Here is a 57443-nt window from a genome sequence, read left to right on the forward strand (position 1 = left end):
AACCCACCAGCCCGGAGCCGTACACGCCAGCGAAGTAAGAAACGATGAAGTAGGCCGAACGGCGTAGAATCGTCAGATCGGCAGCGGTGGCGACATAGAACACGGCGCCAGCGAACGCACCGAACACGACGCCGTAATCAGTGCCGGTTAACAAGCCATACAAACTGGCACCAGTTAAAGCGCTTGCCGCAGCAGCGGAGCCGGAAACAGGTTCGGACATTTAGCCCCCTCGTATTTGCTGTGAGTCCTCTCAGGATGAGGGGAATAAAAAAGGCTGCTTTTTAGGGCAGCCTTGATAGATATACAGATGGGATATTATCTTGGAAGATGCTGAGGAGAACCTTTCCATATGAAAGAGTTGAAAACATCTTGGATTATTTTTGTAACTTTCAACATTGATTCCGCTGAAATATCTACTTCACCATAATTACCATCGGCCATCGTGTAGCCTAATTTGGTACCGAGTATGTTACTCAGCATCAAAACCCCCTGCGGGGCAACGACATGATTATTGTTAATTGGTTGGAGATTTATTGGTTTTGGCACTTTCCCTGCACCGAGCCCGCGGGCCCTATCTTCTAAATGTTGAGCCGAATTCCTCACACCTCTGAGATGTGGAAATTCATTTGATATTTGAATATGCAGCCTCTTAATATTTTGAGGAGCTCCATTCTCTTCTGATATCACTTTTAAAAATTTATCAATGGTATCTAGCGCGCCAAGAAATGATTTTGCATGCAAGAATATTAATCTTTGTTGATGGCTTAATGGAATTTCTCCTTGACTCCATTTATCCCTTTTTAAGCGAGCGTCAACTTCAACCCTTACTTTATCGAAGCCTTCTAAAGGGTGCAATCCAAATTCCATGCGGACTTCCGCTTCTAAAATTTGACGTTTTTGGAAGTCAGTGTCCCATTGAATGCGGTCGCTGTAACCGGAATCTTTCTCCCTTTCGCTAATAAATAAATTCAAAGCGACGTTAGCGTCATAAAAAGCGGTTTCAAGGTGGTTAAGTAACCTTTCGAACTTCCAGCTGATATTTTCATCTTCATGATGAAGACGACTACCCGGCTTATTTAATTCAAATATGAACATTTGCTTGATCCATAAGATAAGGGTCAAACAATAATATTACCGTTATGATTAATTATTCCATATTTGAGTAAACATAAACCCGCTCACTAGCGGGTTTTAACTCTGAACATACAACGCCCATCGTTAGGAAAATCCTAACCAGTTTTTTTGAATATTGCAAGCATCGTGACGGTATATGTCGCGAAAATGTGGCTAACGTGTCACTTTTCTCAGATGCATCTCTGCGTTTGCTTCTTCAAGCCAGCACTTCGTAACAAGCGCGGTAATCACATCAGCATAACCGCTATACCATTCGTAATTGGTCAGGTCTGGCACAACCTTTTTGATCAGTGCGCGGGCAAGCGTTGTCGGAACGCGGCTGTAGCGATTGCCATTACAGCGACCGCATACCTTATTAACCGGCACACCGTGCAGTTTGGTGCGTTTTTCATCGAGCACTTCACCCTTGCCTTTGCAACCACGGCACGCTGTTCTCACCTCTCCTTTACCGCTGCAGCGATGGCAGATCTCTTGCACCTCTTCATACCTGACCTTTGCCTCCACGCCTTTAACGCCGGGGTGCTTGACCACATCGCGCATAACATGCAATACACCAAGGCCATTACAATGCGGGCACCGCGCCTTACTTGCCGCCGATCGGGAATAATCGGCATAGGCGAATTGCACCAGCACCGGCAGAATTTCGAGGCGGGCTTTCTCGCTGAGTTTCATCAGCACCGGATTTTTGAGCGCCAGCGCATAGTTCATCAGTCCATCTAAAGCCGGTGCTGGATCCTGAATACCCATCTTTGCCAGAAACAGGTCAAAGCCGAGCGATGCTTTTGACTGCACCATGCCTTGTGCCGCCATTACATCGGTAATGGTTAACGCGATGCCAGCCGTCGCTGGTGTCTCGTCGTTATACTTCTGGGACTTTGGCGAATAAAATTTTGGTAATGATTCGAGGTTCATAGCGTCTCCACTTTACGCAAGCACCAGCACGCCTATGGCTGCCGCTTTTTGTTGAATTCGTATAACCAGTTCAAGCTGGCTACCGTGTTTTTCTTCCCATGCTTTTGGATCTGCATGAAGCTCACGGTGATCCGCCCTGCAAAGCGGAATAACGTGAAAATCATGAGCTTTTGTTCCCATTCCTCCTTGTCCATGTCCAATCAGGTGGTGAGCATCATCGGCAGGCATGCCGCAGGCAACGCAGGGCTGCGTCTTAACCCAACTGATATATTTGGGTATTACCAGTCGTGTGCTTTTTGGACGCTTCATTTGTGCGTTCGGCGTATCGGGGTCTGCTGCAATTTTCACAACCTGCTTTGCGACCTCCTGAACGATTTCCCGCGCCTGCGGCAGTCCGGGCACCAGGTCAAGCTCACGCGTTACCGACTTAATGACCGGCTTAGGCATAAGCAGAACCTGCCGGGCGGCTTCCTCCGGCAGCACGTCGGCGAGGCCGTAACGCGCCAGCCACCAGCAGAATTCCGGCAGCGTCAGTGAGTGGGAGTCGTCGAAGCCAAGCTCGCGGCGTGCGGTCGTGAGAATGTATGCGGCGCAATTTGCATGGGCAATACCCGCCAGTTGCTCGGTGCTGTGCTCGCGAAGGATGTTGTCGCAGTGCCAGCACAAACGGATCGCGCCCGGCGCGTGACGCATGGTTGTCATGTTCTCATCGTGCCAGCTTTCGTGTGGCCACTGGCACCCGGTACCGGATTCAAGCCAGCTTTCCAGACCGTTGATGGCGCCAGCGCGGCGTAATACCGATTCATTTTCGAATACGCCAGCCAGGGCAGGATCTTCCGCCAGCGGCTGCTCTGCTGGTGGCAGTTCACCGTTCGGCATACCTGACAGGCGCTCGGGTTCGTTCTCAAGCAACATGCGTCCACGGCGAAAATACGGCAGGAGGCTGACGCCGGGACGGAACATGACGAGGCCAAGCTCAGTTACGACGACAGGGTTTAACAGCGCCCTCACTCCGCGCCCTCCTTCGCGATATGTGCCGCCCACAGCCCGCCAATCCACTGCACACCTTTTGCCGTGAATCGTGCCTGGCTGAATGCATGATTGTTTTCGGTGCTGGTACCGGTTTTCACTTCGAACCGGCCAAGGGCGATATGACGGTGGCGCGGTGTCAGCGTGCCGCCCAGGCGGTAAAGAATGTCATTATCCAGCAGGAAACATCGAAAATCTGGCTCTTTGGCGTTAAGCAGCTTAGCCACCTGCCGGAAGGACATCGAGCCATTCGCGGTGCAGTAACGATCCACAAACTCAACCTTTGGGGCAGCGGCGGCCAGTTCATGTTTAAGCTGTTGCTGCTGCTCAGCCAGATCAGCGGCGAGGCGCAGCGCCTCAGGTAAAGACTTCGGTACCTGCATTGCCTGTTGGCTTTCCAGTTCCTGCCAACGATCCACCACTGCTGCAGTAAACTGCGGAGACAAACGGGCTACAAGGACCAGCGAATCGCGCTTATCGAACCAGTATTCCTCATACCACATCCCGTTTTGCTCATTCTGGTATGGGGTATGCGCCAGCGGCGCACTGAGGATATCCTCAGCCATTAGCCTGCCAGCAGACCGTTTAACATCGGCGTGACGGCTATTGACCAATCGCGCTATTTCACGGCTCGACATCATAGTGCCGGTGATCTGCGCATGTACTGCCGGACAAACATTCACTGTGTTTAACTGTTGCATGCGTATCTCCTTTAAGCGGCTGCAACCGCTGTTGGTACATATTTGGTGATCGAAATTTCCACCCTGCCGCCCTTCACTACTGGCCCCCATTCCACCAGCATGCGTTTTACCTGACTGTCGTCCTCCCACACTCCGGCATGCGTAAGAGAATCCAGCAGTGCCTTGTTGTAGTTGTCGATGTCCCGGTTTCTTGAGTCCGGCGGGTAAAGAAGAATTTCCACTGCAGCCAGTTCAGTGGAAGGTTTAGGCAGACGGCGTAACTGATCGATGATGGCCGCACAGGCTTCACTACGGAATTTTCGCCCGGCTTCACTGATAAGATGGCGGCCTTTCAGCGGCCCTTTATTCGGTGCGCGCCAGTAGGTATTCACGCTGGGTGGGAAAGGTAATTTCAGCTTCATGTCGCGGACCCTCTGCGTTTCAGCCATTCCTGAGCCAGATCAGCTGAACTATCCTCACCCGCCAAGAGCGCCCGGATCACTTCCTCGGCTTCATCGAGCGCCAGCGTGTCGTTTACGCCAAGCACTTTGATTCCGCGCGCGGTGCCGCTGGCGATCGTGATGTAGCCTTTTTTCACCAGGGCGCGAAGGTGTTCAAAAGCAGCATTTCCCGACGCGACGCCAATCAGCGCCGCAAGCTCGGTGTAGGTAGGCGGATAGCCGTGCATGTTGTGAAAATCCACCAGCGCATTTAGCACCTGCTGCTGCCGGTCAGTCAGTGGTTTACGTTCTTCCACGGTTCCCCCTCAGAGAATGGCCACGATGTCCGTGGCGGTTTCAATGCCCCTGCAAACGGATCCGTATCTCATGACCGGAACCCCGCGTTTTCCGGCAGCGTGTAGTCAACATTCTGGAAACTGGCGCCCGGCCCGGCACTGATGTTTACCCAGCGACCGTTAAGGCGTTCAGGGCGCCCAGCTTCAGCCCATTTCGTTGCACCCTGGAGGTAGCCCGGAAATTTCGTCGGAAGGAAAAGTGTTGTCGGGCGCAGATACTCGACCATTTGCAGATCCTGGCCCCATTTGGCCGTGGCGTAGTCGACAACCAGGGTCAGATCCTCAGGGCTGAAACCTTCGCCCAGGCGGGCACGGATGTGTTCCATCGAGGTTTTGCTGACCTGATACCGTGATCCGGTCTTCTGGTTCAGGTGGGTGAGAACCTGTTTAGCCTGATCGGTGATCATCACCGCAACGTCGGGTTGCGCAGCAACCGGACAAGAAGGTTTATTACCCTGTGTGCTCTCCTGAGTACTCTCTGTGTAATCTCCTGTAAGAAAGTCTGTGGCTTCCCCGCATGCTTGCTTGTTTGGTTGCCACATACTTGTTTGCGGGATTTCCGCATTCTTGTTTGTGGTAACTCCGCATTCTTGTTTGTGGGAATGCACCATTCCAGTTTGCGGGGTTTCCACATTCTGGTAATTCCCCATTCTGGTTTTTTGTTTCGTCTCTTTCTTGACCGGATTTTCAACGTATTCAAGGAGAAGAGCCTCAAGGCGTTCGCTGTTTACTCGATAATGCATTGTCGCAGGCACACCACGTAGTTGCTCTTCCAGAACGCCAATGGCGATCAGCCGCTTGCGTGCGGTTTCCTGCTCATCTCGGGTGAGACTTGTTTCGGTTGTAATGTCTGCCTGAGTTTTGTAAATCCAGGCGCCATCCATACGGTTATGCCAGTAAACCAGTTGCGAAAGGAAAACTGCTGCAACTGGTCCGGCTTTGACTTTCCCTGCCCGCAGCATGGCAAAAGCGGGCTGATAAGCTACTGGCCTGTCCAGTAACTTGATTAAATTACCCATCAATCGCCTCGCAAATGTTCTGGTACGGCTATGGTATAGCCGCTGGCTGGTTCCCCCATCTGCAAGCCAAGGTTGCGTTTACAGATGAATCCGTTTTCAGTCAGATAGTTCACCGCAGTGATCAACTCTGCAGATGAACAACAACAAAAATTCAACAGCTTTTTGTCAGTGATGACTTTCTCTTTGCCACCATCACCGCTTCCGGATACCTGAATGAAAAGCATGATCAGGCGATGCAGCGGTGAGTTGAATGTGTAATCGAATACGATGTCAGCTTCAGTCATGGTCTTGTCTCTCAGGTTGTTTGGTATGGGTTTGAACACCATCTACACTACCTGATATCCCTATTTCTCTGAATTTACGCTGGAACTGCTCAAGCGGGCTGAAGCACTCGTGCTCGTAACCTTGCCGTAGGTAGATAACGCGCTGCGTTTCTGGCTCCCATCGGATAACCCGCACAGGGATGCCGTACTGGTCTCTGAATCTGCGGTTAAGTTCGCGCATAGCTGCTTCGCCTTCCGGTAATACACCCCCACGATTGCCGCCGCCCGACTGTGGTTACATGACACCCAGCGGTTTGATAATCTGCGCTCATACCGAAACAGAGGAGCGCCCGGAACGGGGATCATCCTCAGTTGCGGTAAGCGGCTTTTAGCCGTTAAACTGTTCATGCGTTGGTATCTCCACTTTGATCGACACGCCGCGACGCCGGGAGCTGCAACTCGCCGGCGTCAACCTTTTCAGGCGCGCAGAAAACACGAAACAGCAGCGTTAAGTGCTCCTGCCATTTCGCCATTACCTGATAGCTGTTCTCTTCGATTTGTTCGCGTTCCGCCTGGTCAATAACCCCGTCAGCAGTTGCTTTTCTGAGATAGGTTGAGTGCTTGCCGATCCACTCGATTGATTCCATCAGGCGCTGGTTGATGTCGGCATTATCGATGTCATCAACTACCACCAGCGGCACGTTCACGCTGTTTGACTGGCGCGATACGGCATCAGCGATATGCTTCGTGTCGCTTGCCTGTTGAAGCACCATTGCCCAGCCCATCGGGAACACCTGATCGCCGCCGTCACGCAGGCGGTTAAACAGCGCGTCAGTTGTTACATCGAGTATTTCAGCCGCTTCCGCATAGCCGCCCGGCAACGCCGCGATAGTCTTGCGTATAGCTGCCACCAGCCACGCCGGTTGCTTTTCTACTTTCCAGTGTTCATTACCCACGGTTAACCCCTTGATTCTGTGGTTATGCTTAAGCAGCTGATGGCTTACCTTTAACCGGAGAGTCTTCAGAAACTTGAAAACGGTTCGGGTACAAGATGTGCAGCTCGCTGATTTCGCCTTTAAAAAAAAGCGCGAGGCGTTCAGCCAGCTCAACAGATGGGACCTGTTCACATCTTTCAATACGACTCAAAGTAGCGGGGTCGACTTGTACGCCAGTTGCAACATGCAAAAGAGTCATACCATGCGATTTGCGCAATTTTCTTAACGGTGATTGCATAACGCCTCCTTAATTTGCGTATTACGCATGTTATTGCATGAAAGCAAATTGCGCAAGTTGCTTTGCATGAGACGCAAAAACAACTTGTAATAAGCGCATGAATATAGGAACTCGCATACGACAACTTCGCCTAGCGAAGAATATGAAAATCGCAGAGCTTGCTGAGTCTGTTGGGGTTGATGCTGCCAACATTTCCCGGCTTGAAACGGGAAAACAAAAGCAGTTCTCAGAACAAGCACTTAATAAACTTGCTCAGGCTTTGAGCGTAAGTGTTTCAGACCTATTTACCTCCTCTGAAAATCAGTCTACTGTATGTATAAACAGTGGAGGAAACACATCGATTATCAAGGATATTGATGTGTTTAGAGTCGAGGTACTTGATGTGAGTGCAAGCGCCGGATCAGGACATATCCAAGGTAGTGATGTGATAGATGTCATTCATGCTATTGAGTACAGCAGCGATCAGGCTCTCTCTATGTTCGGCGGCAGGACATCTTCTGGAGTTAAAGTCATTAATGTTCGCGGGGACAGCATGGCTTCGACTATTGAACCTGGCGATCTCATTTTCGTGGATGTGAACATCAATGAATTTGATGGTGATGGGATATATGTGTTTGGATTTGATGGAAAAGTTTACGTAAAAAGACTGCAAATGATTCCAGACCAGCTTTTGGTTATTTCCGATAACCCTAAATACCGGGAGTGGAGCATCAATAAGGAAAATGAGCATCGCTTTTACGTTTACGGAAAAGTTTTAATCAGCCAGTCACAGTCCTTCAAGCGCCACGGTTAATCCCTTCACATTAAAAAGAGCCTCATTGAGAGGCTCTTTTTTTATCTTCATGTTTGCGAATTATGCATTTAATACTTGCGTTACACGCAATTAATGTTTATCTTCAGTTTGTCGGCGTATGGCACATGCGTCGTTAGCGGTCCGGGGATTCCTTTGACAGTATCCCGATCCAGCGGGTAGCCGGAATGTGCAAGCCAGCCCCGTACTTTGGCCTGAGCGATTCACCATCGTGGCGATTCGGTGTGACCACCGGGAAGAGTCCGGCAAAACGCAGCGGCTAAAAGTGTGCTCTCGGATAGCTAAGGATTTCGATAACGGTGTGCCGGGCCTGCTCGACGCTCTCAGTGTAACCGGGGATTTCGACGGGAGCCTCCTTGATGAAATCCACAGCTTCATCGGTGCTGATAGTGCCGTCAGTGATAAGAGCCGAGAGAAGCGCAATGGTGAATTCAGAACGTGCGACGAGGTTTACTACGTTTTTCTCGGCTACTGCCTGAGCCTCTTTCAGGCGGATAATTTCGAGAGTCAGTTGGTTAATTTGTTGCTGCAGCACCGTGTCCATATTCGAGTCCTTCTGATTGGGTGAGAACACAAGGAAACCACCGAACCTGATGTGGTTAAAAGCCAGGCACACAACATGAAAGCGCACTCCTTCTCTCATCAGTTATGGGTGGCAGGTGTGATTAAGCGGGAGTGCGCTTCCAGTTGTGGTGAATTGCAGCCGCTTTGACGGCAACCAGAAGATAAGTATCTGGCACCACACAACAGTATAAATGCCAACTGGTAGTTTTTGGCGGCGTCTGATCTTTCCCGTGAGGGCGCCGCAATTTTTTCACATAACTGTAAGCGCGTTCCGGCCTCTTCCCCTGAGTGTCTGGTCGTTAATGCAACCCCCTTCCGGAGCGCGCTTTCAATTATGTGGAGATGCCAGAGGCGGTTGCAGCCGCCCGCTTCATTAAGCGCCCTGCTCCGGGCGTTTATTAAAGCGAACAGTCATTAATTATCGCCATCCGGCGAGGGATTCGTGCATCCAAAAATCGCGCGTTGCAGCGCGCACAGGAGATACAACGCAATGAGACAAGAACTGGCATCAATGACCATTATCGAGCTGGTGAGGACCGCCAACAATTACGCCACCAGCATCAAGCAGACCGGTGTTTATTCGGATCTGATTAAAGAGCTGTCTTCTCGCCTTGAGGCGCTGAACCTCGCATACATCGCCCAGGTTCGTACTCAGTCAGCAACATCAGCCGAAGCTGGGCAGACACTAGCATCACCGGCAATCGCACCGCTGCCAGTAGAACGCGACCAGTATGGTTACTGGACACATCCGGTATACGAGGAATTTTGCGATGGTCGAGAGCATATTCCAACCGCTGAATTTAATGCATGGATGGACGCTAACGGGCTGGAGTGGACTGTCGTTTATCGCGATGAGGAAGAAAATGATCCGGATGTCGATGGTTACGACATTTCGAAGTGGCAGCCAGAAACGCCAGCTGGTGATGGCTGGTTTGTTGGTTCCATTCACGATACGGAAGATGGCGCTGTTTGCATCTGGCTTCGCAATAAACCCGCACCATCGCCTGAAGCTGCTGCTATCGCCCGTCAGTTTGAGCAGATGAAGGAGATGCATGATGGCGGCTGAAATCATCGATCAGGCCAACGAACTGGTAGAGCAGAACATCAGCCAGGCCATTCAGCGCATGCGTATCGACCGTAACGCTATATCAGCGGAGCAATGTAGCGAGTGCGGGGAAGATATCCCTGCACAACGCCGTGCTGCTGTTCCCGGCTGCCAGACGTGCGCAGAGTGTCAGGGAATTATCGAATTAAAGCGCAGGCAAAGGGGGATGTGATGCCCAGCAAACTAAAACTGCGGCGACAACGTAGGCTGCGTGAAGATGTCGCATGGTGGCGCGCTGAGGCAATGGACTGCAAAGCGCGGCTGCTGGAACTGGCAAAACTACTGGAAGAAGCCAAGCGCCAGCGAGTTCCGATGCCGGTGCTGGTTACCGCCAGGATTATTAAACAGATGGCTCCGGCCACCAGCGAACCTGAGATTTGTTTGAAATGTAACGACGGTGCCAGGCTTGGCTGCTCGTCATGTGCGTACAGATTGAAATAGCCGGTTGCAGCCGGTAGTGGAGAACCGACCATGATTCAGATGTTGACGCTTGAGGAATGGGCAGCAGATAAATATCGCAGCAATCCGCCGAGTGTTTCCACTCTTCGCCGTTATGCAAAACAAAACCTTTTTTCGCCACCAGCGATGAAGCAAGGGAGATTGTGGCGTGTACGTGAAGATGCGGAACTGGTTGGTGAATTAGCTTCGCCCATTATCAAGAATTCTGATTCACCAAAGTTATTAAGGATCCTTAACGATGGCTGCCAGACCCCGTAAAAATAATGTCAGCGTACCGAATCTATATCCACTATATAGCCGCAAGGTCAACAAGGTTTACTGGCGCTATAAACACCCTATCACGGGAAAATTTCATGCTCTCGGCACCGATGAAGCCGAGGCTATAGCAATTGCTACCGAGGCTAATACTCGCCTAGCTGAGCAGCGCTCTCGCCAGATCATGGCGATAAGCGACAAAATCGCTACCAGCAAAGGTAAGGCTATAACCGCAAACACCTGGCTCGACCGTTACTGGAAGATCCAGGGTGAAAGACTGGATAGTGGCGATATTAAGCTGAACACCTATAAGCAAAAGGCCAAGCCAGTAGCTTTGCTTCGTGAGCGGGTAGGTATGAAGCTGATTTCGTCGGTAGATGTGCGAGATATAGCTGAAATACTGGAAGCCTACATTTCAGATGGACAACCGAGAATGGCGCAGGTGATACGCTCAGTTTTAATCGATGTATTTAAAGAAGCTCAACATTATGGGGAGGTTCCCCCGGGGTACAACCCTGCCCTTGCAACAAAGCAGCCGCGCCGGCGCATAACACGGCAACGCCTTAATCTGGAAGAATGGCAGAAAATTTTCGATATTGCCGACGCAAACCACAAGTATATGGGTAACGCTATGTTGTTAGCCCTTGTGACCGGTCAACGTTTGGGCGATATCTCCAACATGAAATTCAGCGATATCTGGGATGACCATCTTCACATTGTTCAGGAGAAAACCGGGAGTAAGATCGCCATTCCCCTCGCGCTGAGGTTAAACGCAATCAACTGGAGTTTGCGTGAAGTGGTTGCGCGGTGCCGGGATTATGCAGTAAGCCCGTATCTGGTTCATTTTTTCCGCGCTACTTCTCAGGCTGAACGTGGGGCTCAAGTGAAATCAAACACCATTACAATGAATTTCAGCAAAGCACGGGATAAAGCTGAGATTGAATGGGGTGACGGTACACCTGCAACGTTTCACGAGCAACGGTCGCTGGCAGAACGTCTATATGAAGCTCAAGGGATCGATACGCAGAAACTGCTCGGTCATAAATCACCGAACCAGACAGCTCGATACCATGATGACAGAGGGAAAGATTGGACAACCATAGCTATATAGACCAAAAATATAATTCAGAAATGTTATAAAGGATGATAATGATTTGATAACAGGAAAGGTACATGAGAGTTATCATGTGCCTTTCCTGTCAGAGACCTTGGACATCTCACTTTGAGGGCTCAAATTTATTTCTTAACATTGATGAACTCCTTCATTATTTCCATGATGTTTTTTTCACTATCACTTTTAATTTTTTGCTGCTCAAGAGATACAGTAGACTGTCCCTTCTCCAAAACGAAATTTCTTTCAGTTGACATTAAGTTTTTAATAACCTCGCCCATCAACTCCTCATTGCGAACATCTTTTAAAAATTTTATACCTAACACTTTGGAGTCAATATTTGTCAACTCATTTTGAAAATACTTAACTTCTTCAAATCCATTTTTATACAGTTTAAGAAAGAAATAAGCGAATAACTCAATAACAATGACAAAAGATAATCTTGGCGCCATGTGCATAATATATTCAAGCTTATCTTTTATTACCACCTGGTCAGTTACAGTATAACCAAGGTATAATATACCGAATAATGCTATAAGCGCGCCGATACCAAGGTTTACCCCCCCTCGTCGGTTAAGCCTATCTATCTCGTTCTCGAGCCTATATACAATATCACTATAATGTTTATTTATTTCGATTTGATATTTAAATGAGCTAATATCATTTTTTAAACTTACGTCAGCTGCTAATAATGTATTTCCAACAATACGTTTCTTTGCCGACTCAATTAGTTCTGCTTTTTCATTTGGTGCAAAATCTATCCTATCAACATTACTTGCACCACTTGCAGATAGCTGATTGAATTCAGTCCTTAATGAGGCAAGTTCACTTTTCAATTTCTCGTAAGAATCATTTATCTGCGAATCTTTTCTTGAGCCCCCAATTCCTTTGTTTACATATGATATTAAAGATGAAGCAATAGCTGTAACAACTACAGCACTAAATATGCCTGTAATATTATCACTCAAAAATGAAAAAACATCTGAAACATGAATACTCAGCTTATTAGAAATAAGATTTACCACCAATACAACAACGATAAATAAATTAAGAGTCAGCCTAAAAATATAACCATATTTATTATAAAAATCCTTAATCATAAACACACCATTCCTTATTTATTTTTTATCACTGTGTAATCAATCGAGTATTTTTAGTTAGATTTTGAACTAAGCATGAATATAAAACGGATGAATGTACAAAACAATACTTCATCAGATTTTGATAAATTATTTTGATAAAATTTTGATAACCACTCAAACCTTTTTCAAAAAAACGGGAACCATCCGGCTCCCGTTCTTGTTTAACCCGCCCAGCGGATTACATGTTCGCGATAATCGCGTCGCCAAACTCTGAACATTTCAGCAGTTTAGCGCCTTCCATCAGACGTTCGAAATCATAGGTCACGGTTTTGGCGTTAATCGCGCCGCTCATGCCTTTCACGATCAGGTCAGCCGCTTCAACCCAGCCCATGTGACGCAACATCATCTCTGCGGAAAGGATCACAGAACCCGGGTTCACTTTGTCCTGACCTGCGTACTTAGGCGCAGTGCCGTGAGTCGCTTCGAACAGCGCACACTCGTCGCCAATGTTCGCACCAGGAGCGATACCGATACCACCAACCTGCGCCGCCAGGGCATCGGAGATGTAGTCACCGTTCAGGTTCATACAAGCGATAACGTCGTATTCTGCCGGGCGCAGCAGGATCTGTTGCAGGAACGCATCGGCAATCACATCTTTAATGATGATCTCTTTGCCGGTTTTCGGGTTCTTGATTTTCTGCCACGGACCGCCATCGATCAGCTCGCCGCCGAACTCTTCGCGTGCCAACTGGTAACCCCAGTCTTTGAACGCGCCTTCGGTGAACTTCATGATGTTGCCTTTGTGCACCAGCGTTACAGAATCACGGTCGTTAGTGATTGCGTATTCAATCGCGGCGCGCACCAGGCGCTTGGTGCCTTCTTCGGAGCACGGTTTGATACCGATACCGCAATGTTCCGGGAAGCGAATTTTCTTCACGCCCATCTCTTCACGCAGGAATTTGATCACTTTCTCTGCCTCGGCAGAGTCGGCTTTCCACTCGATACCCGCGTAAATATCTTCTGAGTTTTCACGGAAGATGACCATGTCGGTCAGTTCCGGATGTTTTACCGGGCTCGGCGTGCCATCGTAGTAACGTACCGGGCGCAGGCAGATGTACAGATCCAGTTCCTGGCGCAGCGCAACGTTCAGGGAACGGATGCCGCCGCCAACTGGCGTAGTCAGGGGGCCTTTAATCGCAACGCGATACTCACGAATCAGATCAAGTGTTTCAGGCGGCAGCCAGACGTCCTGGCCGTAAACATGGGTAGATTTCTCACCGGTATAAATTTCCATCCAGGAAATTTTACGCTCGCCCTGATAGGCTTTCTCCACAGCGGCATCCACCACTTTCAGCATCGCCGGGGTCACGTCCACGCCGATACCGTCACCTTCAATGAACGGGATAATCGGGTTATTCGGAACGTTGAGCTTGCCATTTTGCAGGGTGATCTTTTTACCTTCCGCCGGAACAACTACTTTGCTTTCCATTCACCTCTCCTTCGAGCGCTTCTGGTTGTTTGCTCGCTGACTTCATGCCGGGGCGCTCAGACTGCGTCCGCTCACCTGTTACGTGATTCACACAGAGCAAACCGTTTTTGTTAATGAATTGTAATGAGCCCGAACATACTAACCGATACTCAGGCTCCATGAAAGGCAATCGTGATTCAGCTATAATGCGGCAATTGATAACTACTGAAAATACCATGAACAAAACTTCTTTTAGAAATCACCGCCTTAAGCGATTCAGCTCACGACAAGCCACCAGGTCTGAACCACAAAACCAACCAAAACGCGTGATTCTGTTCAATAAACCCTACGATGTTTTGCCGCAATTCACCGATGAAGCCGGACGCAGCACGCTGAAAGATTTTATTCCGGTACAGGGCGTTTACGCCGCAGGCCGCCTGGATCGCGACAGTGAAGGGCTGCTGGTGTTGACAAATGATGGCGCGCTACAGGCAAGCCTGACGCAACCGGGCAAACGTACCGGCAAAATCTATTACGTGCAGGTGGAAGGCGAACCGACACCGGCTGCAATTGAAGCGCTGCGCACCGGGGTAACGCTGAACGACGGCCCGACACTGCCTGCTGGCGTTGAGCGCGTAGAGGAGCCGGGCTGGCTGTGGCCGCGTAATCCCCCCATTCGCGAGCGCAAATCGATTCCTACCGCCTGGCTGAAAATCACCCTGTATGAGGGTCGTAACCGCCAGGTGCGGCGCATGACGGCGCATGTTGGCTTCCCTACCCTGCGCCTCATCCGCTACGCTATGGGAAACTACACGCTGGATAACCTCGCCACTGGCGAATGGCGTGACGCTTAATCAGGGAGGCTATGATGTTTAAACCCCATGTAACTGTCGCTTGCGTGGTACACGCGCAGGGTAAATTTCTGGTCGTCGAAGAAACCATTCGCGGCAAGGCGCTGTGGAATCAGCCCGCAGGCCACCTCGAAGCCGATGAAACCCTGCTGCAAGCGGCAAAGCGTGAGCTGTGGGAAGAGACGGGTATTCACGCCGAACCGCAACACTTTATCCGGATGCACCAGTGGCTGGCGCCGGATCACACGCCGTTCCTGCGTTTTTTATTTGCCGTCGAGCTTAACGAAATGTGCGCCACTGAACCCCATGACAGCGATATCGATTGCTGCCACTGGGTCACCGCAGACGAGATCCTGAACGCGCGAAACCTGCGTTCGCCGCTTGTTGCGGAGAGCATTCGCTGCTACCAGACCGGCCAGCGTCTGCCGCTGGAAACCATCGCAGAATTTAACTGGCCGTTTACAGGGGATGCCTGAGCCGCCAGCCCGTGCTAGAATACGCCGCCCTGAAGTTCTTAGTCGCGAGTATTCTATGTCTGATAGCCCAAAAAAAGTGATCGTCGGCATGTCCGGCGGTGTCGACTCTTCCGTTTCCGCTTACCTGTTGCAACAACAAGGTTACAAGGTGGAAGGCCTGTTCATGAAGAACTGGGAAGAGGATGACGGCGAGGAATACTGCACTGCAGCGGCGGATCTTGCCGACGCGCAGGCCGTTTGCGACAAGCTCGGCATTGAGCTTCATACCGTCAATTTCGCCGCAGAATACTGGGACAACGTGTTCGAGCATTTCCTGGCTGAATATAAAGCTGGACGTACGCCGAACCCGGATATTCTGTGCAACAAAGAGATTAAATTTAAAGCCTTCCTTGAGTTCGCCGCCGAAGATTTGGGTGCCGACTATATTGCCACCGGCCACTACGTGCGCCGCGCCGACGTTGACGGCAAAAGCCGCCTGCTGCGCGGTCTTGATGGCAATAAGGATCAGAGCTACTTCCTGTATACGCTCGGTCACGAGCAAATCGCGCAGAGCCTGTTCCCGGTCGGCGAGCTGGAAAAACCCCAGGTGCGTAAAATCGCCGAAGAGCTGGGGTTGATTACAGCGAAGAAAAAAGACTCGACCGGTATCTGCTTTATTGGCGAGCGTAAATTCCGCGAATTCCTTGGCCGCTATCTGCCCGCCCAGCCGGGTAAAATCCTTACCGTCGACGGGGAAGAGATCGGCGAGCACCAGGGTTTGATGTATCACACGCTCGGCCAGCGTAAAGGGCTGGGCATCGGCGGCACTAAAGAAGGCAGCGAAGAGCCGTGGTACGTGGTCGATAAAGATGTTGAAAACAACATTCTGATTGTCGCCCAGGGTCATGAACACCCGCGTCTGATGTCTGTCGGGCTGATCGCTCAACAACTGCACTGGGTCGATCGCGAGCCGCTGAAAGGTACGCTGCGCTGCACGGTAAAAACGCGTTATCGCCAGGAAGATATTCCCTGCACGGTTACCGCGCTGGATGATGATCGCATTGATGTCCGCTTCGATGCACCGGTTGCCGCCGTTACACCGGGGCAATCTGCGGTGTTCTACCTGGGCGAAGTGTGCCTCGGCGGCGGTATTATTGAGCAGCGCCTGCCGCTGCCCCTTTAAAAGACCTTTTGCACAACCGGACTGGCCAACGCCCGCAGCAGTGATGTCTGGCGGGCAGATAAAGGAGTGAGTGTGGCGAAGAACTATTACGATATTACCCTGGCGCTGGCGGGAATTTGCCAGTCGGCTCGTCTGGTGCAGCAACTGGCGCACCAGGGACATTGCGACGCAGATGCGCTGCATGTCTCGTTAAATAGCGTAATCGACCTGAACCCGGACTCCACCTTAGGCGTCTTTGGCGGCAGCGAAACCAACCTGCGTACCGGGCTGGAAACGCTGCTCGGCGTGCTGAACGCCAGCAACCGCCAGGGGCTGAACGGTGAGCTGACCCGTTACACGCTCAGTATGATGGTGCTGGAGCGCAAGCTCTCCGCCAGCAAAGGCGCGATGGAGACGCTCGGTAACCGCATCGCCGGTTTGCAGCGCCAGTTAGAGCATTTTGACCTGCAGTCAGAAACGCTGCTGAGCGCAATGGCCGCCATCTATGTAGACGTTATCAGCCCGCTGGGACCGCGTATTCAGGTCACCGGCTCGCCTGCCGTGCTGCAAAGCCCGCAGGTGCAGGCGAAAGTCCGCGCCACCTTGCTGGCCGGTATCCGCGCTGCGGTGCTGTGGCACCAGGTTGGCGGCGGTCGTCTACAGTTAATGTTTTCCCGAAATCGCCTGTCGACGCAGGCCAAACAAATTCTCGCTCATTGTTAACCTCCCGGAGTTGTGACTTATGGAATTATCCTCCCTGACCGCCGTTTCCCCTGTCGATGGACGTTACGGCGATAAAGTCAGCGCACTGCGTGGCATCTTCAGCGAATTCGGTTTGCTGAAATTTCGCGTTCAGGTTGAAGTACGCTGGCTGCAAAAACTGGCGACCCACGCGGCGATCAAGGAAGTTCCTGCTTTTGCTGCCGACGCAAACGGTTACCTCGATAAAATCGTTGAAGACTTCAACGAAGAAGACGCCGCGCGCATCAAAACCATCGAACGCACCACCAACCATGACGTGAAAGCGGTGGAGTATTTCCTGAAAGAAAAAGTGGCAGGGATCCCGGCGCTGCACGCCGTTTCTGAATTTATCCACTTCGCTTGTACCTCGGAAGACATCAACAACCTGTCTCACGCGCTGATGCTGAAAACCGCGCGCGACGAAGTGATCCTGCCGTACTGGCGCAAGATCATCGAGGCGGTAAAAGATCTGGCCGTTCAGTACCGCGATATCCCTCTGCTTTCCCGTACTCACGGCCAGCCGGCAACGCCGTCGACGCTGGGTAAAGAGATGGCGAACGTGGCTTACCGCATGGAGCGCCAGTTCCGCCAGCTTAACCAGGTGGAAATTCTGGGCAAAATCAACGGTGCGGTCGGCAACTATAACGCCCATATCGCCGCTTACCCGGAAGTGGACTGGCATCAGTTCAGCGAAGAGTTTGTCACCTCGCTGGGTATTCAGTGGAACCCGTACACCACGCAGATTGAGCCGCATGACTATATTGCCGAGCTGTTTGACTGCATGGCGCGTTTCAACACGATCCTCATCGATTTCGACCGTGATATCTGGGGTTACATTGCGCTGAACCACTTCAAGCAGAAAACCATCGCCGGTGAAATTGGCTCTTCAACCATGCCGCACAAAGTTAACCCGATTGACTTTGAAAATTCAGAAGGCAACCTTGGGCTGTCCAACGCCGTGTTGCAGCATCTGGCCAGCAAATTGCCGGTTTCCCGCTGGCAGCGCGATCTGACCGACTCCACGGTGCTGCGTAACCTGGGCGTTGGTGTGGGTTATGCATTGATTGCCTACCAGTCAACGCTGAAAGGCGTGAGCAAACTGGAAGTGAACCGCGACCGCCTGCTTGATGAGCTGGATCATAACTGGGAAGTGCTGGCCGAGCCGATCCAGACCGTCATGCGCCGCTACGGGATCGAAAAACCGTACGAAAAACTGAAAGAGCTGACCCGCGGTAAACGCGTTGATGCCGAAGGCATGAAGCAGTTTATCGATAGCCTGGCGCTGCCGGAAAACGAAAAAGAGCGCCTGAAAGCGATGACCCCGGCCAATTATATTGGTCGTGCCATCACTATGGTTGATGAATTGAAATAATCCCCCGCCGTTGCTGTTAGCCCTCTTTCCGCCGCGAAAGAGGGTTTCTTTCTCCCCCGGTTTAAGAAATGTTTATCCCCTGCGCACCACAATCAGCGTTAAACTATTTATATCAAAAATATATGGAGAGTTCTGACGATGCGCGTACTCGTTGTGGAAGATAATGCTCTGTTGCGTCACCATTTAAAGGTTCAGTTGCAGGAGTTAGGACATCAGGTCGACGCCGCAGAAGATGCAAAGGAAGCGGATTACTTTCTTAACGAACATCTGCCGGACATCGCCATTGTCGATCTCGGTCTGCCGGATGAAGATGGTCTGTCGCTGATCCGCCGCTGGCGCAGCCATGACGTCACGCTGCCGGTGCTGGTGCTTACCGCACGCGAAGGCTGGCAGGACAAAGTGGAAGTGCTGAGCGCCGGTGCAGATGACTATGTCACCAAACCGTTCCACATCGAAGAAGTGGTGGCGCGTATCCAGGCGCTGATGCGCCGCAACAGCGGCCTCGCGTCTCAGTTGATCTCCATGCCGCCGTTCCAGGTCGATCTCTCCCGCCGCGAACTCTCTATTAATGACGACGTGGTAAAACTCACCGCTTTTGAATACACCATTATGGAAACGCTTATCCGCAACAGCGGCAAAGTGGTCAGCAAAGATTCGCTGATGCTGCAGCTTTACCCCGACGCTGAACTGCGCGAAAGCCACACTATCGACGTTTTGATGGGGCGGTTACGTAAGAAAATCCAGACGCTCTATCCTGACGACGTTATCACTACCGTGCGCGGCCAGGGCTACCTGTTCGAACTGCCGAAATGAGACGCCTGCTGCGGCATTTTCTGCCGCTCTCTCTGCGGGTTCGTTTTTTACTCGCCACAGCCGCCGTTGTGATGGTGCTTTCTCTGGCCTACGGTATGGTGGCGCTGGTGGGTTATAGCGTCAGCTTTGACAAAACGACCTTCCGCCTGCTGCGTGGCGAGAGCAACCTGTTTTATACCCTGGCGCACTGGGATAACAATAAACTCAGTGTGGATCTGCCTGACACCCTCAATTTGCAAAGCCCGACCGTGGCGCTGATTTACGATCAGCAAGGGAATCTTATCTGGTCGCAGAAAGACGTACCGTGGCTGCAAAATCTGATCGAGCCGGACTGGCTTACCGCTAACGGCTTTCATGAGATAGAAGCCGATGTCGATAACAGTAGTACGCTGGTTGATGACGATCACTCGATTGCCCAGAAGCTGAAAGAGATCCGCGAAGATGACAGCAGCTCAGAGATGACGCACTCGGTGGCGGTGAATATCTACCCGGCAACGGCACACATGCCGCAGTTAACCATTGTGGTGGTCGATACCATCCCCATTGAGCTTAAACGCTCTTATATGGTGTGGAGCTGGTTCGTTTACGTGCTCGCCGCCAACCTGCTGTTAGTGGTGCCGCTGTTGTGGCTGGCGGCGTGGTGGAGCTTGCGGCCGATTGAAGATCTGGCGCGCGAAGTGCGCGAGCTGGAAGAGCACCATCGCGAACAGCTCAACCCGGAAACCACCCGCGAGCTCACCAGTCTGGTGAGCAACCTCAATCGGTTGTTAAAAAGTGAACGCGAGCGGTACGACAAATACCGCACCACCCTCACCGATCTGACGCACAGCCTGAAAACGCCGTTAGCGGTGCTGCAAAGTACCCTGCGATCGCTGCGCGGCGAGAAAATGACCGTCAGCGATGCTGAGCCAGTGATGCTGGAGCAAATCAGCCGGATATCCCAGCAAATTGGCTACTACCTGCACCGGGCAACCATGCGCGGTTCCAGCGGTTTGCTCAGCCGTGAACTGCACCCGGTCGCGCCCCTGCTCGACAGCCTGACCTCGGCGCTGAATAAAGTGTATCAGCGCAAAGGCGTCAATATTACGCTCGATATTTCACCGGAAATCAGTTTTGTCGGCGAGAAAAACGATTTTATGGAAGTAATGGGCAACGTGCTGGATAACGCCTGCAAATACTGTCTGGAGTTTGTCGAAGTTTCTGCCCGGCAGACCGACGATACGCTGCAAATTCTGGTGGAAGATGACGGGCCGGGAATTCCTGCGGCGAAACGCGAGATGGTGTTTGATCGCGGGCAGCGCGCCGACACGTTACGCCCCGGCCAAGGCGTCGGGCTTGCGGTGGCGCGAGAAATTGTTGATCAGTACGAAGGGCAGATCCTGACCGGTGAAAGCCTGCTCGGTGGCGCAAAAATGGAGGTGATTTTTGGCCGTCAGCAGACGATAACAGCCAACGATTAATCTTCCACCGTAACAACGCGGGCAAAAAGAACAAAAAGGAGCCATTACGGCTCCTTTTTACTTTTATGTCACATTGTTACGCAGACAAAATGACATATCAGCATTACTATGATCCTTTATTCAGCCACTGATTATTTGCCGGAAACGCATATGGAATATCACGTAGAGATAAACTGGCCAGACTTTATTCAACGCTACTGGCAAAAACGCCCGGTGGTGCTGAAGCGTGGCATTAAGAATTTCGTCGACCCGATAAGCCCCGATGAGCTGGCAGGGCTGGCAATGGAAAATGAAGTGGACAGCCGGCTGGTTAGCCACCTTGATGGCAAATGGCAGGTCGGGCACGGCCCTTTTGAAAGTTACGATCACCTGGGTGAGAGCAACTGGTCGCTGCTGGTACAAGCGGTGAATCACTGGCATCAACCGGCCGCCGCGTTGATGCGCCCGTTCCGGGTTCTGCCCGACTGGCGCACAGACGATCTGATGATCTCATTCTCCGTGCCCGGCGGCGGTGTTGGCCCGCATCTCGATCAGTATGATGTGTTTATCATTCAGGGAACCGGCCGTCGTCGCTGGCGTGTCGGCGAGAAAACGCCGCTCAAGCAGCACTGCCCGCATCCGGATCTGCTTCAGGTCGATCCGTTCGAGGCGATTATTGATGAAGAGATGGAGCCGGGCGATATTCTCTATATTCCGCCAGGATTTCCGCACGAAGGCTATTCGCTGGAAAACTCACTGAACTACTCGGTAGGTTTCCGTGCACCAAGCGGTCGCGAGCTGATTAGCGGCTTCGCCGATTATGTTCTGCAACGCGAGCTGGGCAGCCAGCGTTACAGCGATCCCGACGTGCAGCTGCGCGACCATCCGGCAGATATTTTGCCGCACGAACTGGATAAACTGCGCGAAATGATGCTTGAGCTGATTAATCAACCGGAGCAGTTCAGGGAGTGGATGGGCGAATTTATCTCCCAGTCACGCCACGAACTGGATGTTGCGCCGCCAGAGCCGCCTTATCAACCGGATGAGATCTATGATGCGCTGCAACAAGGCGACAAACTGGTGCGCCTTGGCGGCCTGCGCGTGTTGCGAATCGGGGAAGATGTGTTCGCCAACGGCGAGCGGATCAACTCTCCACATCGCCCGGCGCTGGAGGCACTCGCCAGCCATATCGTGCTGACGGGAGATCTGCTCGGCGATGCGCTGGAAGATCCCTCGTTCCTCGCCATGCTTGCGGCGCTGGTTAACAGCGGTTACTGGTTCTTTGAAGATTAATGCCTGAGGTTGCCCGGCGGTGCTTGCCACCGGGCAATAGAAGAAGGTTTACTCAGCTTTGGCGGTCAGTTCGGCGATGCGTACAATCACCTGCACCGCTTTCTCCATCCCTTCCAGCGTCACAAACTCATGTTTACCGTGGTAGTTATAACCGCCGGTAAACAGGTTCGGACACGGTAATCCCATAAACGAGAGCTGCGCCCCGTCAGTGCCGCCGCGGATCGGTTTCAGATCCGGTTCAATATCGCAGTCGCGCATGGCCTGTTGCGCCACGTCCAGAATGTGCGGAAACTCGACCACTTTCTCGTGCATATTGTAGTAGCTGTCTTCAATCACCAGTTCGATATAGCAGTCCGGGTGCAGACCCTTACCGACTTTTTTGGCGATCTCCATCATCTTACGTTTACGCGCTTCGAAGTTTTTGCGGTCAAAATCGCGGATGATGTAGTGCATGTCGGCGCGATCGACCGAGCCTTTAATGCTGGTGAGATGATAAAACCCTTCGTAGCCCTCGGTCTGTTCCGGACTCTCCTCTTCCGGCACCAGCGCGTGAATTTTGCTGGCGAGCGTCAAGGCGTTAACCATCACCCCTTTCGCCGTGCCGGGATGCACGTTGTTGCCAACAATTTTTATGTTCACCGACGCCGCGTTGAAGTTCTCAAACTCCAGCTCGCCCACGCCGCCGCCATCAACGGTATAGGCCCATTTCGCGCCGAATTTCTCCACGTCGAAATGCTTCGCCCCTTTGCCCACTTCTTCATCCGGCGTGAACGCGACGCAAATATCACCATGCGGAATATTTTTCTTTTTCAGTACCGCCAGCGCGGTCATGATTTCGGCGACGCCGGCTTTATCATCCGCGCCAAGCAACGTTTTGCCGTCGGTGGTGATCAGCGTCTGGCCCAACATCTGGTGCAACACCGGGAACATCACCGGCGAGAGGATCTCATCGCCAATGCCCAGCGCAATATCGCCGCCGCGATAGTTTTCAACAATTTGCGGGTTAACATTTTTGCCGCTGTAATCCGGCGAGGTGTCGACATGAGAAATAAAACCAATGGCCGGAACCGGCGTTTGCACATTCGACGGCAGTTTCGCCATCACCGTGCCTTTGTCGCTTAATGTCACATTTTCCAGCCCCATCTCTTCCAGCTGGTTCTGAAGTAAACGCAGGAGCTTCCATTGGCCGTCTGTGCTTGGCACCTGGCGGACGCCGGGCTTAGATTGAGTATCCAGAGAAACGTACTGCAAAAAACGCTCTAATAATTTGTCCATGAAGCCCCCCTACAAAATGTCACAACATTATCAGTAAGCGCGAAAAGACAAATATTGCGTCAGGTCACTTTTACCCCGTAAACGGCAATATTTTCAAAATTGCGCGCGGCGTAGTCAGTATTGTTGAGAACATACGGTGTTGCGCGGTCAAAGGAGAACAACAATTGGCGATTTCATGGGTTTGCCGTAGAATGCCAGCCCTAAAATCGTGCACAACCCTGAAGGTGGTTCATCACAAACCCCGCATCGGATATCACTTTTGATGCGCAAACACGGGACAGAGTAAATAATTGAACACACAATCGCGTTCGCGTTCACCGCTGGTGCAACTGGCTGGTATTCGCAAAAGCTTTGATGGCAAAAATGTCATTTCTGATTTTAATCTCACCATCAATAACGGCGAATTTCTGACGCTGCTTGGCCCTTCGGGCTGCGGTAAAACGACGGTTCTTCGCCTGATCGCCGGGCTCGAAAGCGTTGATGTCGGCCATATCCATCTTGATGCTCAGGATATCACCCACGTTCCGGCAGAACACCGCCATGTGAATACCGTCTTTCAAAGTTACGCCCTCTTCCCGCATATGACCGTGTTCGAAAACGTGGCATTTGGCCTGCGGATGCAAAAAACTCCGGCGCAAGAAATTCCCCCGCGCGTCACCGAAGCGCTGCGTATGGTGCAGCTTGACGAGTTCGCCCAGCGTAAACCGCACCAGCTCTCCGGCGGCCAGCAACAGCGTGTCGCCATTGCCCGCGCGGTAGTGAATAAGCCGCGTTTACTGCTGCTGGATGAGTCCCTCTCCGCGCTTGACTATAAGCTGCGCAAGCAGATGCAGAACGAACTGAAAGCGTTGCAGCGCAAGCTTGGTATCACGTTTGTCTTTGTGACCCACGATCAGGAAGAAGCGCTGACCATGTCAGATCGCATCGTGGTGATGCGCGACGGGCGCATCGAGCAGGACGGCACGCCGCGCGAAATTTATGAAGAGCCGAAAAACCTGTTCGTCGCCAGCTTTATTGGTGAAATCAATATTTTCAGCGCCACGGTGATTGAGCGTCTGGACGACAGCCGCGTGCGGGCAAACGTCGAAGGTCGCGAGTGCAATATCCATGTCAACTTCGCGGTGGAAAAAGGCCAGCAGCTGAACGTGCTGCTTCGCCCGGAAGATCTGCGCGTCGAAGAGATCCATGATATTGCCGAAACCGAAGGGCTGATTGGCTACGTGCGCGAACGTAACTATAAAGGGATGACGCTGGAATCGATGGTCGAGCTGGAAAACGGCAAAATGGTGATGGTCAGCGAGTTCTTTAATGAAGACGACCCGGATTTTGACCATTCGCTGGACCAGAAAATGGCCATCAACTGGGTAGAGAGCTGGGAGGTCGTGCTGGCTGATGAAGAGTACAAGTAAATTCCAGAAGGGCGTGATCGCGACCATCGTCGGTTGGCTTGTACTGTTTGTTTTTCTGCCCAACCTGATGATCATCGCCACCAGCTTTTTGACCCGCGACGACGCTAACTTCGTCAAACTGGTCTTTACGCTGGATAACTACACCAGGCTGCTGGATCCGCTCTATTTCGACGTGCTGCTGCATTCGCTCAACATGGCGTTTATCGCCACGCTGATGTGTCTGGCGCTGGGTTATCCGTTTGCCTGGTTTCTGGCGAAACTGCCCGCCAAGGTGCGTCCGTTACTGCTGTTCTTGCTGATTGTCCCCTTCTGGACCAACTCACTGATCCGCATCTACGGGCTGAAAATTTTCCTCAGCACGAAAGGGTATCTCAACGAGTTCCTGCTATGGCTGGGCGTTATCGATACGCCGCTGCGCATTATGTTTACCCCCGGCGCGGTGATTATCGGGCTGGTCTACATTCTGCTGCCGTTTATGGTCATGCCGCTCTACTCCAGTATCGAAAAGCTCGATAAACCGCTGCTGGAAGCGGCAAAAGATCTCGGTGCCAGCAAGTTGCAAACCTTTATCCGCATCATTATTCCGCTGACGATGCCGGGGATTGTCGCCGGCTGTTTGCTGGTGATGCTACCGGCCATGGGGCTGTTCTACGTCTCGGATTTGATGGGTGGCGCAAAAAACCTGCTGGTCGGCAACGTGATTAAGAGCCAGTTTCTGAACATCCGCGACTGGCCGTTTGGGTCGGCAACCAGCATTACACTGACCATCGTGATGGGGCTGATGTTGCTGGTTTACTGGCGCGCCGCGCGATTGCTGAATAAAAAAGTGGAGCTCGAATGATCGGTCGACTGCTGCGAGGCGGTTTTATGACCGCGATTTACGCTTACCTTTATATCCCGATCATTATTTTGATCGTCAACTCCTTTAACAGCTCGCGCTTTGGCATCAACTGGCAGGGCTTTTCCACCCAGTGGTACAGCCTGTTGATGAATAACGACAGCCTGCTGCAGGCGGCGCAGCACTCTCTGACGATGGCGGTGCTGTCGGCAACGTTCGCGACGTTAATTGGCTCGCTGACTGCCGTGGCGCTTTACCGCTACCGTTTTCGCGGCAAACCGTTTGTCAGCGGCATGCTGTTTGTGGTGATGATGTCGCCGGATATCGTAATGGCAATTTCCCTGCTGGTGCTGTTTATGCTGCTCGGCGTGCACCTGGGTTTCTGGTCGCTGCTGTTTTCGCATATCACCTTCTGCCTGCCGTTTGTGGTGGTCACGGTGTTCTCGCGGCTGAAAGGGTTTGATGTGCGGATGCTGGAAGCGGCCAAAGATCTGGGTGCCAGCGAGATGACCATCCTGCGCAAAATCATCCTGCCGCTGGCGATGCCTGCTGTCGCCGCAGGCTGGCTGCTGAGCTTTACCCTGTCGATGGATGACGTTGTGGTTTCCTCTTTCGTTACCGGGCCAGGATATGAAATTCTGCCGTTGAAGATCTACTCAATGGTCAAAGTCGGCGTATCGCCGGAAGTGAACGCGCTGGCGACGATCCTGCTGGTGCTGTCGCTGGTACTGGTGATTGCCAGCCAGTTGATTGCGCGTGATACGACGAAAACAAAAAGCCTGCCTCGCCAGGCGTAATGGACGCAGCCAGTTCGGGCGGACAGCACACAGAAGCCGCAGAACGTTAGGCGTTCGGGCACTGTCCGGACCCGAAATGGCAAATAAAATAGCCTGCAAGGCAGGCTCTAACTCAGGGGACGTTTGAATGAAAAAATGGTCACGCCACCTGCTCGCGGCGGGCGCACTTGCCCTCGGCATGAGCGCCGCACACGCTGACGACAACAAAACACTCTACTTCTATAACTGGACCGAGTATGTGCCGCCGGGCCTGCTGGAGCAGTTCACCAAAGAGACCGGCATCAAGGTTATCTATTCGACGTATGAATCGAATGAAACAATGTACGCCAAGCTCAAAACCTATAAAGAAGGCGCGTACGACCTGGTGGTGCCGTCGACCTACTTCGTGGACAAAATGCGCAAAGAGGGCATGATCCAGAAGATCGACAAAACGAAGCTGACGAACTTCCACAATCTCGATCCCGAGATGCTTAACAAGCCGTTCGACCCGAATAACGATTACTCCATTCCGTACATTTGGGGCGCGACGGCGATCGGCGTCAATACTGACGCCATCGATGCGAAAACCATTACCAGTTGGGCAGATCTGTGGAAACCGGAATACAAAAGCAGCCTGCTGTTAACTGATGACGCGCGCGAAGTGTTCCAGATGGCGCTGCGCAAACTCGGTTATTCCGGGAATACCACCGATGTGAAAGAGATTGAAGCGGCTTATAAAGAGCTGCAAAAACTGATGCCAAACGTGGCGGCGTTCAACTCCGATAACCCGGCGAACCCGTATATGGAAGGCGAAGTGAATCTCGGGATGGTGTGGAATGGCTCCGCCTGGGTTGCGCGCCAGGCGGGAACGCCGCTGGAGGTCGTGTGGCCGAAAGAAGGCGGTATTTTCTGGATGGACAGCTTATCGATTCCCGCAAACGCGAAAAACGTCGACGGTGCGCTGAAGTTGATTAACTTCCTGCTGCGCCCGGAAATCGCCAAACAGGTCGCGGAAACCATCGGCTATCCGACGCCAAACCTGGCGGCGCGTAAGCTGCTCAAACCTGAAGTGGCAAACGATAAATCCCTCTATCCGGATGCCGAAACCATCCAGAAAGGTGAATGGCAAAACGATGTCGGCAGTACCAGCGCCATTTATGAAGAGTACTACCAGAAGTTAAAAGCGGGCCGTTAACCGCTTTCGTCGACCGGGTCGCTCACCCGGTCGACACCGCCAGAAGCAACCCCGGTCTGGCATTTTCCGCCTGCAGCGTCCAGCCGTGCGCCAGCACAATTTCATGGCAAATCGCCAGCCCCAGCCCCGCCCCGCTATCGCGTCGATGCGCGCCGCGCCAGAAACGCGAAAACAGCAACGGCAATTCGTCTTCCGCCACGCCCGGCCCGACATCGCGCACCGTAAACCCATTTTCACTGACGGCAATATGCACGGGCGTACCGGGCGGCGCGTGCTGGATAGCGTTCTCGATCAGGTTCTTAAGCAGGGTGAATAACGCCCCGCGATCGGCGCGCCAGCGCAGCGGATCGTCTGCCGTTGATAAGGTCAACGAAACCTGCGCATCTGAAGCGATACGCTGAAGAAACTGCACGCAATCGCGGGCGATCGCATGGACATCAACCTGAGCAAATTGGTAGCTCAGTGGTTCGCTGGCCTCAGCCAGCAGTAATAACTGCTGAACCTGACGCGCCAGATGTTCGACCTGCAACAACAGCGGCCCGCGCGCGTCCTCTGTGGCCTCCATCATTTCTACTTCTGCACGAATCAGCGTCAGCGGTGTTTTTAACTCATGCGCCGCTTTCGCCAGAAAATCCTGCTGATTACGATACCCCTTCTCCAGTCGCGCCAGCGCCTGGTTGAAGCTGTCAATCAGCGGGGAGATCTCTGTCGGTACACCGCGTGTTTGCAGACGCGCATCCAGCGAGCGCGGCGAGATTAGCGCCGCCTCCGTCGACACATTGCGCAGCGGCTTGAGGGAATATTTCAGCGTCACCCACGCACAAAGCCCGAAGACCACCAGCAGCACCAGGCTGAACAACTCGATACCAAAGCGGATAAACGGTAAGGCAAAACCGCGATGCAGAAAATCGATAATCCGCGAGCTGGCGGCCATCTGGATCCACCAGGTTTTGCCTGCAAGAACATACGGTTCGGTCGCACCATCGTAAATCATGCCGTTAAGCGTGAATTTAAACTCTCGTGATACTTGCGGTGCAAGCGTCGGCCAGTGTTGCGCACCGGGCGACATCAGCACGACTCGCCCTTCGCCATCCAGCACGCGATAAGCCACATCATCGGTGATGCTTTGGTAGATCCACAGTGGAAATTGGTCGCCGTTATTGAACCCGGTCGGCTGCCCGCGCGCGTCAAACTGCAAGTCCTGAGCCAGCCGGTGGGTGTAGTCAGAAAGATCCATCCCCGGTAAGCGCTCTTTCACCACCCGGCCAGACAGCACCAGCAACGCAATACTCAGCAGCGCCCCGGCGACAAACGCCAGCAGGATCTTCAGCGCAAGGATATTCAGCCAACGTTTTTTCCCGGATGGCATAGCCTAATCCCCTGAGGTTAACAATCTGCAGGCGCGAACCAATCGCCGTTAACTTACGCCTTAACCGGTGCAGCGCGACGTCGAGCGCGTTCGGCGTCACCGCATCGCTTAACCCCCATCCGGCGGCTTCCATCCGGCTACGGCGTACTACGCCGCCCTGCTTTCCCACCAGCGCTAACATGATTTGCAGCTCAGCAGGTGCCAGCGCAATGTGCTGTTCGCCACACTGCATAATGCTGGCTTCCGGCGAAAGGATTAAATCGCCCCACGCCGGTTGCAGCGGCTGGCTTTGCACCGGACGGCGCAACAGGGCACGCACACGCGCCACCAGCTCCTCCATGGCAAACGGCTTGGCGAGATAGTCATCCGCGCCCGCCTCCAGCCCTTCGACGCGATCGTGCAGCGCATCGCGGGCGGTGAGGATCAAACACGGGATCGCGACCTGCGCCTGGCGCAGGCGATGCAATAGCTGGATACCGTCGCCATCGGGCAAACCGCGATCGAGCACCAGCCCCTGATAAGAGACCTGTGCTATCGCCGCCCAGGCCGCATCGCCGCGCCCGACAATATCCACAGCGATGCCCGCCGCTGCCAGCCCTTTGGCAATCAGGCGCGCCAGATGGTCGTGATCTTCAATCAGTAATATTCGGCTCATCAGAAATAGTACAGATAACTTATTAAAATGCGGTTTTCGTTAGTCCTGTTCACCAGCGGGCTGTCCTTAATTTCCGACGCCAGCAGCGTCATTTCTACGTCAACCATCAGCGTGTGATGTTCATTGAATGTGTACAGGCTGCGTACGCCCATTTCGGTGTTAATCGAGGCATCTGCACGGTATGCAGGCCGCCACGGACGTGCTTCGCTGCGGCGCACGCCGTAGTAGTAATCGACATAGCTGCTGTTATAACGGCTGACGACCAGCCGAGGCGTCAACGTAAATTGCTCACTCAGATACCAGCGCTTTTCTGCGCCCAGGCGTAAACGCTGCCCGCGACTGTTACCGGAAAGATCGTGAGTCCAGTCTGTAAACAGATCCACTACCGGGTTTTGCCACCCGATGCCCGCTCCGCCCCAGAATCCCCCTTTGCGCTTGTCCATCCCTTTCAGGATATCGGCATCATCGGACGAATAGCCTGCGCCGTCATAACGGGCTATTAGACCGATATTGAGCTGTTGGGTTTCACTCAGATGTAGCGCGGGCAATTTGACTTCAGCCGCCGTGCCTGAAAAGCGGAAATAACGGTTTTCATAATGCAGAATCGGGATCGGGGTGTACTGACGGTCACTATCCTGGTAAGGCTTTTGCGTGCTAATGACGCCGACGCCAACTCCCCAAACCGGCAGTTCATCGGCCCGGGCGGCAAAAACAACAGACATTAGACTGGCTGCGACAACACAACGTGGCACAACACCCATGATGATGCTCCTGTTAGCGGTGGAAACGCTATCATCAGGGGGGTTGTCTTACGGGGAACTTACCAGGGATTTTCACGATAGTCACACGCTGGCGCGTGAACAGGTCAGTAAAAAGCGCTAAACCGCCATCCCCTTAGCTAAAAAGGATGGCGGTGATGGTTAAAGCTTTTTCAGCAGCTTTTCAACGTATTCCGGTACGACCTGGCTTGCCAGCCCATAGTGTTTCTCTTCAAACTCGCTGCCAACCTGGCTCGGTTCGAGATTCAGCTCTACGGTGTGCGCGCCCTGCAGTTTCGCTTCATGCACAAACCCGGCAGCCGGATAAACATGCCCGGAGGTGCCAATCGCGATAAACACATCCGCCATTGCCAGCGCGCTGTAAATCTCGTCCATCCCCAGCGGCATTTCGCCAAACCACACCACATGCGGGCGCAGCGGTGCCGGAAACTGGCAGCAGTGGCATTTGTCATCGTGCGTGACATCCCCCGTCCACGTCAGCACCTGCCCGCTTTGCGAACAGCGCACTTTCAGCAGCTCGCCGTGCATATGGATAATGTTTTTATTGCCCGCGCGTTCGTGCAGGTTGTCGATGTTTTGCGTGATCAGCAAAAAGCGATCGCCCAGCGCCTGCTCGAGCTTCGCCAGCGCCAGATGCGCGGCATTCGGCACAATCTCCGGCAGTTGCAGCTGCCTGCGCCGATCGTTATAGAAGGTTTGCACCAGTTGCGGGTTGCGGGCAAAACCTTCCGGCGTCGCCACGTCTTCAACATGATGCTCTTCCCACAGCCCGTCTGCCGCGCGGAAGGTACGAATACCGGATTCAGCGGAAATGCCCGCTCCCGTCAGAACGACGACTCTTGGTTTTTCCATTACGCCTGGCACCATTGTGTCTCTGAAAAAAATTCGCTGACGCAAGCGCTCGCGCAAACGGCGCTTGTTACGGCGAAAACGGCTGAGACGATGTGAACGTCGCGATTGCATAGCATCCTCTCAGATTAGTCAGTGAGGTGAAGAAAGGCCGCGCCGCGCATCCCGCCCGCATCGCCATGGCGCGCGCGTTCGATACGTGGTACATCGCCTGCCGGTAACAGATGCGGCGCAATACGCGCTGGCAACAGCCGGGTCAGCGCGCTGAAATTGGATAAACCGCCGCCAATCACCAGCAGATCCGGGTCGACAATGGTCAGAATATTACCCAGACACACCGCCAGCAAATCCACATAACGTTCCACATGCGCCAGCGCCTTCGCCTCGCCCTGTTCCCAGCGCGTAATGATTTCCGGCGCTGACAAGGATTGATGATAGAAGTGTCGGTACAGCCAGGCAAAACCGCGCCCGGAGAGATAGTTTTCAATACAACCGATCTTTCCGCAGCCGCAGCGGGTAAGCGGGAAATCAAAACCCATCAGCCCCAGCGCATCCACCGGCAGGCGGATATGACCGAACTCACCGGTGATAAAGCGACGGCCAGAGATGGATTTGCCATTCACCACCAGCCCACCGCCAACGCCGGTGCCGAGGATTAACCCCATCACCAGCGGATACTGGCGGAATTCGTCATCCCAGGCTTCGGAGAGCGTAAAGCAGTTGGCGTCGTTGTCGATACGCACATTGCGCTCAAGCAACGCAGTAAGGTCGGCGCGCAGCGGTTGACCGCTGGCAGCGGGGAGATTAGCGGCATACAGCGTGCCGTCGGCGGTTTCCGGCATGCCGGGAATACCGACGCCGACGCTGCCTTTGACACCGAAATGCGCATCCGCTTCGGCAACCAGATCGGCAATGGCGCGCAGAAACGCCTGATAGCTGTCGTGCGGGGTGGCGACGCGCTTTTCCCACTGTAAGCGCCGGTTGGCGTCAAAGACGCCCAACGCGATTTTACTGCCGCCGATATCAAATCCGTAATTCATTGCCACTCCTTCGTTGTGGCCCGTTCCACGCGGAATTACTGCCCGCTCAGCACTCGTGCAGGATCAATATTGCTCGCCCGGCGCGCCGGATACCAGCTTGCCAGCAGGCTTAGCGCCAGCGCCGTCACCAGCACATAGACGACATCCAGCGGGTGCAGCTCCGATGGCAGGAAATCGATAAAGTAGATATCTCCCGACAGGAACTGATGGCCGATCAACTTTTCAATCACGTTAATGATTGGCGTTAATTGCAATGATACGACAACGCCGATCACCACACCGCTGATGCTGCCAAGCAGGCCTGCCAGCAGACCGTACCAGACGAAAATGGCGCGGATAAGCCCATCTTTCGCCCCGAGCGTACGCAACACAGCAATATCACCACTCTTGTCTTTTACCGCCATGACCAGCGTCGAGACAATGTTAAAACAGGCCACGCCAATCACTAAGACCATCGCCAGATACATTATGGCGCGGATCATCTGAATGTCGCGATACATGTAGCCGTACTTACCAATCCAGCTTTTGATATAGACGTAGCTGTTGGTCACTTCACCCGCGTCGCGCACCAGTTTATTGGCGTTAAACACATCATTTACCTTGATGTCGATGCCGGTGACGCTGCCGCCCATATCCAGATATTGCTGCGCGTCCTGCATCGGGATCATCGCATAGCTGTGATCAAGCTGGCCGCTCAGTTGCAGAATGCCCGTGACATGCAAACGCACGCGTTTGGGTTGTAGCAGTTTATGCGCGTCATCGGAGTTGGGGATCATGATGGAAACCCAGTCGCCCTGCTTCACTTTTAGCGCATCGGCCACGCCTTTACCCAGAATGATCTGCTGCTCACCGGCGCGGAAATTTTGCCAGCCGTCGCCCTGCACAAATTTCGGCAAGGCGCTAAGCTGCGTTTCCTGCGCCGGGTCAACGCCTTTCACCTGAATCGCGCGCAGGTTGGCACCGCTTTCCACCAGCCCGGTAAAATTAATATAGGGCGCAGCGGCGGCAATGCCCGGCACTTTTTTCACTTTTTCCAGCGCTGTGTCCCAGTTCGTCCACGGCTGATTCACCGGCTCGATTTCACCGTGCGGCACCACCGCCAGTATGCGGTTGTTCAGTTCACGTTCGAAACCGTTCATCGCGCTTAAACCGACAATCAGCACCGCCACGCCCAGCGCGATGCCAACGGTGGAGATCACCGAAATCAGCGACACCATACCGCCACGACGGCGACCACGGCTAAAACGCAGCGCAATCAGTAAAGAGAGGGGTGAGGCCATTACTCGGCCCCCATCAGGGTGACTTCAGTATTCAGGCGACCATCGCGCATTTCTAACTGGCGATTCATACGCTTCGCCAGGTGTAAATCATGTGTCACCACGAGGAAAGCCGTGCCCTGCATTTTGTTCAGTTCGCCCAGCAGTTCGAAAATGCTGTCCGCGTTACGCGCATCGAGGTTCCCTGTCGGTTCATCTGCCAGCACCAGGCGCGGATTGTTGACCAGCGCGCGGGCAATCGCCACACGCTGGCGTTCGCCGCCAGAAAGCTCGGAAGGACGGTGGCTGGCGCGATGTTCAAGCCCAACCGCGCGCAGCATTTCCCGGGCACGCTCATTAATTTCCGCTGGTTTCTTTTTGCCAATCAACAGCGGCATTGCCACGTTTTCCAGCGCGGTGAAGTCCGGCAACAAATGATGGAACTGGTAGATAAAGCCTAATTCCCGGTTACGCAGCTCCGCTTTGGCGGTCGAGGTGAGTTTGCTCATTGGCTGGTCACGGAAAATTACATCGCCAGAGGTTGGCGTATCCAGCCCGCCTAACAGGTGCAACAGCGTACTTTTACCGGAGCCGGAGCTGCCGACAATCGCCATTAACTCCCCTTCCGCCATGCTAAAGCTGACATCATGCAGTACGTCGGTTTGCACACTGCCTTCCTGATAGCGTTTGCACAGGTTGTCGCATTGCAACAGGATCTTATTCATAACGTAAAGCCTCAGCGGGTTGAGTGGCGGCGGCGCGCCAGGAAGGATAAAGCGTAGAGAGCAGCGCGATGGCCATCGCCACCAGCGCAATACCAATCACCTGCAGCGGTTCAATCGCCACCGGCAGGGCTGCGCCATCAAGGAAGGCACCAATAATCGGCATCAGGTTATTTAACTGGCTGGCGAGCAGTGCGCCCAGCCCGGCACCCAGCAACGCGCCAATAATCCCGGCGCTGGCCCCCTGCACCATAAACACGGCCATGATTTGACGTGGGGTTAAGCCCTGGGTTTGTAAAATCGCTACCTCGCCCTGCTTTTCCATCACCATCAGACCCAGCGAGGTAATAATGTTGAATGCCGCAACGGCGATGATCAGGCTCAGCAGCAGCCCCATCATGTTTTTTTCCATCCGCACGGCCTGGAACAGCTCGCCTTTACGATCGCGCCAGTCCTGCCATTTGGTGCCTTCCGGCAATGTTTGCTGGCTGAGCACGTCGACTTTCAGCGGCTCATTCAACCATAAACGCCAGCCGGTGATATTCCCCGCCGGGTAGCGCATCAGGCGTGAAGCGTCATCAATATTGACCAGCATCTGGTATTCGTCGACTTCACTGTTCGCCGCAAATGTACCCACCACGGTGAACAGACGCTGGCTCGGCAAACGGCCCATCGGCGTAAACTGGCTGGCAGAGGGCACCATCACGCGGATTTGATCGCCACGGTTCACGCCTAACTGACCGGCCAGTTGCTCACCGAGGATAATGTTGTATTTGCCCGCTTGCAGATCGCTTTGTTTGACATTCACCAGATATGGCGTCAGCGGATCGTTTTGCGCCGGATCGATGCCCATCATCACCCCCACCGCCACGCTGCGCGCGCTCTGGAGCACTACATCGCCAGTGGTGAGCGGCGCAATTCGCGTCACGCCCTGTAATTTGATCTGGCTTGCCGGCAGCTGCGCTGGATTCAGTGAGCCGTTTTGCGTGGTAAGAGTAGCCTGTGGCATCAGCCCCAGAATGTTGTTTTGCAGCTCGCGCTCAAAGCCATTCATCACCGATAACACCGTTACCAGCGCCATAACACCGAGGGTGATGCCAATGGTTGACAGCCAGGAGACAAAGCGGCCGAAGCGGTCCGCTGCGCGCCCGCGCATATAGCGCAGGCCTATGAAAAGAGTGACAGGCTGGTACATGAAATCCGTCTGGTTGCTGATAGCAGAGTGAGGAGTATATAAGCGAAAGCACAGAGCGTAAATGAGTGAAACGGTAAGTATTCGTCAGACAGATAAGGAAAAATTCCGTGAAATCAAACCAATAAACAACCGCCAGCCAGTTTGCATTTCCGTTTGTTTGTACGGCTGTTGACCGTTAATGCCCTCTCGCCTTAATCCGAAAATGAACAAATACAGACACTTCCCCAATACATCCCTCTCCCGTCTGCCCAGGATCAACGACCAGGATTTTGGCAAAACAGGCAACAGTGTTAATGAAACAGAAAACATTATGGATTAATCAAATCAAGGGGTTATGTATTTGTCTGGTTGTGGTTTATCACTCCGTCATCACGTTTTACCCGCACCTGTCCACTTTCCAGCATCCGTGGTCGCAAACGCTCACTAAATGCTGGATTTATTTCAACCTTTACCTCGCACCGTTTCGTATGCCGGTGTTCTTTTTTATCTCCGGCTACCTCATTCGCCGATATATAGACGATGTGCCGTGGAAAGAAACGCTCGATAAGCGTATCTGGAGCATCGTCTATGTGCTGGCGCTGTGGGGCCTCCTGCAATGGGCTGGGTTACGCCAGATAAATGACTGGCTCGCGCCGCAGCGCGATCTGAGTAATGCCGCCAACGCGGCTTACGCGGAGAACTGGCGCGAGTTCGCGCAGGGCATGCTCACCGCCAGTACCAGCTTGTGGTATCTCTATGCGCTGGTGGTCTATTTCACGCTTTGTAAGCTGCTCAGTAACTGGAAAGTGCCACTATTAGCGCTAATGATCCTGGCAAGCCTGGCGATTAATTACCTGCCACTGCCGTGGTGGGGGATGAACAGCGTGGTGCGTAATATGATTTTCTATTCGCTCGGCGCCTGGTATGGGGCAAGCGTAATGGAGTGGGTCAAAACCGTGTCGCTCCGCCGCTACGGATTACTGTTTGCGCTGGCGGCCGTGGTGGCTTTCGGGCTGTGGATGTTGAATATGCCACTGCCGCTGTGCCTGCTTTCTATTGTGGGCATTATGCGTTTGTTCCAGATGCTGGAGCAGCGTTTTCCCCCCAACGAAAAGAGCCTGCTGAACGTGGTCGGCTCCAATACGCTGGCAATTTATACCACTCACCGCATTCTGATTGAGGCCATCAGCCTTGCGCTGCTCAAACCGATGAACGCGGGCGCATGGCCGCAAACGGTCGAACTGGCGCTGCTGTTAGTCTATCCGTTCGCCACGTTGCTGATTTGTACGCTGGCTGGGCTGATGGTGCGAAAATTGTCGTCGGCACTGTTCGCCGATCTCTTTTTCACGCCACCGACGAAACATCTCACGGCGGTGCAAGCGCGTTAATCCTGCGCGTCGTATTGGCTAAACCCGCTTAATCACAGATAATAATGGTATTGCGTATCAGGGATATGCCCCCATAACGGGGGGTATATCCATAACGAGATCTTGATATCCCCATGCCTGAACAATACCGTTATTCCCTGCCTGTCAAAGCAGGCGACCAGCGCCAGTTTGGCGAACTGACAGGTGCTGCCTGCGCCACCGAAGTTGCGGAAATCATTGAGCGCCATCCGGGCCCGGTTGTGCTGATTGCGCCGGATATGCAAAACGCGCTGCGCTTGCAGGATGAGATTGGGCAGTTTACCGATAACCTGGTCATGAACCTCGCCGACTGGGAAACGCTGCCGTATGACAGCTTCTCACCACATCAGGAAATTATCTCTTCCCGCCTGTCGACCCTATATCAGCTCCCCTCCATGCAGCGCGGCGTGCTGATTGTTCCGGTAAATACGCTGATGCAACGCGTTTGCCCGCATAGCTACCTGCATGGCCATGCGCTGGTGATGAAAAAAGGGCAGCGCTTGTCGCGCGATGAGCTGCGCAGCCAACTGGATAGCGCGGGTTATCGCCATGTTGATCAAGTTATGGAGCATGGGGAGTACGCCACACGCGGCGCGCTGCTTGATCTTTTCCCGATGGGCAGCGAGCAGCCTTTCCGCCTCGATTTTTTCGATGACGAAATCGACAGTTTGCGTCTTTTCGACGCCGATACCCAGCGAACGCTGGAAGAAGTCGAAGCAATTAACTTACTGCCCGCGCACGAATTCCCGACCGATAAAAACGCCATTGAGCTGTTCCGCAGCCAGTGGCGCGATAAATTTGAGGTCAAACGCGACGCCGAGCATATTTACCAGCAAGTCAGCAAAGGTACGTTGCCTACCGGGATTGAGTACTGGCAACCGCTGTTTTTCAGCGAACCGCTGCCGCCGCTGTTCAGCTATTTCCCGGCAAACACCTTACTGGTTAACACCGGTAATCTGGAAAGCAGCGCCGAGCGCTTCCAGCAGGAGACGCAGGCGCGTTTTGAGAACCGCGGTGTTGACCCGATGCGCCCTTTACTGCCGCCGGAGACGCTGTGGCTTCGCGTTGATGAGCTCTACAGCGAGCTGAAGAAATGGCCGCGCATCCAGTTAAAAACCGAACACCTGGCCGACAAAGCCGCGCATGTTAACCTGGGTTACCGGTCGTTGCCGGATCTGGCGGTACAGGCGCAGCAGAAATCACCGCTGGATAACCTGCGTAAGTTCCTCGAATCGTTCGCCGGGCCGGTGGTGTTCTCCGTCGAGAGTGAAGGTCGTCGCGAGGCGTTAATTGAGCTGCTGGCACGCATCAAAGTTGCGCCTAAGCGTATTATGCGTCTCGATGAAGCCGAAGCGCCTGGCACATACCTGATGATCGGTGCCGCAGAACACGGCTTTATCGATACGTTACGCAGCCGGGCGCTAATTTGTGAAAGCGATCTGCTCGGTGAGCGCGTCGCGCGTCGTCGCCAGGATACACGGCGCACCATCAACCCGGATACGTTGATCCGTAACCTGGCCGAACTGCATGATGGCCAGCCGGTGGTGCACCTGGAACACGGCGTGGGCCGTTATGCCGGAATGACCACGCTGGAAGCGGGCGGCATCAAAGGCGAATATCTGATGCTGACCTACGCCGGTGACGCCAAACTGTACGTGCCCGTCTCGTCGCTGCATTTAATCAGCCGCTATGCAGGCGGTGCGGAAGAGAACGCGCCGCTGCATAAACTGGGGAGCGATGCCTGGTCGCGCGCGCGGCAAAAAGCGGCGGAAAAAGTGCGCGATGTCGCCGCAGAACTGCTGGATATTTACGCGCAGCGCGCCGCCAAAGCGGGCTTCGCCTTTAAACATGACAAAGAGCAGTATCAACTTTTCTGCGACAGTTTCCCGTTTGAAACCACGCCGGATCAGGCGCAGGCTATTAACGCGGTGCTCAGCGATATGTGCCAGCCGCTGGCAATGGACCGGCTGGTGTGCGGCGATGTCGGCTTCGGTAAAACCGAAGTGGCGATGCGCGCCGCGTTTCTTGCGGTTGAAAACAACAAGCAGGTGGCGGTGCTGGTGCCAACCACCCTGCTCGCTCAGCAGCACTTCGATAACTTCCGCGATCGCTTCGCCAACTGGCCGGTGCGCATCGAAATGCTTTCACGTTTTCGCAGCGCCAAAGAGCAGGCGCAGATCCTGGAGCAGGCCGCCGAAGGAAAAATCGATATTCTGATTGGCACACACAAGCTGTTGCAAAGCGATGTCAAACTGAAAGATCTCGGCCTGTTAATTGTCGATGAAGAGCACCGTTTCGGTGTGCGCCACAAAGAGCGTATTAAAGCGATGCGCGCCGATGTGGATATCCTGACGCTGACCGCCACGCCGATCCCCCGTACGCTGAATATGGCGATGAGCGGGATGCGCGATCTGTCGATTATCGCCACCCCGCCCGCGCGCCGCCTGGCGGTAAAAACCTTTGTACGCGAGTACGACAACCTGGTGGTTCGCGAGGCAATACTGCGCGAGATCCTGCGCGGTGGGCAGGTCTACTATCTCTACAATGATGTGGAAAATATCCAGAAAGCCGCCGACCGGCTGGCGGAACTGGTGCCGGAAGCGCGCATCGCCATCGGTCACGGCCAGATGCGTGAACGCGAGCTGGAGCGGGTGATGAATGATTTCCACCATCAACGTTTCAACGTGCTGGTGTGCACCACCATTATTGAAACCGGGATCGATATTCCGACCGCCAACACCATCATTATTGAACGCGCCGATCACTTCGGCCTTGCCCAGCTCCACCAGCTGCGCGGGCGAGTCGGGCGTTCGCACCACCAGGCCTACGCCTGGCTGCTGACGCCGCATCCCAAAGCGATGACTACCGATGCGCAAAAACGCCTGGAGGCCATCGCCTCGCTGGAAGATTTAGGCGCGGGCTTCGCGCTGGCAACGCATGACCTCGAGATCCGCGGCGCGGGAGAACTGCTGGGCGAAGACCAGAGTGGTCAGATGGAAACCATCGGCTTTTCGCTCTATATGGAACTGCTGGAAAATGCGGTCGATGCGCTGAAAGCGGGCCGCGAGCCGTCGCTGGAAGATCTCACCAGCCAGCAAACCGAAGTGGAATTACGTATGCCGTCGCTGCTGCCGGATGACTTTATTCCTGACGTCAACACGCGCTTGTCATTCTATAAACGCATCGCCAGCGCTAAAGATGAGAACGCGCTGGAGGAGATTAAAGTTGAGCTGATTGACCGTTTCGGCCTGTTGCCGGATGCAGCGCGTAACCTGCTGGATATTGCCCGCTTGCGCCAGCAGGCGCAAAAACTGGGGATCCGCAAGCTGGAAGGCAACGAAAAAGGCGGCATGATTGAGTTCAACGCGAAAAATCATGTCAATCCGGCGTGGCTGATTGGCTTGCTGCAGAAACAACCGCAGCATTTCCGCCTCGATGGCCCAACGCGGCTGAAATTTATGCAGGATCTCAGCGAGCGCAAAGTGCGGATGGATTGGGTTCGTAACTTTATGCAGCAGCTCGCCGAAAATGCGGTAGCCTGACAAAATGCGTTACGCCGGGTCGCATGGCCCGGCACCTTTACTTTCCTCAACATTTACAAATATTTTGCAATACTCCAGGATTTCCCTACACGCTGACCTACCATAATTCCATCACACAGCTTTATAGCAATAACCTTATGATTTACATGGATTATGGTAATGATAAAAATGTCGCGTTTCGTTCACTGGCTCGCGCTGCTGGCCGCCGCCGCCACTGTCACTCTCGCCCTCCCCGCACACGCTAACACCTGGCCTTTACCCCCTTCCGGCAGTAACCTCGTTGGCGAGAACCGTTTTCATGTCGTGCAGAACGACGGCGGTTCACTGGAGGCGATTGCCAAGAAATACAATGTAGGATTTCTTGCGCTTTTGCAGGCCAACCCCGGTATCGATCCGTATGTCCCGCGCGCGGGCAGTGTACTGACCATTCCGCTGCAAACGCTGCTGCCCGATGTGCCGCGCAAAGGCATTGTGATCAACCTCGCCGAACTGCGCCTCTATTACTATCCGCCGGGTAAAAACGAAGTCACGGTTTACCCGATCGGCATTGGCCAACTGGGTGGCGACACGCTGACGCCCACCATGGTCACCACGGTTTCCGATAAACGCGCGAACCCCACCTGGACACCGACCGCGAATATTCGTGCGCGCTATAAAGCGCAGGGAATAGATCTGCCAGCGGTGATGCCTGCCGGGCCAGATAACCCGATGGGCCACCATGCCATTCGCCTTGCCGCGTTTGGTGGCGTCTATTTGCTGCACGGTACTAACGCCGATTTCGGTATCGGTATGCGCGTTAGCTCCGGCTGCATTCGCCTGCGGGATAAAGACATCTCTAACCTGTTCGCCCAGGTTTCCCCGGGTACGCCAGTGAATATCATCAATACGCCGATCAAAGCGTCAGTTGAGCCTGATGGCAGACGGCTGGTGGAAGTGCATCAGCCGCTATCGAAATCGATTAACGATGATCCCAAAACATTACCCATCGTGCTGAACGCTGCGATGCAAGCGTTCAAAGATGATGCGCGCAGCGATGCAACAGTGATGAGCCATGCGATGGAAGTACGTTCCGGGATGCCGGTCGATGTCACCCGCCACATTGAAAACGACCCGCAGGTGATGTAACTGCCCTGCTGGCGTAAAAAAAGGCCCTGCGATAATTCGCGGGGCCTTTTTTATCACCGTGGCGTAATGTGTTGCGCTTATTTGTAAAGAACAGCAGTGCCGTGCAGGTTGTCAGAGCCGGTTACTGAGGTGATGCGAAACGACTTTGCGCCCATCTCATCGGCTTTCTGAGCCAGTTGATCTTCTACGGAGGCAAGGTTGGAGTTCGCACGTACTCCAACGGTCGCCACTTCCTGCTGGCCTGTCGGAGCAGATTGCACTTCAACAGCAGCGACGCTGGCAAAAGAGAGAGAACTCAGTACAGCAGCAGTAAACAGCGCAGTGATATTTTTCATGATGTCATTCCTGGATGCAGATGAAGGATGCCGTTAAACATTTAATTAACGATCGATACACAAATCGTAGATGTGATCTGCATCAGGCGTCAATGGTTTTTTATAACGATCATTAAATAAAATAAATTTTACTTAAAATTCATAACGATATGATTTATCGATATGTGCTAATTTGCTGCTGGTTATCTGTCGGGAATATTTTTATAATGGTCATTCAACAAACTAACAAAGGTTAGGCGGCGATATGACCAGTGAAGTCAGCAGTTGCACCAAAAAAAGCCGTGGCCGACCGAAAGTGTTCGACAGGGAAGCGGCGCTCGACAAAGCCATGACGCTATTTTGGCAACATGGTTACGAAGCCACATCATTATCCGATCTCGTCGAAGCGACCGGGGCGAAAGCGCCGACGCTGTATGCCGAGTTCACTAACAAAGAGGGGCTGTTTCGCGCCGTCCTCGATCGTTACATCACCCGTTTCGCGCGCCAGCACGAAGCGCAGTTGTTGTGCGAAGAAAAATCTGTGGAAAGCGCGCTGCGGGATTACTTCACCGCCGTGGCGAAGTGCTTTACCAGTACGGATACGCCCGCCGGGTGCTTTATGATCAATACCTCGGCGACGCTGGCGGCATCGTCACAGGCCATTGCGAACACCATAAAATCGCGACACGCACAGCAGGAAGAGACGCTGCGTCAGTTTCTCACCGCTCGCCAGCTGCGCGGCGAAATTCCGCAGACGGTTGACACGCTCGCACTAGCGCAGTTTTTAGGATGTATCTTGCAGGGCATGTCGATCAGCGCGCGTGAAGGCGCGAGTTGTGAAAAACTGCTGCAAATCATTCAAACCACTCTGCGGCTGTGGCCGGATTTGATCAAAGCCTGAAAAAAAATGAGACGGGAAACCGTCTCATCTCGCCTCTGTGATTGAGATATCACATTTCAATAATAGGTAAAATCTATCAGCGTTTTCCCCCGCTTTGCTATTCTTAATTGTGATTATTGCGCGGCTAATGATTAGTCCGGATGATACAAATAATGAGCATCATGATGATGCAGCTATGTACTTGCTTTCCTTTGCTCTCACCCTAAGTGCTGTATTGAACGACTTCCGAGGATAAAGGGTATTTACCTGTACTTAACACATGCAGAAGGAAAATGGAGATGATTTTGCTATTACCATTCATTAAAGTGTTAATAGTAATAACATTATTATTTGGTCTGTGGGTTTTGTTGGGTGGTTCAGTACTGTTTGCATTTATTTCAATTGTGATAACAGGCCTGCTGCTGGTTCGCCAACACGACTTTATTTGACTGATTAAAGCCTTGCAGAAATGTGAGGCTTTTTTAATGAAAAAAGGCTCCTCAGCCTGAGCGATGAGGAGCCAACATGCAGAGTACTTCTGTTTTACGCTTTGTTATTCAAAACGAGTTGACCATTGCCATCCAGCGGAATTTGCGTACCGGGATCTTTATCCATACGGATTTTTCCCTGCTGGTCACCGATTTTATACGTCACGTCATAGCCGAGCATTTTTTCTGACTTGTCATACACAGTGCTGCAACGTTGCTGGGTCGTGGTGTAGGTATCCCTTTCTTGCATCCCACCCTGAATCTGATTACCGGCGTAACCGCCGCCTAATGCACCAACGACTGTGGCGACATCTTTACCGCGACCACCACCAAACTGGTGCCCCAGCACGCCACCCGCTACCGCGCCGAGTACAGAACCGGTAATCCGGTTTTCATCTTGTACGGGACGACGATGCGTCACTGTCACATTTCGACACTCCTGACGTGGCGTTTTAACTGTTTCCTTGATTGGCGTCGCAGAAACCACTTGCGCGTACTGCGGACCGCGCTCAAACACGTTCAGGCTGGCAACTGCGGCAACGCCCAGTGCAGCGGCCACGCCAATACCGATACCCGCTAACATTGATTTGTTCATCAGGATTCTCTCCCTGTTTGCTATTGGTAACAATTTTGCAACTTCGCAAGCAAGGAAGCCAATCAGAAAGAACGTAAAAAGAGGGATAGTGGGCAGGAAAATGACGACATTCAGAGTTATCCGAGCGGTTTGACGCCATCACTAGAGGGATATGCTGCTCCCCGGGCAGATAAAGCCGCAGGGAGCAGAACAGCGTTAGTGCAATTTGAGACGCGGGCGGATCACCCGGTTAATGCTGCCGACCAGCATCATCAGGCCGGTTTTGAAATAACCATGCAGCGCGACCTGGTGCATGCGGTACAGCGAGATGTACACAAAGCGTGCAATACGGCCTTCAACCATCATCGAACCGCGCATCAGGTTGCCCATCAGGCTGCCAACGGTTGAGAAATTGGACAGAGAAACCAGTGAGCCATGATCTTTATAGACATACGGTTTCAGCGGCTTACCTTTGATCTGCGCCAGAATGTTATGCAAGGCAAGGCTTGCCATCTGGTGAGCGGCCTGCGCACGCGGCGGTACAAAACCACCTTCCGGTCGGGCACACGACGCGCAATCGCCAATCGCGTAAATATCCGCATCGCGGGTGGTTTGCAATGTTGGTTCGACCACCAGTTGGTTAATACGGTTGGTTTCCAGACCGCCAATCTCTTTCATAAAGTCCGGCGCTTTGATACCCGCCGCCCACACCATCAGATCGGCGTTGATGTATTCGCCCTCTTTCGTGCGCAGACCACCTTCATCAGCGCTGGTCACCATCGTTTGGGTCAGTACGCGCACGCCCATTTTGGTCAACTCGTTATGCGCAGCACCGGAAATCCGTGGCGGCAGCGCAGGCAGAATGCGTTCGCCGGCTTCCACCAGCGTCACGTTCAGCGCTTCATTTGTCAGACCTTTATAACCATAACTGTGCAGCTGTTTCACCGCGTTGTGCAGCTCCGCAGAGAGTTCAACACCGGTTGCCCCACCGCCAACAATCGCAATATTGACTTTGCCGTTAGCGCCAAGGTTCGCTGAATATTTCAGGAACAGATTGAGCATTTCCTGGTGGAAACGGCGCGCCTGGTGTGGGTTGTCGAGGAAAATGCAGTGCTCTTTCACGCCAGGCGTGTTGAAGTCGTTCGACGTGCTGCCGAGCGCCATCACCAGCGTGTCATAGGCCAGTTTACGTTCCGGAACCAGCAATTCGCCCTTCTCATCGCGCAGTTCAGCAAGCGTAATGGTTTTGTTTTCGCGATTAATATCAACGACAGAACCGAGCTGGAACTGAAAATGGTGATTACGCGCGTGCGCCAGGTAGCTCAGCGCATCAACCCCTTCATCCAGCGAACCCGTCGCTACTTCATGCAGCAACGGTTTCCACAAATGGCTGTGGTTACGATCGACAAGCGTGATTTTCGCTTTTTTGCCGCGGCCAAGCTTTTTACCTAACTGCGTCGCCAGTTCCAGACCACCAGCACCACCGCCTACAATCACAATTTTCTTCAATGGTGTAGTCAACGTGACCCCCTAAAATATTAACCAATTGTTAATTAAAAGTTATAAAAATAGCCTTTATTTAACAACAAGTTACGCACTTACGACCAGATATTGACGCTGAGAATAACACGAACGGTTCAATGGTCATACCAAAATTGATATGCATCAAGTTTTGATGCTTAAAAGATGAGCAAGTGTAGTCGACAGGCAAAATAATGCCCGGCGAAACGCAGAAATAAAAATAACGCCAGCAGGTTAGATAACCTGCCGGAATAGGGAATTAACCGAGGGTTTTGAAGGCCTTAATGCGCTGGAGATGCGGGGAGATATTCTTGAATTTATGCGACTGTTCTTCGTCCCAGACAATTTCGTAATAGGGGTGCAACTCCTCGGCTGAGCGCTGGCTGTTCAGTGCTTCGTCCTGGCGCGAAAGGATCACCAGGCAGCGATCGCGATTTTTCTCACGAAAGTTGGAAACGCATTTGGTGGCAATATCCTGGTACTCTTCCGGGCGATCAATTTTCCCTTCCATGTTCTCGTAAGGAAACAGGTTAGGATTGAGGATCACCTGACGGATATCGCACAGGAAACCGATGCGCTCGGCCCAGTAACCGCCAAGGCCGACACCGCAAATCAGTGGACGCTCGTCGATATTGAGCTGCAACATTTTATCCACTTCTTTCAGCAGATGCTGCATATCATGCTTCGGGTGCCGCGTACTGTAGCTAATCAGACGTACATCCGGATCAATAAACTGCAGCTGCAACACTTTTTCATGGTTGCCGGGGCTGTTTGAGTCAAAACCGTGTAAATAGATAATCATGGTATCCTCACCACTTCGACATCGCGTCCGCAGGAATTAACGGGCCTCTTTGTGCTCCTGCCAGCGCGCATGCAGCTGCTCCAGTTCGTTATGAGCCGCCTTCCAGCGCGCTGAACTCATCAACTCCTGACGAGAATATGAACCTTTATGATACAAATGCGTAACACGTTGTGCATTGATCGGCGACAGGTTATCCAACACGCTTACTGCGCCTTTACGATTATTACAGACCAGGATCATATCGCAACCGGCATCCAGCGATGCCTGGCCACGTTCAGCGTAACTTCCCATGATAGCTGCGCCTTCCATTGACAAATCATCCGAAAAAATCACGCCGTCAAAACCCAGCTCGCCGCGTAATATTGTTTTCAGCCAATATGGCGAGCCGCTGGCCGGACGCGGATCGGCGTCAGGATAGATAACGTGCGCGGGCATAATCGCATCGAGTTTGTTTTGCTCAATCAGGTTGCGGAAAATCGTCATATCATGCGCGCGGATCTCGCCTTGTGGCCGCGGGTCGCGTGGTGTTTCTTTATGGGAATCGGCCGTAACCGCCCCGTGACCGGGAAAGTGTTTACCGGTGGTTTTCATCCCTGCGCTGTGCATCCCGTCGATAAAGCGCGTCGCCATAGCCAGCGCTTTCACCGGGTCTTCATGATACGAACGCTCGCCAATCGCCGCGCTGATATGCCCAATATCCAGCACCGGGGCAAAACTGATGTCGATATCCATGGCGATCATTTCGCTGGCCATTAGCCAACCCGCCTCCTGAGCCAGGCGTCCGCCCTCTTCCAGCCCATGCAAAGCAGCAAAAGATTGTGCGGCGGGTAAGCGAGTAAAGCCGTCGCGAAAACGCTGTACGCGCCCGCCTTCCTGATCAACCGCCACCACCAGACGATGATGCGAAGCGCTGCGGATCTGGCGCACCAGCTCCCGTAATTGCTCGGGATCGTGATAATTACGGGTAAAGAGGATCAGGCCACCAACCAGCGGGTGCGCCAGAATCTCGCGCTCTTCCGCATCCAGTTCGTACCCTTCCACATCCAACATCACTGGGCCCACATTTACCTCTCTTGTTCTTTTTTCGCTAGCTGACGCCATATTTCATTCGCCAGCGTAATAAATTGTTGATCGCCCGTTTGCTGCCAGCGGCACTCATACCAGCCAGACATCAGCATCAAAACCCACGGACGCCAGCGCCGGACCCGGCGCCACAGCAAAGCGGGATTAATGGCAGACTGATGCGCATAGCGATTCACCAGTTCCTGCCGCTCTGCCTCGTTTTTCGTCCATATCGCCGCCAATTCCAGCGCGACATCGCCATCGCCCGCATATTCCCAGTCGATCAGCCGCAACCCCCTGGCACTCTGCACCAGGTTTCCGGCGTGGACATCCATATGTAACGGTGCCAGCCGTAGCGGCACAGGTTCTTTTTGCTGGCGCAACTGCTTTAACTGGCGCAGCCAGAACGGCGTCCGCCGCGAACGCGCACTCTGCTGCCAGTAACCTTCAAGCAGCGGCAATAATGTTATCCGCCAGCCAAACAGCGGCTGGCGGTGTAAATCGTACAGTAACGGCACCAGCACACTGGCCTGCGGCAGCACAGCGCAGACCTCGCCGGGTAGATAATCGACCGCCATCCACTCGCCGGTGAATAAGCGCGGGCGTGGAGCAATAGAAGCTGGCAAGCGGCGGAGTAAGCGATACTGACGCAGAAAAGGCGATGATGTCGCCTGGTGCCGTTTTCGCAGCACCAGCGTATGCCGTCCATCGCTAATAAGACAACTCCCGCCGCTGAGGCCGGTATTCTGGCTGGCGACGGGAGTATAGGTCGGAAAGTAGCGTGACAACACCTCGTCACGCGTCTGTTTATTGTTGCTGAACCGCACCTTTACCCGACCAGATAATTTCGCCGGTCTGTACCAGCATCAATTGCATTTGCAGCGCCGGTGCGTTGACATTCCCGGTCGCGTTGGAATAGAGCACATACTGCGCCCCGACGTTACGGGCAATACCGATGGCTTTACTGCGTGTACCGAGGCTGTCCTGTGGAGAGAGCCCCAGTTGTTGCTTCGCGACCGCCAGTTGCTGCTCGGTAACAAGCGTAAATTTACCGTTATTCGCTAACGCGTTGCGCACCACACCCGTTGCTTCGCTCGTGTTAATGGAACCATTGGTTCGGTTATTAACGCTATCCACTAACAGCACGCTGCCTGCGTTCGCACCGCTGACCTGCAACATTTTACCGACCATCGGCTGAACGGCGCCATTCCAGTCAAAATGACGCTCGCGCGGCGCGGGCTGCCCCGTTTGATCCTGATGCTCAATTGGCCCCGGTTGCTGCTGCGGCAGCGTCGGGACTGAAGGCACTTCCGGCACCGGTTGTTGCGGCTGTACCGGCGTGGGTTGTTGCGGCGTGCCTGCACCACCCGCCTGATCAACCGGCGCGGGTTGCTGATCGCTAATACAACCCGCAAGCAGCACGGCCAGGGTTGTCAGTAGCGCGTAGCGTCCAATAGTTTTAATCAAGAGTCACCCCTTACAGGTAAAGATAAAGTCTGACGCTGTGCGCACCCAAATAGTTGGCGCTGCCATACACCGTCACGCCCGAATTTCCCGGGATCGTGACGGTTCGCGGCGCTTCCAGCGGGTGCATTTCCAGACCTCTGGCGTCATACCAGAAAAAACGATAATGCACGGTAACGGGCTGCTGTCGTTCATTAAACAACCGTGAAGACGCGGAAGGCTGGAGTTCATGCGTACTTAACGTCGGCGGCTGCGCAATAATCCCGGAGGCCAGAATGCTCGATTCCATCACTAACGTCTGGTCATCGGCGACCGGGATCGTAGGACGTGAACTGCACCCCATCAGTACCAGCGCTGCCAGCCATAACGCGACACGCCCGTTCGTCATATTAAAGACCTTTATGAGCCAGCATCGGCCCCAGTGCGCGCCCGCCGAGCAGGTGCATATGAATATGATAAACCTCCTGCCCGCCATGACGATTACAGTTCATGATCAAACGGTAACCGTCTTCAGCAATCCCTTCATCGCGAGCAATTTTCGCCGCAACCGTCACCATGCGCCCCAGCGCCTGCTCGTGCGCTTCGGTCACGTCGTTCACGGTTGGGATCAGAATGTTTGGCACAATCAGAACATGGGTTGGAGCTTGCGGAGAGATATCGCGAAAAGCGGTAACCAGTTCGTCCTGATAAACAATATCCGAGGGAATTTCGCGGCGAATGATTTTACTGAAAATGGTTTCTTCGGCCATGACGTTTTCCTTTTATGTTCGCGGAGCCAGCCCGCAGCCGTCGTCAATTACGTGCCCTAGAGTATGATCGAGATTCTCTTGTTGTTTCAACCAAAACGCTGTTTTTCTTTCACCTTTCCGGCTTTGCTGGCACGCAATCGCCCGCGTTTAAGGCGCGCTGCGGTGAAATGGTATTTCAATGGTGAATATTACATCTGTTTACATTCATATGGTGAATGCGTATATTTCGCATTTGCATTTTCATGCGCGATTATTATCAGACGAATTACAAAACCCGCCTGACGCGACAACGTATCGCTGTAAGGCTTTCCCTCTAACGCACCATTAAGGGTTTATGCATGTCTTTCACTCATCACGCCAGGGACGAAGTGCGTCCGTTAGCCGCCACACCGTCTCTGCTTGCCGCCTGTATTGCAATGGCTTTAGTCCCTTCTGCTGCGTTTGCGGCAGAGATCGCCGCAGCATCTGAAGATACGGTTGTGGTTGATGGCGCAGCATTAAGCACCTCTGACAGCCAGGCGCAAGACTACAGCGTCAAAACCACCACCACTGGCACCAAGCTGTTACTGGTCCCGCGAGATATTCCACAATCTGTGAGTGTAGTCAGCCAGCAGCGTATGCAGGATCAGCAGCTAAATACGATCGAACAAGTGCTGGATAACACGATTGGCGTCAGCGCATCGCGCATTGACAGCCACCGTACGAACTTTTTCGCCCGCGGCTTTTTCGTCAGTAACTTTGCTTATGAAGATATGCCGACATTCCTTGATAACCGCTGGAATTTTGGTGATACCGCAGGCGACACGGCAATTTATGACAAGATTGAAGTGGTGCGCGGCGCGGCCGGCCTGATGAGTGGAACAGGTAATCCCTCTGCTTATGTCAACATGGTGCGTAAACATGCCGACAGCAAAGAATTCAAAGGAACCGCCACCGCGACTTACGGTAGCTGGAACGATCAGCGCTATGTGCTGGATCTGCAAGCACCGCTGAGCGAATCGGGCAACGTGCGCGGCCGGGTTATCACTGGTTACCAGGATAAAGATTCCTGGGTTGAACGTAACCACTACCGCAAAAAATTCATTACCGGTGTAGTGGATGCAGATATCACTGATTCCACTACCCTTTCTCTCGGCTATGACTATCAGGAAAGTGAAGAAGACAGCCCGACCTGGGGCGGTTTCCCGTCGCTGTACAGTGACGGCAGCCGCACGCATTTCCGCCGCGGTTTCAATACCGCTGCTGACTGGGCTTACTCCAATGTCGACTCTTCAAAAATTTTTGCCAACCTGACCCAGCGTTTTGACAACGGCTGGGAAGCGAAAGTTAACGCCATGCATGCGGAAACCAACTTCGACAGCAAGCTGATGTATATCGACGGTTACCCGGATAAAACCACCGGTCTGTATGATGCCTCGCAGTGGCAAGGCGCATGGGGCGGCTGGAACCGTGGCGAGCGTAAACAAGACGCTATTGATGCGTTTGTTCGTGGTGGTTACGAGTTGTTTGGCCGCCAGCACGAAGTGATGTTCGGTGGTAGCTACAGCCGCCAGCGCAACAATTATGACAACTCATACCCGGTGAATGATAATTCCGGCCTGATGGATGTCGGCAATATTCATAAATATAACGGCAACACGCTGGCCGACCCGAGCTGGTCTGACTGGGCGCTCTACCAGCGCGATGTGATCCGCCAGAAATCGCTGTATGCGGCAACCCGTATCTCTTTGGCCGATCCGCTGCACTTGATCCTCGGCGCGCGTTATACCGAATGGCGTGCAAAATATAATCTGGAGCGTAAGCCGGATGAGATTCGTAACAGCAAGTCCGATGACGTCACGCCATACGCAGGCCTGATTTATGACATTGATGACACCTGGTCTGTTTATGGCAGTTACACCTCTATTTTCGAGCCGTCCAGTCAGCGCGATATCAATAGCGAATTTCTTGAACCTACCACCGGTAAAAGCTATGAAGCTGGCATCAAAGGTGACTGGTATAACACACGTCTGACGGCGACCCTGGCGGTATTCCGTACCGAGCAGGATCACGTTGCCGTATCGACCGGCGAGTACATTCCAAATTCCGGCGGCCAGACCGCGTATAAATCCGTCAACGGCACGGTAAGCAAAGGCATCGAATTTGAGCTCAACGGGGCTCTCACCGACAACTTGCAGCTCACCTTTGGTGCCAGCCGTTTTATGGCTGAAGATGGTGACGGTGTAGCCGTTAACCCGGAACAGGCGCGCACCACGATGAAATTATTCACGCGCTACCAGTTGCCGATGCTGCCAGAGCTTTCCGTTGGCGGCGGCGCGCGCTGGCAGAATAAAACCTGGCAGGAGATCAAAGGCCCGAATGGAGACATGCGCATTACGCAAAGCGGTTATACGGTGGTGGATCTGTTCACCCGTTACCAGGCAACTAAAAACTTCGCTATCCAGGCCAATCTGAACAATGTGTTCGATAAAGAGTATTACGATTATCTGGGCACTTACGGTGTGTACGGTGCGCCGCGTAACTTCTCTGTAAGCGCCAGCTACAGCTTCTGATAATCGCAGCCGCGAGCCACTAAGCCCGCCGTCCTCCCGGCGGGCTTTTTTATTCTGTTTTCTTGCTCCCGAAAAACGGCCATTACCGATAACTGCCCGCCCCCAGTTCTCCCGCGATCGCTTATAGCAGACGTTTCCGCTGCACTTATCCTTGCGCATTTAACGCTGAATGTAGTGTGAGTGTGAGGCGCGTCTGTGAGTCACATGACAGCCAGCTTGCCAGAGCGGAGGGGGAATGGCACACGGTCTGTGGGCAGCGACGGGTTTTGTCACTCTTTCTTTTCAGTACAGTAAAAATTCAGCGTTAGAAAAGGCGGCATTGATTGCGTCTGGCAGGGCATACCGACATTCTGAAAAAGAAGCTCTGTCTGCCCGGTGAAATTTAAATCAAGAGACAAACCTGTTACTGACCAGATCCACAGCACATAGTTTTCAGTGGACAATAAAAAAGGGAGCCATCAGGCTCCCTCAGTCTCCCCAGACTATGGCTTAGTTGTTACGGATGTACTCATCCATTTCGGTTTTCAGGTTATCGGATTTAGTACCGAAAATTGCCTGTACACCGGAACCAGCAACAACCACACCCGCAGCACCCAGTTTCTTCAGGCCAGCCTGATCCACTTTCGCTACGTCAGCCACGCTGACACGCAGACGCGTGATGCACGCATCCAGGTTGGTGATGTTCTCTTTACCGCCGAACGCCGTAACCAGAGCCGGAGCCATTTCGCTGGTAACGCCAGCTTTGCTCTCTTCCGTGGTGTCTTCACGACCCGGGGTTTTCAGATCCAGCGCTTTGATCAGCACGCGGAAGATGGTGTAGTAAACCACCGCGTAGCATGCACCGATAACCGGGAACAGCCACAGCTTGCTGCTGTTGCCGCTCAGCACGATGAAGTCAATCAGACCGTGAGAGAACGACGTACCGTCACGCATACCCAGCAGGATACAGATCGGGAATGCCAGGCCAGCCAGAATCGCGTGGATAACGTACAGGATCGGCGCAACGAACATGAAGGAGAACTCGATCGGCTCGGTGATACCGGTCAGGAACGAGGTCAGCGCTGCGGAGATCATGATACCGCCCACTTTTGCGCGGTTTTCCGGTTTTGCGGAGTGCCAGATAGCGATAGCAGCAGCCGGCAGACCGTACATTTTGAACAGGAAGCCGCCAGACAGTTTACCCGCAGTCGGGTCACCCGCCATATAACGCGGGATATCGCCGTGGAACACCTGACCTGCTGCGTTGGTGAACTCGCCAATCTGCATCTGGAAAGGTACGTTCCAGATATGGTGCAGACCAAACGGCACCAGGCAACGTTCAATGAAGCCGTAGATACCGAACGCCACAACCGGGTTCTGGTAAGCGGCCCACTGGGAGAAGGTCTGAATCGCAGTACCGATCGGCGGCCAAATGAAGGAGAGGATCACGCCGGTGAAAATCGCTGCCAGACCGGAGATGATCGGCACGAAACGTTTACCAGCGAAGAAGCCCAGATACTCAGGCAGCTTGATGCGATAGAAGCGGTTAAACATATACGCGGCAATCGCGCCGGAGATAATACCGCCAAGCACACCGGTATCAGCCAGGTGTTTTGCGGCAATTTCTTCAGCAGGTAAATGCAGAACCAGAGGCGCAACCACTGCCATGGTTTTCACCATGATGCCGTAGGCAACAACGGAGGCCAGAGCCGAAACGCCGTCGTTATTGGTGAAGCCAAGCGCAACACCGATAGCGAAGATCAACGGCATGTTAGCAAAAACGGAACCGCCCGCTTCGGCCATAACGTGGGAAACCACTTCTGGCAGCCAGCTGAAGTTTGCAGAACCGACGCCCAGCAGGATACCTGCGATAGGCAGTACGGATACTGGCAGCATCAGCGATTTACCGACCTTCTGCAGGTTAGCAAATGCATTCTTAAACATAATTGAGAGTGCTCCTGAGTATTAGTGCTTTTTTCTACGCTTTCACGCATTGGCGAGGGGGGAGAACCGCGCCGTGGGAAGGGCATCTAAGCGCCCTTTATTTATTACACAGAGTAAAATAAATCAGTAAAAGTTTGTTTGACGGCTATCACGTTTCAGCTAGCGCCAGTTACGAAACTCACACTGATTTACAAAAGGTATCGGCTTCCGTATGAAAAACGACCGCCACCGCCTTTTTTATGGCGGTGAACTTTACTCCGATCGTTTATTAATTACGAGTACTAAAATAAGCTGACAGATCAGGCAGATTGCAGGCGGGATGGGTCAACATGGAACAAACGGGCAAAGTTCTGTGTCGTTTGTTGCGCAAGCGCTTCGACAGAAACGCCTTTCAGCACCGCCATATATTCCGCCACATCGCGCGTCATTGCGGGCTGGTTCTCTTTGCCACGATGCGGCACCGGGGCGAGATAAGGCGAATCGGTTTCGACCAGTAAGCGATCGAGCGGAATGTAACGTGCCGCATCACGCAACTGCTCCGCGTTGCGGAAGGTGACGATACCAGAAAACGAGATGTAAAAGCCCATATCCAGCAGCTTACCTGCCGTTTCACGATCTTCAGTAAAGCAGTGCAACACACCACCGCAATCCGTCACGCGCTCTTCCTGCAAAATCGCAAGCGTGTCTTCTCGCGCATCGCGCGTATGGACAATCACCGGCTTGTTCAGTTCACGGCCAATACGGATGTGGTTACGGAAGGATTCCTGCTGGCGCGGCTTCGTTTCCGGCGTATAAAAATAGTCCAGCCCGGTTTCTCCCATCGCCACGACGCCCTCTTCCGCCGCCAGTTGGCGCAGCGTGTCGACATCGTACTCTTCATCCTGATTCAGCGGGTGCACACCGCAGGAAAAGACCACATTCGGGCGCTCACCCACCAGCTCACGCATCGCACGGTAACCCGGTAACGTCGTAGCCACCGCCAGACAAAACTTCACGTCGCGCGCGGCAGCTTTCGCCAGCACGTCATCAACGTTTTTGTGCAAAGAGTGGTAATCCAGGCCATCAAGATGGCAGTGCGAATCAACTAAAAACATAATCTTCTCTTACAGATGGGAGACAGGAAGCGTTACGCCCGTTTGCTGGTAACGTTCCAGCGTTAACAATAAATCGGTCAGCAGCAACTCGCGGTTAACCCCGACCACACTAAGCAACTGTTCACGACAGGTAAAAATAGCATGCAGTAACGCGTGCAGCGTTGGCGCTTGCACCTGGCGCGCCAGCTTTTCGACCAGCCCTAAGGCATCAACATTGCTGAGCAATGTCGCCCCTTGCTGCATTTTTAATGCATCAAGCAGCAACGCAGAGAGCCACTGCAAACGCTCAGCCACCTTGTCGTGGTTCAGTGTCGGGAGCATCGCCAGCCAGTCACCGCTATTCAGCGCTGCGTCTGTCGCCTGGCATAGCAACTGCCGTTGCGCCCAGACATCGGTCTGAAGCAGCGCTTCTGCCGCGCCAGGCGAACCGGCGCACAAACGTAGTGCGGTCAGAATCGTCTCTTGCGAGGCGGTAACTTCCCGTGCAAGCCAGCTGCAGGCGTAGTTTTCTGCGGGAGGCGCAAGGTGGTGCAAGCGGCAGCGGCTGCGCAAAGTCGCTAACAATCTTGCCGGCTCCCGACAGCCGAGGAAGAACCAGGTGCGCGCGGGCGGCTCTTCCAGCGTCTTCAGCAATGCGTTGGCGGCGGCGTCGGTCAATAACGCGGCATCCTGGATCCACACCACTTTCGCGCCGCCCAGCCGCGCATGTTCGTAAAGCTTTTCACTCACTTCACGCACCGCATCAATGCCCAGCGCGGATTTTCCTTTTTCCGGTGCCAGTGCATAGTAATCAGGATGCGTTCCAGCCTGCATAAGCTGACAGCCGCGGCAGTGGCCGCAGCTTTTATGGCCTTCAGGTGTCTGGCATAACAAGAAACGGCTGATGGCGTAAATCAACGCATCTTCGCCCATCCCCGGCAGGGCGTGGATCAGCAACGCGTGGTGCCCACGACCGCTCTGATAACTGGCAACCAGTTGCTCAAAATCGGGACGCAGCCACGGATACCATTTCATGCGCCCTGCTCCTGCACCCAGGCTGTTACCGTCTGGCGGATGTCGGCAATCACGTTATCCAGCGGTTGAGTAGCATCAACGGTGCGAATGCGGTCATCTTGCGCAGCCAGTTCAAGGTAGCGCGCGCGGGTACGATTAAAGAAATCCAGCGACTCTTGCTCAATACGATCCAGCTCGCCACGCGCACGCGCACGTTTCAGGCCAACTTCCGGTGTGACATCCAGATAGAGCGTCAAGTCCGGGCGAAAATCGCCCAGGACGACATCGCGCAGCGTAGCCAACATAGTCTGATCGATGCCTCGTCCGCCGCCCTGGTACGCCTGCGTTGAGAGATCATGGCGATCGCCGATCACCCAGCAACCACGCGCCAGTGCAGGTTTAATGACAGTTTCTACCAATTGAACCCGGGCTGCGTAAAACATCAGAACTTCGGCCTTGTCGGTAATAACTTCATCTCCGACAGAACGGATATCCAGCACCAGGCTGCGCAATTTTTCCGCCAGCAGCGTACCGCCCGGTTCCCGCGTAAACACCATTTCACCGACGCCAAGCTCTTTCAGCGTCTCAACGATGACATCGCGCGCCGTGGTTTTCCCTGCGCCTTCAAGCCCTTCGATAACGATGTATTTACTGCCCATTTTTTTCCTTAAGTACTTTCAGGTAGTCCTGCACTGCCCGGTTATGGCTGGCGAGATTGGTATTAAATGTATGTCCGCCTTTACCATCCGCGACAAAATAGAGATACGGCGTCTTCGCCGGATGCGCCGCCGCTTTCAGCGAGGCCTCACCGGGTGTAGCAATAGGGCCCGGCGGCAAACCGCTAATTACATAGGTGTTATAGTCGGTCGGCGTTTCCAGATCGGCGCGCGACAGCTTACCATTATAACGCGCGCCCATCCCGTAGATAACCGTCGGATCGGTCTGCAGCCGCATCCCGATGCGCAGCCGGTTAATAAAGACGGAGGCCACCTGATCGCGCTCGCTGGCAACAGCCGTCTCTTTTTCGACAATCGACGCCATGGTTACCAGCTGGTTCTGATCTTTATACGGTAGCCCCTCCATACGCCCTTCCCAGGCTTGCTCCACCGCACGCGACATTTTCTGATGCGCACGCTTGAGCAACGCAACGTCCGTGGTGTTAGCGGTGTACATCCAGGTATCGGGCCAGAACCAGCCTTCCACCCACTGCGGATGCTCCAGTTTCAGGGCTTGCGCCACCGTCGCGTAGTCGTCGTCTTTCAGGGTGTGTTTGATGTAGGGCGCGTCGCGCAGCTGTTTGAGGTAATCGCTCAGGCGCATACCTTCGACCAGCCGTAGCGGAAACTGTGCTTCTTTACCACTCTCCAGTAACTGCAGCATCTCGCGCACGGTCATCTTCGGTGTAAAACGGTAGGTGCCAGCTTTGAAATGTGAAAGATCCGGTTCCAGTCTCAGCAGCCACTGAAACACGCGCGGGCGATTAATTACCTTTTCGCGATACAGCAATTCACCCAACGCCACACGGCCGGTTCCGGCGGGCAGCGTGAAAATGGTTTCATCTTTTATCAGG

At 53.4% G+C, this 57443-nt stretch carries 61 protein-coding genes (1 of these 61 running past the window's edge); 23 read left to right on the forward strand and 38 right to left on the reverse strand.

The genetic code is table 11. The annotated features are described in order from the left end of the window. The 12 genes from RT644_RS09205 to RT644_RS09260 form a co-directional block, all read right to left on the reverse strand. A partial coding sequence (locus RT644_RS09205; protein WP_313626433.1) for a putative holin occupies window positions 1-220 on the reverse strand: 220 nt, incomplete at its 3' end. 95 nt (window positions 221-315) lie between these two features. Next, window positions 316-1095 (reverse strand): hypothetical protein, encoded by a 780-nt coding sequence (locus RT644_RS09210; RefSeq protein ID WP_313626434.1) that lies wholly within the window; start codon window positions 1093-1095, stop codon window positions 316-318. Between the two features lie 192 nt (window positions 1096-1287). Beyond that, window positions 1288-2046: an antitermination protein gene (locus RT644_RS09215; RefSeq protein ID WP_313626435.1), complete on the reverse strand. Its 759-nt coding sequence runs from the start codon at window positions 2044-2046 to the stop codon at window positions 1288-1290. 12 nt (window positions 2047-2058) lie between these two features. Then, window positions 2059-3057 carry a DUF968 domain-containing protein gene (locus RT644_RS09220; RefSeq protein ID WP_313626436.1) on the reverse strand — a complete coding sequence of 333 codons (999 nt, stop codon included), beginning with the start codon at window positions 3055-3057 and terminating at the stop codon, window positions 2059-2061. Beyond that, entirely contained in the window at window positions 3054-3716 is a 663-nt protein-coding gene (locus RT644_RS09225) for a phage antirepressor KilAC domain-containing protein (RefSeq protein WP_313626428.1), read from the reverse strand. Before RT644_RS09225 ends, RT644_RS09220 begins: the two co-directional genes overlap by 4 nt. Before the next feature lie 71 nt (window positions 3717-3787). Continuing rightward, the gene (locus tag RT644_RS09230) at window positions 3788-4177 is read right to left on the reverse strand and encodes a RusA family crossover junction endodeoxyribonuclease (RefSeq protein ID WP_313626437.1); all 390 of its coding nucleotides are present in this window, start codon (window positions 4175-4177) and stop codon (window positions 3788-3790) included. Further along, window positions 4174-4512 carry a LexA family transcriptional regulator gene (locus RT644_RS09235; RefSeq protein WP_313626438.1) on the reverse strand — a complete coding sequence of 113 codons (339 nt, stop codon included), beginning with the start codon at window positions 4510-4512 and terminating at the stop codon, window positions 4174-4176. Before RT644_RS09235 ends, RT644_RS09230 begins: the two co-directional genes overlap by 4 nt. Window positions 4513-4580: 68 nt before the next feature. Next, complete coding sequence (locus tag RT644_RS09240) at window positions 4581-5570, reverse strand: conserved phage C-terminal domain-containing protein (protein ID WP_313626439.1); 990 nt, start codon at window positions 5568-5570, stop codon at window positions 4581-4583. Beyond that, window positions 5570-5896, reverse strand: a complete 327-nt coding sequence (locus RT644_RS09245) for a hypothetical protein (RefSeq protein WP_174240551.1) — start codon at window positions 5894-5896, stop codon at window positions 5570-5572. The genes RT644_RS09240 and RT644_RS09245 overlap by 1 nt, the downstream gene beginning before the upstream one ends. After that, window positions 5847-6074, reverse strand: a complete 228-nt coding sequence (locus RT644_RS09250) for a DUF4222 domain-containing protein (RefSeq protein WP_313626440.1) — start codon at window positions 6072-6074, stop codon at window positions 5847-5849. The genes RT644_RS09245 and RT644_RS09250 overlap by 50 nt, the downstream gene beginning before the upstream one ends. A 163-nt stretch (window positions 6075-6237) precedes the next feature. Further along, complete coding sequence (locus RT644_RS09255) at window positions 6238-6789, reverse strand: YmfL family putative regulatory protein (protein ID WP_271063991.1); 552 nt, start codon at window positions 6787-6789, stop codon at window positions 6238-6240. Between the two features lie 28 nt (window positions 6790-6817). Next, the gene (locus tag RT644_RS09260) at window positions 6818-7066 is read right to left on the reverse strand and encodes a helix-turn-helix transcriptional regulator (protein ID WP_160270673.1); all 249 of its coding nucleotides are present in this window, start codon (window positions 7064-7066) and stop codon (window positions 6818-6820) included. A gap of 97 nt (window positions 7067-7163) precedes the next feature. On the opposite strand from RT644_RS09260, the gene RT644_RS09265 reads away from it, so the two are divergent. After that, window positions 7164-7859: an XRE family transcriptional regulator gene (locus RT644_RS09265; protein WP_160270675.1), complete on the forward strand. Its 696-nt coding sequence runs from the start codon at window positions 7164-7166 to the stop codon at window positions 7857-7859. 277 nt (window positions 7860-8136) lie between these two features. On the opposite strand, the gene RT644_RS09270 is transcribed toward RT644_RS09265, so the two are convergent. Further along, window positions 8137-8421 carry a hypothetical protein gene (locus RT644_RS09270; protein WP_271063992.1) on the reverse strand — a complete coding sequence of 95 codons (285 nt, stop codon included), beginning with the start codon at window positions 8419-8421 and terminating at the stop codon, window positions 8137-8139. A gap of 720 nt (window positions 8422-9141) precedes the next feature. Here RT644_RS09270 and RT644_RS09275 point away from each other — a divergent pair. Genes RT644_RS09275 through RT644_RS09295 form a run of 5 tightly spaced genes read left to right on the forward strand, consistent with a single transcriptional unit; the run spans window position 9142 to window position 11371 of the window. After that, window positions 9142-9507 carry a hypothetical protein gene (locus RT644_RS09275; RefSeq protein WP_271070152.1) on the forward strand — a complete coding sequence of 122 codons (366 nt, stop codon included), beginning with the start codon at window positions 9142-9144 and terminating at the stop codon, window positions 9505-9507. Beyond that, window positions 9497-9718: a TraR/DksA C4-type zinc finger protein gene (locus RT644_RS09280; protein ID WP_313626741.1), complete on the forward strand. Its 222-nt coding sequence runs from the start codon at window positions 9497-9499 to the stop codon at window positions 9716-9718. The genes RT644_RS09275 and RT644_RS09280 overlap by 11 nt, the downstream gene beginning before the upstream one ends. Then, entirely contained in the window at window positions 9718-9987 is a 270-nt protein-coding gene (locus tag RT644_RS09285) for a hypothetical protein (RefSeq protein WP_271063993.1), read from the forward strand. Before RT644_RS09280 ends, RT644_RS09285 begins: the two co-directional genes overlap by 1 nt. A gap of 30 nt (window positions 9988-10017) precedes the next feature. Then, a complete protein-coding gene (locus RT644_RS09290; RefSeq protein ID WP_074777952.1) occupies window positions 10018-10263 on the forward strand; it encodes an excisionase in 246 nt (81 codons plus the stop codon). Further along, the gene (locus RT644_RS09295) at window positions 10244-11371 is read left to right on the forward strand and encodes a site-specific integrase (RefSeq protein WP_271063994.1); all 1128 of its coding nucleotides are present in this window, start codon (window positions 10244-10246) and stop codon (window positions 11369-11371) included. Before RT644_RS09290 ends, RT644_RS09295 begins: the two co-directional genes overlap by 20 nt. 125 nt (window positions 11372-11496) lie before the next feature. On the opposite strand, the gene RT644_RS09300 is transcribed toward RT644_RS09295, so the two are convergent. Together RT644_RS09300 and icd are read right to left on the reverse strand one after the other, a co-directional pair. Further along, entirely contained in the window at window positions 11497-12471 is a 975-nt protein-coding gene (locus RT644_RS09300; protein WP_271063995.1) for a hypothetical protein, read from the reverse strand. Between the two features lie 220 nt (window positions 12472-12691). Continuing rightward, window positions 12692-13942 carry an NADP-dependent isocitrate dehydrogenase gene (gene icd / locus RT644_RS09305; protein ID WP_045507167.1) on the reverse strand — a complete coding sequence of 417 codons (1251 nt, stop codon included), beginning with the start codon at window positions 13940-13942 and terminating at the stop codon, window positions 12692-12694. A 185-nt stretch (window positions 13943-14127) separates the two neighbouring features. Between icd and rluE the strand changes: the two genes are divergently transcribed. The 8 genes from rluE (at window position 14128) to RT644_RS09345 (ending at window position 22047) form a co-directional block, all read left to right on the forward strand. After that, window positions 14128-14775 (forward strand): 23S rRNA pseudouridine(2457) synthase RluE, encoded by a 648-nt coding sequence (gene rluE / locus RT644_RS09310; protein WP_044489834.1) that lies wholly within the window; start codon window positions 14128-14130, stop codon window positions 14773-14775. A 14-nt stretch (window positions 14776-14789) separates the two neighbouring features. Further along, window positions 14790-15248, forward strand: coding sequence for an NUDIX hydrolase (locus RT644_RS09315; RefSeq protein ID WP_020457490.1), 459 nt, complete (start codon window positions 14790-14792; stop codon window positions 15246-15248). A 55-nt stretch (window positions 15249-15303) separates the two neighbouring features. Next, on the forward strand, window positions 15304-16410 hold the full coding sequence (gene mnmA, locus RT644_RS09320) for a tRNA 2-thiouridine(34) synthase MnmA (RefSeq protein ID WP_020457489.1): 1107 nt from the start codon (window positions 15304-15306) through the stop codon (window positions 16408-16410). Between the two features lie 72 nt (window positions 16411-16482). Next, window positions 16483-17112: a high frequency lysogenization protein HflD gene (hflD, locus tag RT644_RS09325; protein ID WP_313626441.1), complete on the forward strand. Its 630-nt coding sequence runs from the start codon at window positions 16483-16485 to the stop codon at window positions 17110-17112. A gap of 19 nt (window positions 17113-17131) precedes the next feature. Continuing rightward, window positions 17132-18502, forward strand: coding sequence for an adenylosuccinate lyase (gene purB, locus RT644_RS09330; protein ID WP_020457487.1), 1371 nt, complete (start codon window positions 17132-17134; stop codon window positions 18500-18502). A gap of 138 nt (window positions 18503-18640) precedes the next feature. Then, the gene (phoP, locus tag RT644_RS09335; RefSeq protein WP_017456462.1) at window positions 18641-19315 is read left to right on the forward strand and encodes a two-component system response regulator PhoP; all 675 of its coding nucleotides are present in this window, start codon (window positions 18641-18643) and stop codon (window positions 19313-19315) included. Then, entirely contained in the window at window positions 19312-20775 is a 1464-nt protein-coding gene (gene phoQ / locus RT644_RS09340; RefSeq protein WP_313626442.1) for a two-component system sensor histidine kinase PhoQ, read from the forward strand. Before phoP ends, phoQ begins: the two co-directional genes overlap by 4 nt. 150 nt (window positions 20776-20925) lie before the next feature. Next, window positions 20926-22047 carry a cupin domain-containing protein gene (locus RT644_RS09345; protein ID WP_020457485.1) on the forward strand — a complete coding sequence of 374 codons (1122 nt, stop codon included), beginning with the start codon at window positions 20926-20928 and terminating at the stop codon, window positions 22045-22047. Between the two features lie 48 nt (window positions 22048-22095). Here the strand turns inward: RT644_RS09345 and pepT are convergent, their stop codons facing one another. Continuing rightward, a complete protein-coding gene (gene pepT, locus RT644_RS09350; RefSeq protein WP_020457484.1) occupies window positions 22096-23322 on the reverse strand; it encodes a peptidase T in 1227 nt (408 codons plus the stop codon). A gap of 290 nt (window positions 23323-23612) precedes the next feature. Between pepT and potA the strand changes: the two genes are divergently transcribed. The 4 genes from potA to potD all read left to right on the forward strand — a co-directional run bounded on the left by potA (window position 23613) and on the right by potD (window position 27540). Then, a complete protein-coding gene (potA, locus tag RT644_RS09355) occupies window positions 23613-24731 on the forward strand; it encodes a spermidine/putrescine ABC transporter ATP-binding protein PotA (protein ID WP_249882167.1) in 1119 nt (372 codons plus the stop codon). Continuing rightward, window positions 24715-25572: a spermidine/putrescine ABC transporter permease PotB gene (gene potB / locus RT644_RS09360; RefSeq protein WP_097407906.1), complete on the forward strand. Its 858-nt coding sequence runs from the start codon at window positions 24715-24717 to the stop codon at window positions 25570-25572. The genes potA and potB overlap by 17 nt, the downstream gene beginning before the upstream one ends. After that, the gene (gene potC / locus RT644_RS09365; protein WP_020457481.1) at window positions 25569-26366 is read left to right on the forward strand and encodes a spermidine/putrescine ABC transporter permease PotC; all 798 of its coding nucleotides are present in this window, start codon (window positions 25569-25571) and stop codon (window positions 26364-26366) included. Before potB ends, potC begins: the two co-directional genes overlap by 4 nt. Window positions 26367-26493: 127 nt before the next feature. Beyond that, window positions 26494-27540 carry a spermidine/putrescine ABC transporter substrate-binding protein PotD gene (potD, locus tag RT644_RS09370; protein ID WP_097407903.1) on the forward strand — a complete coding sequence of 349 codons (1047 nt, stop codon included), beginning with the start codon at window positions 26494-26496 and terminating at the stop codon, window positions 27538-27540. Between the two features lie 22 nt (window positions 27541-27562). Here potD and RT644_RS09375 read toward each other — a convergent pair whose 3' ends face one another. The 8 genes from RT644_RS09375 to lolC form a co-directional block, all read right to left on the reverse strand. After that, on the reverse strand, window positions 27563-28879 hold the full coding sequence (locus tag RT644_RS09375; RefSeq protein WP_313626742.1) for an ATP-binding protein: 1317 nt from the start codon (window positions 28877-28879) through the stop codon (window positions 27563-27565). Further along, complete coding sequence (locus tag RT644_RS09380; RefSeq protein WP_313626443.1) at window positions 28764-29564, reverse strand: response regulator transcription factor; 801 nt, start codon at window positions 29562-29564, stop codon at window positions 28764-28766. Before RT644_RS09380 ends, RT644_RS09375 begins: the two co-directional genes overlap by 116 nt. Beyond that, complete coding sequence (locus RT644_RS09385; RefSeq protein WP_313626444.1) at window positions 29564-30325, reverse strand: MipA/OmpV family protein; 762 nt, start codon at window positions 30323-30325, stop codon at window positions 29564-29566. Before RT644_RS09385 ends, RT644_RS09380 begins: the two co-directional genes overlap by 1 nt. A gap of 159 nt (window positions 30326-30484) precedes the next feature. Further along, window positions 30485-31306: a Sir2 family NAD+-dependent deacetylase gene (gene cobB, locus RT644_RS09390; RefSeq protein ID WP_269231213.1), complete on the reverse strand. Its 822-nt coding sequence runs from the start codon at window positions 31304-31306 to the stop codon at window positions 30485-30487. Window positions 31307-31320: 14 nt separating this feature from the next. Then, window positions 31321-32232 (reverse strand): N-acetylglucosamine kinase, encoded by a 912-nt coding sequence (nagK, locus tag RT644_RS09395; RefSeq protein WP_097407898.1) that lies wholly within the window; start codon window positions 32230-32232, stop codon window positions 31321-31323. Between the two features lie 35 nt (window positions 32233-32267). Next, window positions 32268-33512, reverse strand: a complete 1245-nt coding sequence (gene lolE / locus RT644_RS09400; protein ID WP_313626445.1) for a lipoprotein-releasing ABC transporter permease subunit LolE — start codon at window positions 33510-33512, stop codon at window positions 32268-32270. Then, window positions 33512-34213, reverse strand: a complete 702-nt coding sequence (gene lolD / locus RT644_RS09405; protein ID WP_160270719.1) for a lipoprotein-releasing ABC transporter ATP-binding protein LolD — start codon at window positions 34211-34213, stop codon at window positions 33512-33514. The genes lolE and lolD overlap by 1 nt, the downstream gene beginning before the upstream one ends. Further along, window positions 34206-35405 (reverse strand): lipoprotein-releasing ABC transporter permease subunit LolC, encoded by a 1200-nt coding sequence (gene lolC / locus RT644_RS09410; RefSeq protein ID WP_020457472.1) that lies wholly within the window; start codon window positions 35403-35405, stop codon window positions 34206-34208. Before lolC ends, lolD begins: the two co-directional genes overlap by 8 nt. Before the next feature lie 293 nt (window positions 35406-35698). Between lolC and RT644_RS09415 the strand changes: the two genes are divergently transcribed. The 3 genes from RT644_RS09415 to RT644_RS09425 all read left to right on the forward strand — a co-directional run bounded on the left by RT644_RS09415 (window position 35699) and on the right by RT644_RS09425 (window position 41457). Next, entirely contained in the window at window positions 35699-36772 is a 1074-nt protein-coding gene (locus RT644_RS09415; protein ID WP_313626446.1) for an acyltransferase family protein, read from the forward strand. 113 nt (window positions 36773-36885) lie between these two features. Further along, on the forward strand, window positions 36886-40332 hold the full coding sequence (gene mfd, locus RT644_RS09420; RefSeq protein WP_313626447.1) for a transcription-repair coupling factor: 3447 nt from the start codon (window positions 36886-36888) through the stop codon (window positions 40330-40332). A 159-nt stretch (window positions 40333-40491) separates the two neighbouring features. Next, a complete protein-coding gene (locus tag RT644_RS09425; protein ID WP_313626448.1) occupies window positions 40492-41457 on the forward strand; it encodes a L,D-transpeptidase family protein in 966 nt (321 codons plus the stop codon). A 77-nt stretch (window positions 41458-41534) separates the two neighbouring features. Here RT644_RS09425 and bhsA read toward each other — a convergent pair whose 3' ends face one another. Next, entirely contained in the window at window positions 41535-41792 is a 258-nt protein-coding gene (bhsA, locus tag RT644_RS09430) for a multiple stress resistance protein BhsA (protein WP_045507123.1), read from the reverse strand. A gap of 244 nt (window positions 41793-42036) precedes the next feature. On the opposite strand from bhsA, the gene RT644_RS09435 reads away from it, so the two are divergent. Further along, the gene (locus RT644_RS09435; protein ID WP_097407886.1) at window positions 42037-42672 is read left to right on the forward strand and encodes a TetR/AcrR family transcriptional regulator; all 636 of its coding nucleotides are present in this window, start codon (window positions 42037-42039) and stop codon (window positions 42670-42672) included. Between the two features lie 522 nt (window positions 42673-43194). Here RT644_RS09435 and RT644_RS09440 read toward each other — a convergent pair. From RT644_RS09440 to hinT, 8 genes are all read right to left on the reverse strand, one after another. Next, the gene (locus tag RT644_RS09440) at window positions 43195-43734 is read right to left on the reverse strand and encodes a glycine zipper 2TM domain-containing protein (RefSeq protein ID WP_020457466.1); all 540 of its coding nucleotides are present in this window, start codon (window positions 43732-43734) and stop codon (window positions 43195-43197) included. Between the two features lie 195 nt (window positions 43735-43929). Next, on the reverse strand, window positions 43930-45234 hold the full coding sequence (locus RT644_RS09445) for an NAD(P)/FAD-dependent oxidoreductase (RefSeq protein ID WP_313626449.1): 1305 nt from the start codon (window positions 45232-45234) through the stop codon (window positions 43930-43932). 259 nt (window positions 45235-45493) lie between these two features. Next, complete coding sequence (gene ycfP / locus RT644_RS09450) at window positions 45494-46036, reverse strand: alpha/beta hydrolase YcfP (protein ID WP_020457464.1); 543 nt, start codon at window positions 46034-46036, stop codon at window positions 45494-45496. Window positions 46037-46072: 36 nt separating this feature from the next. After that, window positions 46073-47098: a beta-N-acetylhexosaminidase gene (nagZ, locus tag RT644_RS09455; protein ID WP_313626450.1), complete on the reverse strand. Its 1026-nt coding sequence runs from the start codon at window positions 47096-47098 to the stop codon at window positions 46073-46075. A gap of 2 nt (window positions 47099-47100) precedes the next feature. After that, window positions 47101-47925, reverse strand: a complete 825-nt coding sequence (gene thiK, locus RT644_RS09460; RefSeq protein WP_313626451.1) for a thiamine kinase — start codon at window positions 47923-47925, stop codon at window positions 47101-47103. Next, window positions 47906-48565, reverse strand: a complete 660-nt coding sequence (lpoB, locus tag RT644_RS09465; protein ID WP_313626452.1) for a penicillin-binding protein activator LpoB — start codon at window positions 48563-48565, stop codon at window positions 47906-47908. Before lpoB ends, thiK begins: the two co-directional genes overlap by 20 nt. Window positions 48566-48575: 10 nt before the next feature. After that, window positions 48576-48950: a YcfL family protein gene (locus RT644_RS09470; protein ID WP_045507112.1), complete on the reverse strand. Its 375-nt coding sequence runs from the start codon at window positions 48948-48950 to the stop codon at window positions 48576-48578. Between the two features lies 1 nt (window position 48951). Continuing rightward, window positions 48952-49311 (reverse strand): purine nucleoside phosphoramidase, encoded by a 360-nt coding sequence (hinT, locus tag RT644_RS09475; RefSeq protein WP_020457459.1) that lies wholly within the window; start codon window positions 49309-49311, stop codon window positions 48952-48954. A 338-nt stretch (window positions 49312-49649) separates the two neighbouring features. On the opposite strand from hinT, the gene fhuE reads away from it, so the two are divergent. Beyond that, window positions 49650-51863, forward strand: coding sequence for a ferric-rhodotorulic acid/ferric-coprogen receptor FhuE (gene fhuE / locus RT644_RS09480; protein ID WP_313626453.1), 2214 nt, complete (start codon window positions 49650-49652; stop codon window positions 51861-51863). 489 nt (window positions 51864-52352) lie between these two features. Here fhuE and ptsG read toward each other — a convergent pair whose 3' ends face one another. From ptsG to yceG, 5 genes are all read right to left on the reverse strand, one after another. Further along, the gene (gene ptsG, locus RT644_RS09485) at window positions 52353-53786 is read right to left on the reverse strand and encodes a PTS glucose transporter subunit IIBC (protein ID WP_017456430.1); all 1434 of its coding nucleotides are present in this window, start codon (window positions 53784-53786) and stop codon (window positions 52353-52355) included. A gap of 299 nt (window positions 53787-54085) precedes the next feature. After that, on the reverse strand, window positions 54086-54880 hold the full coding sequence (locus RT644_RS09490) for a metal-dependent hydrolase (RefSeq protein ID WP_313626454.1): 795 nt from the start codon (window positions 54878-54880) through the stop codon (window positions 54086-54088). Between the two features lie 9 nt (window positions 54881-54889). Continuing rightward, the gene (gene holB, locus RT644_RS09495; RefSeq protein WP_313626455.1) at window positions 54890-55894 is read right to left on the reverse strand and encodes a DNA polymerase III subunit delta'; all 1005 of its coding nucleotides are present in this window, start codon (window positions 55892-55894) and stop codon (window positions 54890-54892) included. Further along, on the reverse strand, window positions 55891-56532 hold the full coding sequence (tmk, locus tag RT644_RS09500) for a dTMP kinase (RefSeq protein ID WP_313626456.1): 642 nt from the start codon (window positions 56530-56532) through the stop codon (window positions 55891-55893). Before tmk ends, holB begins: the two co-directional genes overlap by 4 nt. Continuing rightward, window positions 56522-57443, reverse strand: the 3' portion of a protein-coding gene (yceG, locus tag RT644_RS09505; RefSeq protein ID WP_313626457.1) for a cell division protein YceG. The gene runs 101 nt beyond the window's last position; 922 of the gene's 1023 nt are visible here — the last part of the coding sequence; the start codon falls outside the window, past its right edge — the gene reads right to left on this strand; the stop codon is at window positions 56522-56524. Before yceG ends, tmk begins: the two co-directional genes overlap by 11 nt.

It is taken from the genome of Kosakonia sp. (assembly GCF_032104925.1).
Classification (GTDB): domain Bacteria; phylum Pseudomonadota; class Gammaproteobacteria; order Enterobacterales; family Enterobacteriaceae; genus Kosakonia.

Bases quoted from the DNA above. Each gene is read 5' to 3' on its own strand.
- hinT (WP_020457459.1), bottom strand. From the start codon at position 49,311: ATGGCCGAAGAAACCATTTTCAGTAAAATCATTCGCCGCGAAATTCCC.
- RT644_RS09380 (WP_313626443.1), bottom strand. From the start codon at position 29,564: ATGAGCCGAATATTACTGATTGAAGATCACGACCATCTGGCGCGCCTG.
- icd (WP_045507167.1), bottom strand. From the start codon at position 13,942: ATGGAAAGCAAAGTAGTTGTTCCGGCGGAAGGTAAAAAGATCACCCTG.
- RT644_RS09260 (WP_160270673.1), bottom strand. From the start codon at position 7,066: ATGCAATCACCGTTAAGAAAATTGCGCAAATCGCATGGTATGACTCTT.
- lolD (WP_160270719.1), bottom strand. From the start codon at position 34,213: ATGAATAAGATCCTGTTGCAATGCGACAACCTGTGCAAACGCTATCAG.
- RT644_RS09345 (WP_020457485.1), top strand. From the start codon at position 20,926: ATGGAATATCACGTAGAGATAAACTGGCCAGACTTTATTCAACGCTAC.
- RT644_RS09315 (WP_020457490.1), top strand. From the start codon at position 14,790: ATGTTTAAACCCCATGTAACTGTCGCTTGCGTGGTACACGCGCAGGGT.
- RT644_RS09230 (WP_313626437.1), bottom strand. From the start codon at position 4,177: ATGAAGCTGAAATTACCTTTCCCACCCAGCGTGAATACCTACTGGCGC.
- RT644_RS09210 (WP_313626434.1), bottom strand. From the start codon at position 1,095: ATGTTCATATTTGAATTAAATAAGCCGGGTAGTCGTCTTCATCATGAA.
- RT644_RS09250 (WP_313626440.1), bottom strand. From the start codon at position 6,074: ATGCGCGAACTTAACCGCAGATTCAGAGACCAGTACGGCATCCCTGTG.
- RT644_RS09245 (WP_174240551.1), bottom strand. From the start codon at position 5,896: ATGGTGTTCAAACCCATACCAAACAACCTGAGAGACAAGACCATGACT.
- holB (WP_313626455.1), bottom strand. From the start codon at position 55,894: ATGAAATGGTATCCGTGGCTGCGTCCCGATTTTGAGCAACTGGTTGCC.
- RT644_RS09270 (WP_271063992.1), bottom strand. From the start codon at position 8,421: ATGGACACGGTGCTGCAGCAACAAATTAACCAACTGACTCTCGAAATT.
- fhuE (WP_313626453.1), top strand. From the start codon at position 49,650: ATGTCTTTCACTCATCACGCCAGGGACGAAGTGCGTCCGTTAGCCGCC.
- potC (WP_020457481.1), top strand. From the start codon at position 25,569: ATGATCGGTCGACTGCTGCGAGGCGGTTTTATGACCGCGATTTACGCT.
- RT644_RS09385 (WP_313626444.1), bottom strand. From the start codon at position 30,325: ATGGGTGTTGTGCCACGTTGTGTTGTCGCAGCCAGTCTAATGTCTGTT.
- RT644_RS09280 (WP_313626741.1), top strand. From the start codon at position 9,497: ATGGCGGCTGAAATCATCGATCAGGCCAACGAACTGGTAGAGCAGAAC.
- RT644_RS09435 (WP_097407886.1), top strand. From the start codon at position 42,037: ATGACCAGTGAAGTCAGCAGTTGCACCAAAAAAAGCCGTGGCCGACCG.
- phoQ (WP_313626442.1), top strand. From the start codon at position 19,312: ATGAGACGCCTGCTGCGGCATTTTCTGCCGCTCTCTCTGCGGGTTCGT.
- tmk (WP_313626456.1), bottom strand. From the start codon at position 56,532: ATGGGCAGTAAATACATCGTTATCGAAGGGCTTGAAGGCGCAGGGAAA.
- RT644_RS09425 (WP_313626448.1), top strand. From the start codon at position 40,492: ATGATAAAAATGTCGCGTTTCGTTCACTGGCTCGCGCTGCTGGCCGCC.
- RT644_RS09295 (WP_271063994.1), top strand. From the start codon at position 10,244: ATGGCTGCCAGACCCCGTAAAAATAATGTCAGCGTACCGAATCTATAT.
- nagK (WP_097407898.1), bottom strand. From the start codon at position 32,232: ATGAATTACGGATTTGATATCGGCGGCAGTAAAATCGCGTTGGGCGTC.
- mnmA (WP_020457489.1), top strand. From the start codon at position 15,304: ATGTCTGATAGCCCAAAAAAAGTGATCGTCGGCATGTCCGGCGGTGTC.
- RT644_RS09415 (WP_313626446.1), top strand. From the start codon at position 35,699: ATGAAACAGAAAACATTATGGATTAATCAAATCAAGGGGTTATGTATT.
- RT644_RS09300 (WP_271063995.1), bottom strand. From the start codon at position 12,471: ATGATTAAGGATTTTTATAATAAATATGGTTATATTTTTAGGCTGACT.
- bhsA (WP_045507123.1), bottom strand. From the start codon at position 41,792: ATGAAAAATATCACTGCGCTGTTTACTGCTGCTGTACTGAGTTCTCTC.
- lolE (WP_313626445.1), bottom strand. From the start codon at position 33,512: ATGGCCTCACCCCTCTCTTTACTGATTGCGCTGCGTTTTAGCCGTGGT.
- RT644_RS09470 (WP_045507112.1), bottom strand. From the start codon at position 48,950: ATGACGAACGGGCGTGTCGCGTTATGGCTGGCAGCGCTGGTACTGATG.
- ptsG (WP_017456430.1), bottom strand. From the start codon at position 53,786: ATGTTTAAGAATGCATTTGCTAACCTGCAGAAGGTCGGTAAATCGCTG.
- potB (WP_097407906.1), top strand. From the start codon at position 24,715: ATGAAGAGTACAAGTAAATTCCAGAAGGGCGTGATCGCGACCATCGTC.
- RT644_RS09490 (WP_313626454.1), bottom strand. From the start codon at position 54,880: ATGTTTTTAGTTGATTCGCACTGCCATCTTGATGGCCTGGATTACCAC.
- cobB (WP_269231213.1), bottom strand. From the start codon at position 31,306: ATGCAATCGCGACGTTCACATCGTCTCAGCCGTTTTCGCCGTAACAAG.
- lolC (WP_020457472.1), bottom strand. From the start codon at position 35,405: ATGTACCAGCCTGTCACTCTTTTCATAGGCCTGCGCTATATGCGCGGG.
- rluE (WP_044489834.1), top strand. From the start codon at position 14,128: ATGCGGCAATTGATAACTACTGAAAATACCATGAACAAAACTTCTTTT.
- RT644_RS09240 (WP_313626439.1), bottom strand. From the start codon at position 5,570: ATGGGTAATTTAATCAAGTTACTGGACAGGCCAGTAGCTTATCAGCCC.
- RT644_RS09225 (WP_313626428.1), bottom strand. From the start codon at position 3,716: ATGATGTCGAGCCGTGAAATAGCGCGATTGGTCAATAGCCGTCACGCC.
- phoP (WP_017456462.1), top strand. From the start codon at position 18,641: ATGCGCGTACTCGTTGTGGAAGATAATGCTCTGTTGCGTCACCATTTA.
- RT644_RS09440 (WP_020457466.1), bottom strand. From the start codon at position 43,734: ATGAACAAATCAATGTTAGCGGGTATCGGTATTGGCGTGGCCGCTGCA.
- RT644_RS09285 (WP_271063993.1), top strand. From the start codon at position 9,718: ATGCCCAGCAAACTAAAACTGCGGCGACAACGTAGGCTGCGTGAAGAT.
- RT644_RS09215 (WP_313626435.1), bottom strand. From the start codon at position 2,046: ATGAACCTCGAATCATTACCAAAATTTTATTCGCCAAAGTCCCAGAAG.
- purB (WP_020457487.1), top strand. From the start codon at position 17,132: ATGGAATTATCCTCCCTGACCGCCGTTTCCCCTGTCGATGGACGTTAC.
- potD (WP_097407903.1), top strand. From the start codon at position 26,494: ATGAAAAAATGGTCACGCCACCTGCTCGCGGCGGGCGCACTTGCCCTC.
- pepT (WP_020457484.1), bottom strand. From the start codon at position 23,322: ATGGACAAATTATTAGAGCGTTTTTTGCAGTACGTTTCTCTGGATACT.
- mfd (WP_313626447.1), top strand. From the start codon at position 36,886: ATGCCTGAACAATACCGTTATTCCCTGCCTGTCAAAGCAGGCGACCAG.
- RT644_RS09265 (WP_160270675.1), top strand. From the start codon at position 7,164: ATGAATATAGGAACTCGCATACGACAACTTCGCCTAGCGAAGAATATG.
- ycfP (WP_020457464.1), bottom strand. From the start codon at position 46,036: ATGATTATCTATTTACACGGTTTTGACTCAAACAGCCCCGGCAACCAT.
- RT644_RS09290 (WP_074777952.1), top strand. From the start codon at position 10,018: ATGATTCAGATGTTGACGCTTGAGGAATGGGCAGCAGATAAATATCGC.